Origin of the sequence: Streptomyces sp. NPDC005485 (assembly GCF_040606085.1) — a bacterium.
Lineage (GTDB): Bacteria > Actinomycetota > Actinomycetes > Streptomycetales > Streptomycetaceae > Streptomyces.
This window is the reverse complement of sequence record NZ_JBEXDZ010000016.1, coordinates 1-57,671: the sequence shown is the minus strand read 5'-3', so window position 1 is coordinate 57,671 and position 57,671 is coordinate 1. Positions and strand designations below refer to the sequence as shown.

The following is a 57,671-nucleotide window of genomic DNA, read 5'->3' as shown; positions in this document are numbered from 1 at the left end:
CCGAGCACTTCGCCGGTGATGAGCTTGCGGCGCAGGAAGGAGACGACCTGGTTGGTGACCTCGACGGAGCCGTAGCACAACCGGCCCTGGCCCCAGGGGACTTCGACGTCCGTCTCCAGGACGGAGATGGCGGTCGTGTCGCGGGCGACCGTCGAATACGGCGGGTTGGCCTCCTCGACCAGCGCGACGGAGTCCTCCAGATCCAGCGTTCGCACCAGGTACGTGCGGCCCTGGTGGAGATGGACCGCGCCCTCGTGGACGCTGGTGTGCGAGGAACCCGCGTCGACCGTGCCGAGCAGCCGCCCGGTACCGGCCTCGACGACCTGGACGGGACGGCCGCCCTCACCGCGGATGTCCGTCAGGTCCGCGGCCCGCTCCCGGCGTGTCCAGTGCCAGGCCTTGGTGCGTCGGCGCAGCAGCTTCGCGGCCTCCAGCTGCGGAAGCAACTCCTCGGTGGACGGGCCGAACAGGGCCAGGTCCTCGTCGACCAGAGGCATTTCCGCGGCTGCCGCACACAGGTGCGGGGCGAGGACGTACGGGTTGTCGGGGTCGAGGACGGTGGATTCCACGGGCTGGTCGAAGAGGGCCTCGGGGTGGTGGACGAGGAAGGTGTCCAGCGGGTCGTCGCGGGCGACCAGGACGGCGAGAGCCCCTTGGCCCGAGCGTCCGGCCCGGCCCGCCTGCTGCCACAGCGAGGCGCGCGTGCCCGGATAGCCGGCGATGACGACGGCGTCCAACCCGGAGACGTCGACGCCGAGTTCGAGGGCGGTGGTGGCGGCGAGGCCGAGGAGTTCGCCGGAGTGCAGGGCGCGTTCGAGGGCGCGGCGTTCCTCGGGGAGGTAGCCGCCGCGGTAGGCGGCGACACGCCGGGCCAGTGAGCGGTCGACCTCGGCGAGCCGTTCCTGGGCGATCACCGCGATCAGCTCGGCCCCGCGCCGGGACCGTACGAAGGCCACCGAGCGCACGCCCTGGAGGGCGAGGTCCGTCAGCAGGTCGGCGGTCTCGGCGGTTGCCGTGCGTCGCACCGGCGCGCCCTTCTCGCCGTGCAGTTCGGTGAGCGGGGGCTCCCAGAGGGCGAACACCAGTTCACCGCGCGGGGAGGCGTCGTCCGCGACCTCCACCACCGGGAGGCCGGTGAGGCGGCCGGCGGCCACCGACGGCTCGGCGGCGGTCGCGGAGGCCAGCAGGAAGACCGGGGAGGCGCCGTAACGGGCACAGAGGCGCCGCAGTCGGCGCAGGACCTGGGCGACGTGGGAGCCGAAGACGCCTCGGTAGGTGTGGCACTCGTCGATGACGACGTAGCGCAGGGAGCGCAGGAAGGAGGACCAGCGGGGGTGGGCGGGCAATATGCCGCGGTGCAGCATGTCGGGGTTGGTCAGGACGTAATTGGCGTACTGACGTACCCATTCACGCTCCTCGACGGGGGTGTCGCCGTCGTAGACCGCGGCGCGCACGGCATGGCCGAGAGGTTGTGAAAGTTCCTTCACCGACCGGCACTGGTCGGCCGCGAGAGCCTTGGTCGGCGCCAGGTACAGCGCGGTGGCCCCGCGGCCGTTGGGCGCCTCGGACCCGTCCAGCAGAGACGACAGCACCGGTACGAGATAGGCCAGGGACTTGCCGGAGGCGGTGCCCGTGGCGACGACCACCGAGTCGCCGTCCAGGGCGTGCTCGGCGGCCAGGGCCTGGTGGGCCCATGGATGCTCGATGCCCGCGCTCTGCACGGCCGCGATCACCTCTGGACGGATCCGGTCCGGCCAGACGGCATGGCGGCCCTCTCGCGGGGGCAAGTGCTCCGTATGAGTGATGCGCGAAGCCCGGCTCGGTCCCGAGGCGAGCCGGTCCAGGACCGTGCCCGGCGAGGGGCGGGAAGCGGTGTCCGTCGAGGGTCGATCGGATCGGTGATTCTTGGCCATCGGCATCGAGTCTGTCACTGGCGTGACGGACAATGGAGCCAAGGCGTCGTGCACGCCTGCCGGTAAGTGATTGAATGCCATCGCGGCTGGCGAACGTCCCAAGGGCTCCGCCGAGGTGTCCTGAGGGGCGACCGCTCGATAGCAAGGTGCTGGAGGATCCGTGGACCTGTCCCTGTCGACCCGTACCGTCGGCGATCGTACGGTCGTCGAGGTCGGTGGCGAAATCGACGTATATACCGCGCCCAAGTTGCGTGAGCAGCTGGTCGAGCTGGTCAACGACGGGAGTTTCCACCTCGTCGTCGACATGGAGGGCGTCGACTTCCTCGACTCCACCGGGCTCGGCGTGCTGGTCGGCGGCCTGAAGCGTGTGCGTGCCCATGAGGGCTCGTTGCGCCTGGTCTGCAACCAGGAGCGCATTCTGAAGATCTTCCGCATCACCGGTCTCACCAAGGTGTTCCCGATCCACACCTCGGTCGAGGAAGCGGTGGCGGCCACCGACTGACCCGTCACCGGGCCGCGAGCCGAAGATCGGCAGAAGTCGCGCGCCCATGACGGCCGAACCAACGTGGGGGGACCGGGCCTCGGCGGCCCGGCCCTCCGACAGCACGCCCGAAGTTCTGAGGGGGATGCATGGCCACCGTTGAACTCCGCTTCAGCGCGCTGCCCGAGCACGTCAGGACCGCCCGACTGGTGGCGGCAGCGGTGGCGCGCAGGGCCGGAGTGGACGAGGCCGTACTCGACGAGGTCAGACTCGCCGTGGGCGAGGCCTGTACCCGCGCCGTCGGACTGCACCAGAACAGCGGTACGTCGGCGCCGGTGCGGGTGACGCTGATCGAGGAGGAGAAGCAGTTCTCCATCGAGGTCGGCGACGAAGCACCGCGCGCGGCCCCCGGGCACAACGCTCCGGGAGCCCGTGACGGCGGCGACGCGGACGTGGAGAGCGACGAGGACGAGATGGGCCTCGCCGTCATCAGCGGCCTCGTCGACGACGTGGAGGTCACCGCCGGTGAGAACGGCGGGCTGATCAGGATGAGCTGGCCCACCACGCCGCCGGCCACGGTTCTTCCCTGACAGCAGCCTCGCGTCTCCCCCGACAGCGGCCTTGTGCCGCGACATGTCTCACCCGAAGGGCCCTACTCGGTAGGGCCCTTCGGCATGTCCCGGCGGCCTCCGCTCCGCCGGTCCCCGCTGTCAGTGCCGGGCCGTACTGTGGTCACACAGAGTAAACAGAGCAATTCGTGAATGAATTCACGATCAATCACGCGATAATTGGATCAAGCGTCAACGCCTTTGAGGCATTAGCTCTTTCGAGCCCCATCGTTGCCCGTGGATCATTTGCTGAAGAGCATGTGAAGGCTAATTCCGTTTACCGCGCACTGTTTTGATCAGGTTCCGGTACCTACAATCCGTCCACATCTTGAGCTCAGCACAGGCGTCAAGGAGGACGAATGGCGGGGCTTTCTACCCCTCAGCAGTTTGACCATCCCACAACCTTCGCAGCCGCAGTACTGACCGACGACAACCGGGTCATCGTGATGATCATCGGTGTCGTGGCCCTCGCGGCCCTCGCGGTCGCCGGGGTCCTCGTACGGCAGGTACTCGCGGCCGGCGAGGGCACCGACAGCATGAAGGAGATCGCGGGGGCGGTTCAGGAAGGCGCCAACGCCTATCTGATGCGCCAGCTGCGCACCCTCGGCGTATTCGCCGTCGTGGTGTTCTTCCTGCTCATGCTGCTGCCGGCGGACGACTGGAATCAGCGGGCCGGCCGATCGATCTTCTTCTTGATCGGCGCGGTGTTCTCCGCGACAACCGGCTATATCGGTATGTGGCTCGCCGTACGGACCAATGTCCGCGTGGCCGCCGCGGCAAGGGAAGCGACTCCGGCGGAGGGTGAGCCCGAAAAGGATCTCACCACCGTCTCGCACAAAGCCATGAAGATCGCTTTCCGCACGGGCGGCGTCGTCGGCATGTTCACGGTGGGGCTCGGTCTGCTGGGCGCCTCGTGTGTGGTGCTGGTGTACGCGGCCGACGCGCCGAAGGTGCTCGAAGGATTCGGCCTCGGTGCCGCGCTGATCGCCATGTTCATGCGTGTCGGCGGCGGCATCTTCACCAAGGCGGCCGACGTCGGCGCCGACCTGGTCGGCAAGGTCGAGCAGGGCATCCCGGAGGACGACCCGCGCAACGCCGCGACCATCGCCGACAACGTGGGCGACAACGTCGGTGACTGCGCCGGCATGGCGGCCGACCTCTTCGAGTCGTACGCCGTGACGCTCGTCGCCGCGCTGATCCTCGGCAAGGCGGCGTTCGGCGACTCCGGGCTCGCGTTCCCGCTGATCGTTCCCGCGATCGGCGTACTCACCGCGATGATCGGCATCTTCGCGGTCGCTCCGCGCCGGACCGACCGCAGCGGGATGAGCGCCATCAACCGCGGCTTCTTCATCTCCGCGGTGATCTCGCTCGGGCTGGTGGCCGTGGCGGTCTACAGCTACCTGCCGTCCACCTACGCCGAACTGGACGGGGTCACGGACGCGGCGATCAAGGCCAGGGACGGCGACCCGCGGATCCTCGCACTCGTCGCCGTCGCGATCGGCATCGTCCTGGCCGCGCTGATCCAGCAGCTCACCGGCTACTTCACCGAGACCAGCCGTCGTCCCGTACGGGACATCGGCAAGAGTTCGCTCACCGGCGCGGCCACCGTCGTCCTCGCCGGTATCTCGATCGGACTCGAATCGGCCGTCTACACCGCCCTGTTGATCGGCCTCGGCGTGTACGGGGCGTTCCTGCTCGGCGGCACGTCCATCATGCTGGCGCTGTTCGCGGTGGCCCTGGCCGGTACCGGCCTGCTCACCACGGTCGGTGTCATCGTCGCCATGGACACCTTCGGTCCGGTCTCCGACAACGCGCAGGGCATCGCCGAGATGTCCGGCGACGTCGAGGGCGCGGGCGCGCAGGTGCTCACCGACCTGGACGCCGTGGGCAACACCACGAAGGCCATCACCAAGGGCATCGCCATCGCCACGGCCGTCCTCGCGGCCTCGGCGCTCTTCGGCTCCTACCGGGACGCGATCACCACGGCCGCGCACGACGTGGGCGAGAAGGTCTCCGGACCGGGTGCGCCGATGAACCTGATGATGGACATCTCCCAGCCCAACAACCTGGTCGGTCTCATCGCGGGCGCGGCAGTCGTCTTCCTCTTCTCGGGGCTGGCGATCAACGCGGTCTCGCGGTCCGCCGGGGCCGTGGTCTACGAGGTGCGGCGGCAGTTCCGCGAGCACCCCGGGATCATGGACTACACGGAGAAGCCCGAGTACGGGCGGGTCGTGGACATCTGCACCAAGGACGCCCTGCGGGAGCTGGCCACCCCGGGTCTGCTCGCCGTCATGGCGCCCATCGCCATCGGCTTCAGCCTCGGCGTCGGCGCGCTCGGCTCGTATCTGGCGGGCGCGATCGGCACCGGCACGCTGATGGCGGTCTTCCTCGCCAACTCCGGCGGTGCGTGGGACAACGCGAAGAAGCTCGTCGAGGACGGTCACCACGGCGGCAAGGGCAGTGAGGCCCACGCCGCGACGGTGATCGGTGACACCGTCGGCGACCCCTTCAAGGACACCGCCGGACCCGCGATCAACCCGCTGCTGAAGGTGATGAACCTGGTGGCGCTGCTGATCGCACCCGCGGTCGTCAAGTTCTCGTACGGCGACGACAAGAACGTGGGGCTGCGGATTCTGATCGCGGTGGTCTCGATCGGCGTGATCGTGGGCGCGGTGTACGTGTCCAAGCGGCGCGGGATCGCCGTGGGTGACGAAGGCAACTCCGAGCGGGTGGCCAAGTCGGCGGATCCTGCGGTGGTTTCGTAGCACCAGGACTCACACCTGGGCAGGTTCCGCTCAACGGGCGGGCGGACGGCGCGCATTGACGCGTCGTCCGCCCGTTCTTGTGTTTTCACACCCCTGCCGTGAGCCTTCTCTCGCTTGGTGCAAATGGCTTCAATGCGGGTTGAAATGGACGTTCGACATACGGTTGTCGCCCACATGGCGTGTATGTTCCGGGGCCGAGAGCCATGGAAGGGACCAATCCGGTGAACAAGAAGCTCACGGCCGCACTGTCCGGCGGTGCGGTACTGGTACTGGCGCTGTCGGGATGCAGCAGCAGCGACGACGACAACAGCGACAAGCTGAACTCCTGGGCCAAGCAGGTCTGTGACGCGGTGCAGCCCCAGGCGAAGAAGATCGAGGCCGCCAACACCGCCATCCAGAAGGAGACCTCGGACAACAGCACCCCGGCAGAGGTCCAGAAGACGGACGCCCAGGCCTTCCAGGACATGTCCGACGCCTACAAGGCGATCGGTGCCGCCGTCGAGAAGGCCGGACCCCCGGACGTCGAGGACGGCAAGACGAAGAAGACGAACGCCGTCAAGGAACTCAACGACATCTCCGCGAAGTACGCGGACCTCAAGACGCAGGTCGACAAGCTCGACACCAAGGACCAGTCGAAGTTCGCGGACGGACTGAAGGGCATCGCCACCCAGCTCGACGCGCTGAGCCAGAGCGGGAACGACGCCCTGAAGAAGCTTGAGGAAGGCGACGTGGGCAAGGCGATGGCGAAGCAGGAGAGCTGCAAGTCGGCGTCCTCGTCGCCCTCGGCGACCAAGAGCTGACCCCTCCCGGGCGGCCGATCGTTCGGTCAACCGAAAGAGGGCCCGGTACGCGCGCGTACCGGGCCCTTCCGCATGTTGTCCACAGCGGTACGCACATCGTCGGCGGCAAGCGACACAATGGACGGGTGAGCGATACCAGCCTGTCACCACTGCCCTCCTTCGACCGCGCCGACGTCACCTCCCGGCTGCGGGACGCCCTGCTCGGGGCCTCCTTCACCGCCGACGGACTCCTCGACCTGCTCGGCGCCCCCGCGTACGCGGCGCTGGCGCGCAGCGAGACCGTGCCCGCGCTCCGGGCCACGCGCGGGGACACGCCGCTGGAGGCGCTCGTACGGCTCCTGCTGCTGCAGCAGCCCGTGCCCCGCGCGCGCCTCGCGGACGTGCTGCCCGTGGCCGAGTGCGTGGAGAGCGGATGGCTCACCGCCGTCGGCGAGGACGAGGTGGCCGCCGCGGTGGACATCCGGCCCTACGGCGGCCCCGAGGGCGAGGACTGGTTCATCGTCTCGGACCTGGGCTGTGCGGTCGGCGGCGCCGGCGGTATCGGCAGCCGCGAGGAAGGCGTCGTGCTGGGCGTGGGCGGCGCCTCCACGACCCTCGCAGGCATCACGGTGCGCGGGCCGGTCGCCGGCGCGCTCGACCTCGGCACCGGCTCCGGGATCCAGGCCCTGCACGCCGCGCAGCACGCCACGCGCGTGACCGCGACCGACCTCAACCCCCGGGCCCTGCACATCACCGCGCTGACCCTGGCGCTCTCCGGGGCTCCGGCCGCGGACCTGCGCGAGGGCTCCCTGTTCGAACCGGTCGGCGACGAGACGTACGACCTGATCGTGTCGAACCCGCCCTTCGTGATCTCTCCCGGTGCCCGGCTCACCTACCGCGACGGCGGAATGGGCGGGGACGATCTGTGCCGCACGCTCGTTCAGCAGGCGGGGGACCGGCTGAACGAAGGAGGGTTCGCGCAGTTCCTGGCCAACTGGCAGCACGTGGAGGGCGAGGACTGGCAGGACCGGCTGCGCTCGTGGGTGCCGCGCGGCTGCGATGCCTGGGTCGTGCAGCGCGAGGTCCAGGACGTCACGCAGTACGCCGAGTTGTGGCTGCGCGACGCCGGGGACCACCGGGAGGACCAGGCCGCGTACCAGGCGCGGTACGACGCATGGCTCGACGAGTTCGAGTCACGCAAGGTGAAGGCCGTCGGCTTCGGCTGGATCACCCTGCGCAAGTCGGCCGCGGCCGAGCCGTCGGTCACCGTGGAGGAGTGGCCGCACTCCGTCGAGCAGCCCCTCGGCGAAGCCGTGCGCGCCCACTTCGAGCGCGTCGACTACCTGCGGGCGCACGATGACGCGGCCCTGCTCGCCGGGCACTTCACACTGGCGGCCGAGGTCGTCCAGGAGCAGGTCGGGCTGCCCGGCGCCGAGGACCCCGAGCACGTGGTGCTGCGCCAGCACCGCGGGATGCGCCGTGCCACGAAGGTGGACACGGTCGGCGCGGGCTTCGCGGGCGTGTGCGACGGCTCGCTGAGCGCGGGCCGGATCCTGGACGCCATCGCCCAACTCGTCGGCGAGGATCCGGTGTTGCTGCGCGACCGGACGCCCGCGCAGATCAGGCTTCTGGTCGAGCAGGGGTTCCTCGAACCGGCCGGATGAAATCGTTCCGGGCGGCGGCTCGGCCGCCCGCAACGGCCCTCGACCTGAAAGGGATGGGGCAGTTCCGCTCCACTGGGACGCAAGGTGCCCGATCTGCCAGGATTGGTCCGCAAAAGGGCTCCTGTCAGTGGTGGGTGCGAAGCTACCTTCTAGGGACAAGCTCCACGCGTTCTCGGGGGAGGCGCGCTGTCTCGGGGGAGGCGTGATGTCGGGGGAGACGCCGGATCAGGGTCAGGGCAGGATCATCAGCGGCAGGTACCGGCTGCTGCGGACACTCGGCGCGGGCGGCATGGGCCGCGTCTGGCTCGCGTACGACAGGGAGTTGGCCTGCGAGGTCTCCATGAAGGAGATCGCGTTGCCGGACGTGCCGATGGACGCGAGCGAGCCCGCGCAGCGGATCGCGCGGGCCCGCAGCGAGGCCCGGCACGCGGCGCGGCTGCGCGGCCACCCCCATGTCGCCACCGTGCACGACGTGGTGGTGCACGAGGGACTGCCGTGGATCGTCATGGAGTACGTGCCGGACGCGGTCGATCTCCAGGCGGTCGTACGGCAGTCGGGGCCGCTGCCGCCCGCGCAGACCGCGCGGGTCGGGCTCGCGGTCCTCGACGCGCTGACGGCGGGACACCGGATCGGGATCCTCCACAGGGATGTGAAACCGGCCAACATCCTTCTGGCGCCGGATGCTTCGGGCGACCCCTACGCGCGCGTGCTGCTCACCGACTACGGCATCGCGCTGCAGCCCGAGTCGCACGAGCCCCGACTCACCTCCACCGCCGGCATCCTCGGAACGCCCGGCTATCTCGCCCCCGAGCGCGCCCGCGGCGAACCGCCGACACCGGCCGCCGACCTCTTCTCCCTGGGCGCCACGCTGTACGCGGCGGTGGAGGGCCGAGGCCCCTTCGACCGCCACGGCGACTACGCGACGCTGACGGCCCTGCTCGGCGAGGAGCCCACCCCACCGGTGCGCGCGGGTGAACTGGCTCCCGTACTGCACGGGTTGCTGGTCAAGGACCCGGTGCGCAGGCTGACCCCGGAGGCGGTGGCCCGCGGACTTGAGCGGGCGGCGCAGGGGGCCGCCGGTGGCTTCGGACCGCCCCAGGGATGGACGGCGGCACCGGGCGTCTCGGCGGCGGGCGGCTTCGGGCAGGCCCAGGCAGGCGGCTCGACCGGAGCCCCGCCACCGGGATACGCCGCGAGCGGTCCACCCGGGTACGTGATGGGAGGGCCGTACGGAGCGCATACGCCGGCGCCCCCCGCGGACCAGCCGGCGGCCACGCCGCAGGGCCCCGGGCTGTACATGGACCAGCCACTGATCACCTCCGGTCCCCCCACCCCGGGCACCTTCGGGGGGCCGGCACCGGGCGCCCCGCACACCCCTGGCTCGCCTCCGGCGCCGCACACCCCGCACACCCCGCACACGCCGCTGGGCGCTCCGGCCACGCCGGGACAGCAGCCGGGTTCCGGTGGTCCCTACGGCTCGTGGAATCCGTACGCGAACAGCCCGACGGTGTCCTCCTACGACGGGCCCGGCGGCCCCGGAGCGTACGCGGGCGGTCCGGGGGGACCTGGCGGCCCGGGCGGCAGGGGACCCCTGCGCGGAAAGCCCGTCGGCGTGGTCGTCGCCATCGTGGCGGCCGTCGCCCTGCTCGTCGGCGGCGGCGTATGGGCGGCCGTGACACTGACCGGCGGCGACGCTGATTCGAGCGCGCATCCCACTTCATCGGCGCCGAAGCCGAAGACCAAGGCTCCGGGGTCCGCGCTGCCGTACGGCCAGGAAGTGGGTCTCAAGAAGGCGCTGCGGCCCGGCGACTGCGTGCACGCGGTCTGGTCGTCTCCGGCGGAGGCGTTCCAGTCGAAGCCCAACCTGGGTGTCGTGAACTGCGCGCACGACTACCCGGACGGCCAGGTGGTGTCCGTGGCGAAGGCGAGCGACTACGCCGACGCCAGCGCCAACGGCGCCGCGCAGTGCGCGAGCGGGGCCCAGGAGACGGCGGACTCTCTGGCCGACGCCGCCGTCTACGCCGTCACGCCGACGAAGGAGGGGTTCGACGCGGCCGGCGGAGGTACGGCATGTCTCGTACTCGGCCGTCATGTTCCGATCGGCGGGGAGATCGGGCAGTTCCGGGAGACCGAGGCGACCGTGTGGACCACCGAGATGAGCCTCGGTGACTGCTGGATCTACATCGACCACAAGGACAGCTTCACCTCGTCGCTGACCGACTGTGCCGATGGGCACACCGATCAGGTGATCGGCTTCACCGAGGTCTCGGAGAGCATGGGCTTCGACGAGGCGCTGCAGCAGGGGAACAAGCTGTGCGGCAACAAGTTCGAGTCGACTTGGGCGCCGGGATCCGATCTGGTCATATACGGCTATCTGTCCGACGAGAGCCTCTGGGACAAGGGATTCACCTTTGTCGTGTGCACTGTGGCACAGCCGGATCACACCCAGTCGAGCGGTGCGATATCGGCGGGCGGCAGCGTCTGAGTCATGCGGGGCCGACGTATGAGGGGCTGTCCGCTCTGCGTTCACCGGGGGTTGGTCTCCCTGTCGCGCGCAGGTGCCAGCCTCCCGGTCCGGGGCAACCCGGAACGGGAGGGAAGGCACATGGAGAGCGGACCGGCGATCTTCGCGGGGATGGTGTTCGCCCTGTTCGGAGGCGCGCTGCTGACCTGGACGGTGGTCCGGGTGCGGCACCGCGAGCCCGTTGCCCACGGTGTGAGCCCCGTCGCATCCGCCGCCCTCGCGACCCTCGCCTCCGCGGCGGCGCTCGCTGCCGGCGCATGGTGCTTCACGCGCCCGTGAGCGTGTGGTCCGCGGCGGCCCGCGGGGGGCCTCCGGGTAACTGATAGATCACCCTCCGGATGGGCCGGGAAAGGCTCCCGGTCACTCCGGGCGGCAGGAATGGCGGTAGTCGGGTTACCGTTCGAGTGGCCGTTGCGGGCTTTTCCCGTTTGACACGGGGGCGGGATGTACCGTCACACTCCGCAGCGTCAGCACGATTCGACCCCCGGGCCCCAGGCTTGGGGAGACCCCCCTGCGTCGACCGGAGAGAAGAGCGAAGTTGTCCCCGACCAGCGACACCGCACACGGCGGCCGCCGACTCGTCATCGTCGAGTCGCCTGCCAAGGCGAAGACGATCAAGGGCTATCTCGGCCCCGGCTATGTCGTCGAAGCGAGCGTCGGGCACATCCGCGACCTCCCCAACGGCGCCGCGGAGGTGCCCGAGAAGTACACCGGCGAGGTCCGCCGCCTCGGTGTGGACGTCGAACATGACTTCCAGCCGATCTATGTGGTCAACGCCGATAAGAAGGCTCAGGTCAAGAAGCTCAAGGACCTGCTGAAGGACTCCGACGAACTCTTCCTCGCCACCGATGAGGACCGCGAGGGCGAGGCCATCGCGTGGCACCTCCTGGAGGTCCTGAAGCCCAAGGTTCCCGTCAAGCGGATGGTCTTCCACGAGATCACCAAGGACGCGATCCGGGCAGCCGTCGCCAACCCGCGCGACCTCAACCAGCGCATGGTCGACGCCCAGGAGACCCGCCGCATCCTCGACCGCCTCTACGGCTACGAGGTCTCGCCGGTCCTGTGGAAGAAGGTCATGCCGCGGCTGTCGGCGGGCCGTGTGCAGTCCGTGGCGACCCGCCTCGTCGTCGAGCGGGAACGCGAGCGCATCGCCTTCCGCTCCGCCGAGTACTGGGACCTGACCGGCACCTTCGGCACCGGCCGCGCCGGTGACCCCTCCGACCCGTCCCAGCTGATCGCCCGCCTGACCACGGTCGACGGCCGGCGTGTCGCCCAGGGCCGCGACTTCGACTCGCTCGGCCAGATCAAGAGCGCCAACACGCTCCACCTGGACGAGGCGAACGCCCGCGCTCTCGCCGCCGCCCTGGAGAACACGGACTTCTCCGTCCGCTCGGTCGAGTCCAAGCCGTACCGCCGCTCGCCGTACGCGCCGTTCCGCACGACGACGCTCCAGCAGGAGGCCTCGCGCAAGCTCGGCTTCGGCGCGAAGGCCACGATGCAGGTAGCACAGAAGCTGTACGAAAACGGCTTCATCACCTACATGCGTACGGACTCCACGACCCTCTCGGACACGGCGATCACCGCCGCCCGCACCCAGGTCACGCAGCTGTACGGCGCCGACTACCTGCCGTCCAGCCCGCGCACGTACGCCGGGAAGGTCAAGAACGCGCAGGAGGCGCACGAGGCGATCCGCCCCTCCGGCGACCGCTTCCGCACCCCGGCCGAGACAGGCCTGACCGGCGACCAGTTCAGGCTCTACGAGCTGATCTGGAAGCGGACCGTCGCCTCCCAGATGAAGGACGCGACCGGTAACTCGGTCACGGTCAAGATCGGTGGCCGTTCGAGCGACGGCCGCGACGCCGAGTTCAGCGCGTCCGGCAAGACCATCACCTTCCACGGCTTCCTGAAGGCGTACGTCGAAGGCGCCGACGACCCCAACGCGGAGCTCGACGACCGCGAGCGCCGGCTGCCGCAGGTCGGCGAGGGCGACCCGCTGTCCGCCGAGGAGATCTCGGTCGACGGCCACGCCACCAAGCCCCCGGCCCGCTACACCGAGGCCAGCCTCGTCAAGGAGCTCGAAGAGCGCGAGATCGGCCGCCCGTCGACGTACGCGTCGATCATCGGCACGATCCTCGACCGCGGCTATGTCTTCAAGAAGGGCACGGCCCTGGTGCCGTCGTTCCTGTCCTTCGCCGTGGTCAACCTCCTGGAGAAGCACTTCGGGCGGCTCGTCGACTACGACTTCACGGCCCGGATGGAGGACGACCTCGACCGCATCGCGCGGGGCGAGGCGCGTGCGGTGCCGTGGCTGAGGCGGTTCTACTTCGGTGAAGGCGCCGAGGGCGGCGCCGCCGACGCGGGCAACGGCGACGGGGACCACCTCGGCGGCCTCAAGGAGCTCGTCACCGACCTGGGCGCCATCGACGCCCGCGAGGTGTCGTCCTTCCCCGTCGGCAACGACATCGTGCTCCGCGTCGGCCGCTACGGCCCGTACATCGAGCGCGGCGAGAAGGACTCCGAGAACCACCAGCGCGCGGACGTACCGGAGGACCTGGCGCCGGACGAGCTGACGGTCGAGCTCGCGGAGGAGCTGCTCGCCAAGCCGAGCGGTGACTTCGAGCTGGGTGCCGACCCGGAGTCGGGCCACCAGATCATCGCCAAGGACGGCCGTTACGGCCCGTACGTCACCGAGGTGCTCCCCGAGGGCACCCCGAAGACGGGCAAGAACGCCGTCAAGCCGCGCACCGCCTCGCTCTTCAAGTCCATGTCTCTCGACACGGTGACCCTTGCGGACGCCCTCAAGCTGATGTCGCTGCCGCGCGTCGTCGGCAAGGACGCCGAGGGCGTGGAGATCACGGCGCAGAACGGCCGCTACGGCCCGTACCTGAAGAAGGGCACGGACTCCCGGTCGCTCACCGCCGAGGACCAGCTCTTCACGATCACCCTCGAAGAGGCGCTGGCGATCTACGCCCAGCCCAAGCAGCGCGGCCGCGCCGCCGCCAAGCCGCCGCTGAAGGAACTCGGCGCGGACCCGGTCAGCGGACAGCCCGTCGTCGTCAAGGACGGCCGCTTCGGCCCGTACGTCACCGACGGCGAGACCAACGCGACCCTGCGCTCCGGCGACAGCGTCGAGGAGATCACCCCGGAGCGCGGCTTCGAGCTGCTCGCCGAGAAGCGCGCCAAGGCACCGGCCAAGAAGACCGCCAAGAAGGCACCCGCCAAGAAGACGGCCACCAAGAAGGCCCCTGCCAAGAAAACGGCCGCAAAGAAGACGACGACTTCGAAGACGGCCGCCAAGAAGGCACCCGCCAAGAAGGCCGTCGCCAAGAAGACGGCCGCTTCCGAGAGCTGAGCCCGCTGAGCCCTGTGCGTCTTCCGCACGCGTGCGCCCCTACACCTTCCGGTGTGGGGGCGTCCGTATGTTCGGCCACCCCTTCGGGGAGTCAGTGGGTCCGGATAGGCTGGCGGGATGACGCGAGCCGAGCAGCCAACGGCCCATGAACCGGCCCCCGACGACGCCCTGGTCGCGGATTCCCGCGAACGCGCCGTCCGCGCTCTGCTGCGCCGGCCGCAGCTGAGGCGGCTCTGGAGCGCACAGCTCGTGGGAGGTGTCGGCGACGCCCTCGCCCTGTTTGTGCTGGTCGTCCTCACCCTCCAGGCGGCCATCGCCGAGGGCTCCTTCGGCGGCGGCTACCGAGGAGTGGCCCTCGCCGTGGCGACCGTCTTCGGGGCGCGCGTGCTCGCCACGCTCCTCTTCGGCGCCGTCCTCCTCGGCCCGCTCACCTCACTGACCTCCCCGGAGGGCCCGCTCGACCGGCGCTGGACCATGGTCGGCGCGGACGGCGTACGCGCCGCGCTCCTGATCGTCGCGCCCCTGTGGATTGACTGGACCCCGGACGACGCCCTCGCCGTCCTCCTCGTCATCGCCTTCGTGACCGGAGTCGCCGAGCGCTTCTGGACGGTGTGCCGCGAGAGCGCGGCGCCCGCCCTGCTGCCCGCGCCGCCGCTGGAGGGCGCCACGGTGCGCCCGCTGCCGGACCACATGGACGCCCTGCGGCGCCTGTCGCTGCGTACGGGATTCATGGCGGTGCCGATCGCGGCCGCCGCGCTCGTCGCCGTGTCCCTCGTCAACAACCTGCTGGGTGCCGGGATCGCCTGGTTCGAGCAGCATCAGGCGGCGCTCGCCTCGTACGTCGCCGCAGGGCTGTTCGCCGCCTCGCTCTCGGTGGTCACGTTCCTCGAACTGCCCGACTCCCGCACCCCGCGCGCCCGCTCGCCCCTGGAGGGCCTGCGCAGGCCCAGGACGGGCACCGGCGTCGACAAGGGCCGCACGGGCGCGATCCCGCTGCTGGTCCTCGCCTGCGCCGCCGTCGCCGGGGCGGTCTCGGCCTCCGTCGCCGTCTCCGTACTGCACGCCAAGGACCTGGGCGGCGGCCCGGTGACGTACGGACTGCTGGTCCTCGCGCTGACCGGGGGCGTCGCCGTCGGCATCCGCACCGCCCCGAACGTGCTGCCGGCGCTGTCGCGGCGCAGGCTGCTCGCGCTGGCGATCGCCTTCTCCGGCGTCGCGCTGCTCGCCGCCGGGCTCGTCCCGGACGTCACCACCGTGCTGCTGATCGTCGCCCTCGCGGGCATCGGCGCCGGCATTGCCGCCAACACCGGGCACACCCTCCTCGACCAGGAGGTCGAGGAGTACCGGCGGGCGCGTACGACCGAACACCTGCACGCGGTCGTACGGGTCCTCGTCGCCCTGGGGGCGCTCCTTGCGCCCGTGGTGGCCGCGGCGATCGGGCCGCACCGCCTGGAGAACGGCAAGTTCGTCTTCGCGCACGGCGGCGCCGCCTTCACGCTCATGCTCGTCGGCGCGCTGCTGCTGCCGGTCGCCGCGCTGGTCCTCGCCAAGGTCGACGACCGCTCCGGCGTACCGCTGCGGCAGGATCTGCGGGACGCGCTGCGCGGCGGCGACGACCCGGACCAGCTGGCTGCCGCGACCGGGTTCTTCATCGCCCTGGAGGGCGGTGACGGAGCCGGGAAGTCGACCCAGGCCGAGGCCCTGGCCGAGTGGATCCGGGCCAAGGGCCACGAGGTCGTGGTGACGCGCGAGCCGGGCGCCACACCGGTCGGCAAGCGGCTGCGGTCGATCCTCCTCGACGTGTCGTCCGCCGGGCTGTCGCACCGGGCCGAGGCGCTGCTGTACGCCGCCGACCGCGCCGAGCACGTCGACACGGTGGTGCGGCCCGCGCTGGAGCGGGGTGCTGTCGTCATCTCGGACCGCTACATCGACTCGTCGGTGGCCTACCAGGGCGCCGGCCGCGACCTCTCGCCCACCGAGATCGCCCGTATCAACCGCTGGGCGACCGACGGGCTGGTGCCCCATCTGACCGTCCTGCTCGACGTCTCGCCGGAGACGGCACGCGAGCGGTTCACGGAGGCGCCGGACCGGCTGGAGTCGGAGCCGCTCGAGTTCCACACGCGCGTGCGGTCCGGTTTCCTGACCCTGGCGGCGGCCGACCCCGGGCGCTACCTGATCGTCGACGCAGGTCAGGAGCCCGAGTCGGTCACCACCGTCATACGGCACCGTCTCGACGTGATGCTGCCGCTCTCCGAGGCCGAGGTGAAGGCCCAGGAGGAGGCGCGCAAGGCGGCCGAGGAGGAGGCCCGCCGCAAGGCCGAGGAAGAGGCCGCCCGCAAGGCCGAGGAGGAGCGCCTGGAGCGTGAGCGCCAGGAGCAGCTGGCCCGGCTGCGCGCCGAGGAGGAGGAGCGCAAGCAGCGCGAGCTGGAGGAGGCCCAGCGGCGCGAGGCCGAGCGCCAGGCCGAGGAGGCCCGGCAGCGTGCCGAGGAAGCCCGCCGTCGCGCCGAGGAGGAGCGCGTCAGGCAGCTTGCCGAGGAGCAGGCCCGGGCCGCCGAGGAGGAGCGCCGGCGCAGGCAGGCCGAGGAGGAGGCCCGGCTGCGGGCCGAGGCGGAGGAACGCCGCCTGGAGAAGCAGCGCAAGGCCGAGGAGGCCCTGCTGCGTGCCGAGGAGGCGCGCCGGGCAGCGGAGGCCGCAGCGGCGGCGGCTTCGGCTGCGGCTTCGACCCCGGCTCCGGGTGCGTCCGGTTCCGCGGCGTCCTCGCGACGGGCTTCGGCCCCGGCCGACAACGAGACGACGGTGCCCACGCCGATCGTGACGCCGTCGAACGCCTCGGGCGGTCCCATGGAGGAGACGGCCAAGCTGCCGAAGCCGCCGGTGTCTCCGGGGGCGGCCGACGAGACGGCGGTACTTCCTCCCGTACGGGAGGACCGGGCCGCCGACGAGACGGCCGTGCTCCCGCCGGTACGAGACGATCGCGCCGCCGACGAGACCGCGGTGCTGCCACCGGTCCAGGATCGCGGGGACGCCGGGGGCACCGGGACTGCCAGGGACGCAGGCGCGGGTGGTCCCGCGGATCGCGTGCCGCCGGGCTTCTTCCGTGACGAGCGGCCGGCGCCCCGGTCCGACGGCGGACCCCGGACCGACGGCGCGCCTCGGCCCGAGGGTCCCGAGGACCGCACCCGGGAGCTGCCCCAGGTCGACGACCGGGGCACCCCGCGTCGCCGCCCGCGCTCCGACTGGGCGGAGGAGACCCCGCTGGACGACCTCCCGACCCTGGCGGACGAACTGCTGGGCCCGCGCGACGACGACCAGGACGAGGGGCGGGGCGGGCGCCGGCGCTGAGCCGGTCCCGGTCCCGGACCCGGCCGCACAGCCCGTGGCGGTCCGTTGTCAGTGGCGACCCGCACAATGGACGCGGCAAGGCAAAGTGCGACGAAAGGGCGGTGCCCCGTGCCCGTATGGGACGACCTGGTGGGCCAGGAGAAGGTGAGCGAGCAGCTCGCCGCCGCCGCACGTGACGCCGACGCGCTCGTCACCGCCATCGCCACGGCCGCGCCACCGCCCGAGGCGTCGAAGATGACGCACGCCTGGCTGTTCACGGGCCCGCCCGGCTCGGGCCGCTCCACGGCGGCGCGCGCCTTCGCGGCGGCGCTCCAGTGCGTGAGCCCCGACCGCGCGCTCGGCGGCGTCCCCGGCTGCGGCTTCTGCGACGGCTGTCATACGAGCCTCGTGGGCACCCACGCCGACGTGCAGATCGTCCGCACGGACCTCCTCTCCATCGGCGTGAAGGAGACCCGGGACCTGGTCCGCCGCGCCCAGATGTCGCCCGCCGGCGGCCGCTGGCAGGTGATCGTCCTGGAGGACGCCGACCGCCTCACGGAAGGCGCGGGCAACGTCCTGCTGAAAGCAGTGGAGGAGCCCGCTCCTCGCACGGTCTGGCTGCTGTGCGCCCCCTCCATCGAGGATGTCCTGCCGACCATCCGTTCGCGCTGCCGCCTCCTCACACTGCGCACCCCGCCGGTGGATGCGGTCGCCGACATCCTCGTACGGCGGGACGGCATCGAACCCGACGTCGCGGCCGTCGCCGCCCGCGCGACGCAGGGCCACATCGGGCGCGCGCGCCGTCTCGCCACGGACCGCAGCGCCCGCGAGCGGCGGGCCGCCGTCCTGAAACTCCCGCTGCGCATCGACGATGTCGGCGGCTGCCTCAAGGCCGCCCAGGAGCTGATCGACACGGCGGCGGAGGACGCCAAGCAGCTCGCCGAGGAAGTCGACGTGAAGGAGACCGAGGACCTGAAGACGGCGCTCGGCGCGGAGAAGGGCGGCCGCATGCCGCGCGGCACCGCGGGCGTCATGAAGGAGCTGGAGGACCGGCAGAAGCGCCGAAGAACGCGTACGCAGCGCGACAGCCTGGACCTGGCCCTGATCGACCTCACCGGGTTCTACCGCGACGTCCTCGCCCTCCAGCTCGGCTCACGTATCGCCCTCGCCAACACCGAGGCCGAGGACGTCCTGGAGCGCCTGGCCCGTGGCAGCACACCGGAGGCGACCCTGCGCCGTATCGACGCGATCGCCGCCTGCCGCGAGGCCCTCGACCGCAACGTGGCACCGCTGCTGGCGGTGGAGGCGATGACGATGGCGCTGAGGGCGGGGTGAGCCGTCGGGCTCCCTGTGGGTAACTCGTCGGGTTTCCGGCGAGGCAACTCGTCAGCCCTACCGGCAGGGTGACTCGCGGGTTCACTCTCTCGGTGGCTCGGGGTGTCCGGCCGGTTGACCAGGTCACTCGTAAGAGGATCATCGGCCACCGATGGTGAGCATTTCATCGCGCAGGGTTACGCTCGCGAGATGTACACCAGGCGTTCTGTCAGGTCTTCAGCCGGATCCGTCCGTTCCGCCGCCACGAGCCGCACCCTCCGCGCCGGCGGCACGCTGCTCGCCGTGGCGGCACTGCTCGTCTCGGCCTGCTCCTCGGGCAGTTCGAGTACGGCCAGGTCGACTCCGGACACGGCGCTGGGCGCGCTGCCCCGGGCCACGCCGTCGACGCTGTCCCCTTACTACGGGCAGAAGCTGACCTGGCGTACCTGCGGTGTCCCCGGCTTCGAGTGCGCCACGATGAAGGCGCCGCTGGACTACGCCAAGCCGACCTCTGGCGACATCCGGCTGGCCGTCGCGCGCAAGAAGGCCACGGGCCCGGGCAAGCGGCTCGGCTCGCTGCTGGTGAACCCGGGAGGCCCGGGCGGCTCGGCGGTCGGCTACCTGCAGGGGTACGCCGGCATCGGCTACCCGGCGGAGGTCCGCGCCCGCTACGACATGGTCGCCGTCGATCCGCGCGGCGTGGCCCGCAGCGAGCCGGTCGAGTGTCTGACCGGCCGCGAGATGGACGCGTACACGCAGACTGACTTCACTCCCGACGACAAGAAGGAGAAAGGCGAACTGGTAGACGCCTACAAGAAGTTCGCCGAGGGCTGCGGACGGCGGTCGGCCGATCTGCTGCGGCATGTCTCCACGGTCGAGGCGGCCCGCGACATGGACATCCTGCGCGCGGTGCTGGGCGACAAGAAGCTGACCTATGTCGGGGCGTCGTACGGGACGTTCCTCGGGGCGACGTACGCGGGGCTCTATCCCGACCGGGTGGGCCGGCTCGTCCTCGACGGCGCGATGGACCCCTCGCTCACCGCCCGGAAGCTGAACGAGGATCAGACGGCGGGCTTCGAGACCGCCTTCCGGTCCTTCGCGAAGGACTGCGTGCGCCAGAGCGACTGCCCGCTCGGCGGCGCGGGCACGAGCCCGGACCAGGTCGGCAAGAACCTCAGCGCGTTCTTCACCCGGCTCGACGCGGCTCCCCTCCCGGCGGGCGACGCGGACGGCCGCAAGGTCGGCGAATCCCTCGCGACGACGGGCGTGATCGCGGCGATGTACGACGAGGCGGCCTGGCCCCAGTTGCGCGAGGCCCTCACCTCGGCGATGAAGCAGCGGGACGCGGCTGGCCTGCTCGCCCTCTCCGACAGCTACTACGAGCGCGACGCCGACGGCCGGTACGCGAACCTGATGTTCGCCAACTCGGCCGTGAACTGCCTCGACCTCCCTGCGGCCTTCTCCACCCCCGACCAGGTCGAGGCCGCCCTCCCCGCCTTCGAAAAAGCGTCCCCCGTCTTCGGTGAAGGCCTCGCCTGGGCCTCCCTGAACTGCGCCTACTGGCCGGTCAAGCCCACCGGTGAACCCCACCGCATCGAGGCGAAGGGCGCGGCCCCGATCGTCGTGGTCGGCACCACCCGCGACCCGGCGACCCCCTACCCCTGGGCCCAGTCCCTCGCCGCCCAGCTCTCCTCCGCCACCCTCCTCACCTACGTCGGCGACGGCCACACCGCCTACGGCCGAGGCAGCGACTGCATCGACTCCACGATCGACCGCTACCTCCTCCGCGGCACCCCTCCCAACAAGGGAAAGCGCTGCTCATAGCCCCTGCGACGGTCCCCGCCTCCGGGCTCCCCAGGGCGTGTGCGGAGCACCCCGGGAAACTGTGTAGACTTACCGACGTTGCTGATCGCACCATAGTGCTGGCAGCGCGCCGCCTTAGCTCAGATGGCCAGAGCAACGCACTCGTAATGCGTAGGTCTCGGGTTCGAATCCCGAAGGCGGCTCTGTAGAAGCCTCAGGACTCACTCGCCGTGACCTGGGGCTTTTGCTTTTCCTTGACCTTCTGTGGTCCAAGCCACTGCGTTGCGAGGTGGGCGTGAGGGCGAATGGGGCCCAAATGGGGCCCAGATCGTCTTGCGCATCTGTAATGCGTAGGTCTCGGGTTCGGATCCCGAAGTCGGCTCCAAGGCGAATCCAGGGTCAGGCCTACGAGCTGGTGGATTTCCCCTTCGGGTGGCCATGGAATTCTCGCAAAGTGGGGCATGCGTGCCCTGCGATGGTGACAGGCGATCAGTTTGCCGCGCGGCCTTGGAGCACGGGCTGCCGCCCGGCCGTGTGCGGGGGAAACGGCCCGTACAGGAAACGGCCCGAAGGACGCATGGGGTGTGAGTGGACGCTGTGTAGGGCGCGACAGCTGTGCTGGACCGAGGAGACGGTTCTGCTTTGGCCTGCTCGTAGTCGCGATCGGCGAGTCTGTAGAAGGCTGCTGCCCCAGAGGGTCGTTCGCGGGAGGCGGAGTCCGGCGAGGTAGCTCGCGGACGTTTCGCCGACAGCCCCCTCGCCGAACGCCAACGCCCTGGCCGGCAATCTCGCCAACTTCTCGTCCAGGTATGGGTCCACGAGCTGGAAGAACGAGGCGCGACATGATCCCGCAGCTCGGAAGTATCAACGCCCAGGTCCTTCGCGACGTGGGCGATCGGCCAACCGGTGGTGCGGACCTCGCGGATCGCGCGCTCGCGGAGCTCGTCCGGGTAATTACGGGGTGCTGCCATCGTGCTGATGGATCTCCTTCGCCAGGACCGTAAACCTGGCATCAGGGACTCCGCAAAATCAGTACAGCTCAGTCCCGCTGAAGCATCCCCGACAGCGTCAGGCAGTGAAAAGTTTCCGGCTCGCGGCAACCTTTGCGGTGCCTGTGACCACAAGGAGTCGGATCCGGCCAGTCCCGGTGGCCGCGATCCGCTTTTCCTCCGTGAACGGTATGCAAGGAGAGCACCTCCCCATGAAGAACCCCACGCACGGCGGGCGCCGCGGGCGTCACCGCCGTCGCTGGACTGCCACCGCTGTGCTGCTCGGCGCGCCCCTCGCCGTCGTGCCGTATCTCCTGTTCGTGCAGGAGGACTCGCAGGCCGCGACGGTCGACGGCAATGCCTACTACGAGCTGGTTTCCGTGCGCAGCGGCAAGGTGCTGGACGTCAACGGCTTCTCCACCGCCGACGGCACCCGGATGCAGCAGTGGACCGACCAGCACACCGCCAACCAGCAGTGGGAGCTGAAGTCCGCTGGGGACGGCTACTACGAGCTGGTGAACCGCAACAGCGGCAAGGTGCTGGGGATAACGGGCGATTCGACCGTCAAGGGAGCTGCCGCCGAGCAGCAGACCGACAGCTCCTCCACCGCCCAGGAATGGAAGATCGAGGAGGTGAGCGGTTCCGACGCCGTCACCTTCACCTCCCGCAGGAGCGGCCAGGTCCTGGACGTCTCCGGAGGCTCCTCGGCCAACGGGGCGGCAGTCATCCAGTTTCCCGGCCTGGGAAGCACCAACCAGCAGTGGAAGCTGGTGAAGATGGCCGACCCCCTGGCGGGTGGAGCCGGCAGCGCGGACGCCAAGCCTGCGTCCGGACCGTATGCGTGGAAGAACGCCCAGGTGGCGGGCGGCGGTTACGTCACCGGACTGGTGTTCAACCAGAAGGAGAAGGGCCTGCTGTACGCGCGCACCGACATGGGCGGCGCCTACCGCTGGGACACCGGGGCGGAGCAGTGGATCCCGCTGACCGACTGGCTCGGTGAGAAGGACTGGAACCTGCTGGGCATCGACTCGCTGGCCACCGACTCCGTCGACCCCAGCCGGCTCTACCTCGCGACGGGCACCTACACCAACGAGTGGGCGGGCAACGGCGCGATCCTGCGCTCCACCGACCGGGGCCGTACCTTCCAGCGCACCGATCTGCCGTTCAAGGTGGGTGGCAACGAACCCGGCCGGGGGGCGGGCGAGCGGCTCGTGATCGACCCCGCGAACCACGGCACCCTGCTGCTGGGCACCCGCAAGAACGGCCTGTGGCGCAGCACCGACTACGGGGTGACGTGGCGTCAGGTCTCGTCGTTCCCCGTCAAGGACGGGGCGGGCAGCGGCGCGGGCATCTCCTTCGTGACGTACGGCCCGGCCGGCAGCAACACGGTGTACGTCGGCGTCAACGACAAGTCCACGCCTTTGTACCGTTCGACCGACGGCGGCAGCAGCTGGCAGGCCGTTTCCGGGCAGCCCACCGGCCAGATGCCGCAGCACGGTGTGGTCTCCGGTGACGGGTCGCTGTACCTGTCCTACAGCAACAGCATCGGCCCCATGGACGCGACGGCGGGCTCGGTGTGGAAGTACACCGCGACCAACGGCGCGTGGAAGAACATCTCTCCCTCGCAGGGCAGTTACGGGTTCTCCGGTCTGGCCGTCGACCCGCAGAAGCCCTCCACGGTGATGGTCACCACCCTCGACCGCTGGTGGCCCGAGGACGAGATCTACCGCACCACCGACGGTGGCACGACCTGGAAGGCGCTGGCTGACGCCTCGCAGCGCGATGCCTCCGGCGCTCCGTACGTCGGCACCCACACCGGGCACTGGATGACCGCGCTGGCCATCGACCCCTTCAACTCCGGGCACGTGCTGTACGGCACCGGCAACGGCATCTGGCGCAGCAAGGACGCGGGCGCCTCCGACAGCGGTGGCACCAGCCACTGGGCCGCCTCAGGGGCCCGCGGGCTGGAGGAGACCTCGCTGGCAGACGCGATCGCCCCGCCAGGCGGCGCCACCGTCATCACCTCCATGGGCGACCAGGGCGGCTTCCGCCACGACTCCCTGACCGAGGTGCCCGGCGGACGGATGAAGAACCCGCTGATGAGCAGCAGCACCGACATCGACTTCGCCCAGTCCAACCCCTCGGTGATGGTCCGTGTCGGCACCGGCGGCGCGCAGGACGGCGCCTACTCCACCGACGGCGGCAGCACCTGGAACGGCTTCACGGCCGAACCCGTCCCCAGCGCGAACAGCGGCCATGTCGCCCTCTCGGCGGACGGCTCCACCATCGTCTGGGCCGAATCAGGTCAGGCCCCTTACCGCTCGACCGACAAGGGAGCGCACTGGTCGAAGGTCAGCGGCCTGGGCACCGACGCCGTCGTCGTCGCCGACCGCTCCTCGGCCGGCACCTTCTACGCACTGACCAACGGCACACTCAACGCCAGCACCGACGGCGGCGCGACCTTCACCCCCCGCGCCGGCAACCTCCCCTCCGGCCGGCTCACCGCCGTCCCCGGCATCAACGGCGACCTGTGGATCGCCGCCGGTGACAGGGGGCTGCTGCACTCCACCGACGGCGGCCGCACCTTCACCACACTCAGCACGGTGAAGTCCGCCTCCGCCCTCGGCTTCGGCAAGGCCGCACCGGGGGCCGACTACCAGGCCCTGTACCTGATCGGCACCGTCAAGGACGTCACCGGAGTCTTCCGCTCCACCGACAAGGGCGCCACCTGGCTCCGCATCAACGACGACGCCCACCAGTGGGGCGCCATCGGAAGCCTCGGCGTCATCACCGGCGACCCCGACACCTTCGGGCGCGTCTACATCGGCACCAACGGACGCGGTCTGCAGTACGGCGACCCGTCCTGACCCCGACACCCGAGCGGGGCCGCAGGCACAACAGCCTGCGGCCCCGAGTATCCGCAGCGGCGTCGTAGTGCGTCGCCCCGGACCCACAGTGAAAGTCCACGAAAGAAGAAACCCCAGCCGCCATGCGGCTGGGGTTTCTTCGAGGCGTAGGTCAGTGCTTCAGGGTGAGGACGCCCGGTCGGTACGGCAGTCGGTCGTAGGGAGTGTTCGCCGGTGCGGTGGGGGACTTGCCCTGGTAGAGGAACTGCAGGTGGCCCCGGTCGGCGGTCAGGCTCCGGGGTGCAGGCCGGGCCAGCCCGGTGAGGGGTCGCCCTTCACCTCACCGAAGTACAGGGCGAAGGTCTGCTTCCAGCGCTCGATCGCCGCGCGGTCGGCCATGAACTTGGGGAAGCCGTCGAGGTTGCCGTTGGGGTACTCCCAGACGGGCTTGAGCCCGGTCGGCGGGGTGACATCGGTGCGGACCGACCAGCCGTTGGTGGCGGCCTTCTGCTGCTCGACGGAGAGCCGCCAGTTCAGGTACAGCTTGGCGGCGGTGGGGTTCTTGGCCTGCTTGAGGATCGCGGCCCGCTGTCCCCAGGACATGAACGGCGCCTTCTCGGGCAGCACCCACTTGACCGGCCCGGTGGACAGCGGCGCGCCGGAGCCGCCGATGCCGATGGCCTTCTGGCCGCTGGTGACGGCCGCGCTCGGGGTGAAGCTGCCGCGGGCGAACTGAAGGTCCTGGGTGGCCAGTCGGGCCAGCCAGTCCCAGCCGTACTTCTCCACGTAGAGGGTGTAGAGGTAGAGGACCGCGTCGTCGTCGTGCGGGTAGGAGGAGGCGATCTTCCCCTTCCAGCGGGCGTCGGCCAGGTCGAGCGGACCGCTGGGGATGTCGGAGCCGACCGCGGCGGGACCGTACATGTAGCTGAAGGCACTGACCTGGACGGCGACCCACGCGCCGTGCGGGTCCTTGAAGGGGGCGTAGAGCTTGGAGAAACCGGCCGGCTTGTAGGCGAGCAGGCGGCCCTGCTCCTTCCAGCGCACGAAGTCCTGCACGGTCTGGAGCTGGACGACGTCGGGTATCAGGGTGTCGGTGGCGAACTGGTTGTCGACGCGGACGTCGTGGTACTTGCTGTAGTCGACGACCACCGTCAGGTCGATGCCGGGGAACTGGCTCTTGAAGCCGTTGCGGATCCCGTCTGCCTGGCTGGAGACATCGCCGCCGGCGTAGAGCACGAGCTTGCCGCCCTCCGCGAGGGCTGCCTGGTAGAGCTCGTCAAGAGTCCGCTTCTCCTCGGTGCCGCCCGTTGCCACGCGGCCCGCAGAGGCTTGGCCGGTGGCGGCCTGAGCGGGGGTGACGGAGGCAGCGGTGACACCGAGACCGAGAGCGGCGCCCGCTCCGGTGGCAAGCAGGCGGCGTCGGCTGGGAAGGCTGGTCATGGTGGGGGTGAGCCTTTCTGTCCGTGCTGTTCTGTTCGGTTGTCTGTGTGGTGCGGCTGGACCACGGCAGGGGAGCAGCACGGCGCCCGGGTACGGCACGGGTGCCGTGCTGCTGCCGGGGGGTCAGAACATGGTGTTGTCGTTGGCGCTCTTCTCGGGGACTTCCTGGATCACGTCCCAGTGCTCGACGATCTTTCCGTCGGCGACGCGCCAGAAGTCCGCGACGGCCATGCCCCGGTCGCCGGGCTTGAGATGGAGATTGCTGTGGGTGACCACCAAGTCCCCTTCGGCGACCGTGCGCTTGATGTCCAGGCGCAGGTCGGGGAACTGCCCGCGCAGCCAGTGCACATAGCCGACGAAGGCACCCGGGCCGTCCTGCGCCTCGGGGTTGTGCTGGGTGTAGCTCTCGCCGAGGTGCGCGGCGGCGGCCGCCTCGGGCTGGTAGTCGTTGAACGCCTGCTCGTAGAACGCGATGACAAGCGCCTTGTTGTCGGCAGCGGACACTGGCTTCTCCTGACCTTCGAGTGCTGGGTTTCAGATGGTCATGGCGTCACGGACGAGCGCCGTGTCGACGAACTGTTCGAAGCGGACGATCAGGCCGCCGCGGACGACGAAGTGGTGCGCGACACGGACGTCGATCGGTTTGCCGGTGGCCTTGTTGGCCGCGGTATAGCGGGCCAGGACGACGACGTTCTCGCCGTCGACGACGTAGGTGTCGTCGTGCGCGGCCCAGCCCTCCCACTCCTTGCCGAGCTGCTCCATGACGTTGGCGGTGACGCCCTCGGGCGTGCGATAGGTCCCGGCCAGCGGGAAGCCGGCCATCTCCGTCCACTCCACGTCGGGGGCGAGGGTGGCACGCAGGGCGTCCAGATCACCGGCCGCGGAGGCCAGGTACTGCCGGCGTACGACGTCGGCGGGCGCGGTGGAGGTGGCGAAGTCGCTCATCGTCAGCCCCACTTCATCTCGCCCTTGGCGACCTTCGAACCGATCTGGGCGGCGATCAGCATGCCGTTGTCCGGGAAGCGCTTGACGAGGGCGTCGTTCAGCGCGGCGCCGTCGGCGGCCTTGCCGAGCTCCTCCTCGAAGGCGATCAGGTAGGCGCGGGTGGCGGTGATGGCGGAGGCGTCGGCGGCGGTGCCGGGGAGGCGGTGGCCGGGGACGACCAACTCGGGCTGGAGGGCGGCCATTTCGTCGAGCAGGTCGATCCAGGCGGCGCGGTCGCCGGGGGTGGGGGTGTCGGCGACCCAGACGTGCTCCTGCTGGAAGAGCAGGACACCGCCGAGCAGCGCACGGTGCTCGGCCTGCCACAGGTAGTGGCGGTCGGGCAGACCCGCCGGGCCGCCCTTGAGCTCGAAGCGGTGGCCTTCCAGGGTGAGGTCGCCGGTCAGCGGGGCCAGGTCGACCAGGCGGGTGGGGAGGTTGGGGCCGAGTGCCGCCCAGGCCTTGAGCTTGCCCTCGTAGGAGTGCGCGATGTGCTCGATGACGAGCGGGGTGGCGACGAAGACCGCCTCGGGAAAGGCGTCGGCGATCACCTCGGCGCCGAAGTAGAAGTCGGGGTCGGCGTGGCTGACGTAGACCGTGGTCAGCGTCTTGCCCGAGTCGAGGATCTCGGCAGCCAGACGGTGGCCGTCGGCGCGGGTGAAGCCGGCGTCCACCAGCAGCGCCTCGTTCTCGCCGGTGACGAGGGTGGCGGTCTTGTTCTTGCTGCCGGCCGGGAAGTCGAGATCGAGGACTGTGAAGGAGAGAGTGCTCATGCGTGGTTCCTCGGGTGAAGGGTGATGGTCGGGGAAATCGCCTCGCGGCGAGGTGTACGACGTGAACCGGATCGAGGCGGGCAGCCCGTGTCGGGCAGGGGTTCAGCCTTGGGTGCCCTGCTGGTCGATCGGGTGGAGGCTGAGGACGTGGGGTCGGACGAGTGGGCGCCGTGTACATCGCCGATGCAGAGGCCGAGGCGGGCCTTGCAACGGGCGAGGGCGGCGCTGCTTCTTCTCGAACGCGTTCTTGAGGCAGTCGTCCTGCCCGGACCTGCCATCACCGGTGAAGACGACGTGCCGGTCGCTGTCGGCCACGACCTGCCGGTACAGCGCCCGCAACCGGGTCTCCTCGTTTGAGCCGGTCCGCTCGGCGGAGGAGGAGGTGGCGGCGTCCGCCGAAGTGGGTGCCGCAGACAGGCCGGACGCGAGGACGCCGTCCATGGGAGCTGCGACGCCGGAGGCGGCCAGGACACGCTTTCCCATGGGTGGACTCCACATCTGTGGGGTGGACACGGTGAAGTATCTGCCGACGCAGACAATATATCTGCCACAACAACTATTGCAACGGCAGATTCTTCCACGCCTGTCCTTCTGTCATCCTTGAGGAGTGAATGAACAACTGCTGAACGACGACGACGTGACACTCTTCGGTCTCTTCGTGGAGGCCCACAGCCGTATCAAGCCCCTGGTGAACCGCGATCTCGATATACCGCAGACCTGGTTCGAAGTGCTGCTGCGACTGGGCCGCACCCCCGGCCACCAGCTCCGCATGACGGACCTGGCAGAGGCCGTGTCCTTCAGCTCGGGCGGTTTCACCCGGCTCGCCGACCGCATGGAAAAGGAAGGACTCATCCGCCGCGACCCCGATCCTGCCGACCGACGAGCCGCACTCGCCGTACTGACCGACAAGGGCGGTCAGGCGCTCGACCACGCACTGACCGCCCACGTCTCCCACCTGCGCAACCACCTCGCCGGACCACTCTCAGCCGAGGACCGCCGCCACCTCGGGCGCATCCTGCGCACGCTCCGCGACGCGAACGCGTAAGTTCCTGTCCTTGATCCGGATCACCGTCGCGGGATTCGGCCGCCGCCAGAGCCTGCCCTTGGCTCCACATGACGGTCGTCGGTTCATCAGGCGTTTCTGATCCCTGGCCGTGAGGTGTGTACGGCTGGATCATCTGGGTTGTGGGGGATGACAAGACGGCTCGGCGGTATTGCCAGGAGTACGGTGGCCCGCTGCCGCTGCCGCTGCCGCTGCCGCTGCCGCTGCCGCTGCCGCTGCCGCTGCCGCTGCCGCAGACGATGGCGGCGGAGGCGTCGGCAGGCCGGTGAGCGAGTCATCGCGATGCAGCGTGGCGAGCAAGCGGAGTGCCCGGTATGTGGCAGGTCGCGGACGGTGGGGGTGGAGCGGTCGAGGACGGCTGTGTACCGCTCGGACCGTTGCCGGGTGCGGGCATGCCGTCAGCGACGGGCTTCTCGGAACGGCGTTACGGAAACGCCGCGGCCGAACGCGGTGTTCGGCGTCCAGCCGGCGGAGCGATCTTGGCGAGCACGCTGCGGTAGCTGCATCCCGGCATCCTGAGCCCCGCCAGGCCTACGACGGCCGTCACGACCGGTGCCGTACGCCCAGTTCCTCGCGCTGATCGAGGCCGCGTCCAGGCCCAGACCCAGAGCCTCACCGCCCCCCGACCGCGAGGTCACCCGTTCCTGCACGGGCGCCGCTCCCCCTCCCCGCCGTGGCCCGTCGAGGTCACCGACGAGCGGGGCACCGTCCTGGCCGCCGCGGACGGCGGGGTCCTGCGCCTGCACCGCGTCCTGGACCCCACCGCACCCGACACCCGCCCCGAGACGGCGGCCGGCCGCGTCAGCGGCGCCTGGGAGGCGGCCGACGGCCCCCGTGCCCGGGCGGTGTTCGCCACCGTGCGCACCGACCGAACGGCACGGGGCCGACGGGCAGGGTCCCGGCCTCTAGAACATGCCGTTGTCGTTGGCGGAGGTCTCCGGGACGTTCTGGATGATGTCCCAGTGCTCGACGATCTTGCCGTTCCGCACCCGGAACAGGTCCAGGATCGCCGTGCCCCGGTCTCCGGGATAGTTGACGTAGTCGCTGTGGACGGCCACCAGGTCGCCCTCGGCGATGATCCGCTTCGGGGTGACCGTCAGCTGCGGTGCCGAGGCGAAGTAACCGCCGAGGCCGGCCTTCGCGGCGGGCACGCCGCTCTGCATCTGCGTGTTGTGCTGGAGGTAGCCGGGGTCCCAGTAGCGGTCGAGGGCGCTCAGGTCCTTGTGGACGATGAGCTCGTCGAAGGCCTTGACGACCAGAGCCTCGTTGGCCTGGGTGAGCCGGTGGTCCAGGGGCTGCGAGACCTGCGGTGAACTCAGCGTGGAGAACATGTCGTTGCCGCTGGCCGTGGTGTCCGGCACGTTCTGGATCACGTCCCAGTGCTCGGCGATCTTGCCGCCCTGGAAGCGGAAGATGTCGATGACGGCCGCGCCCTTGGTCCCCGGGACCAGCACCACGTTGGAGTGGAGCATCACGAGGTCGCCCTGGGAGATGACCCGCTTGACGTTGTACCGGGCGTCGGGGAACTGCTGGTGGATCGAGGTGGCCAGGGCCTTCAGACCCGCCGCCCCGTCGGCCGCGGTCGGGTTGTGCTGGATGTAGTCGGGCCGTACGTAGCGGTCGACGACCGCGGTGTCACCGTGCTCGAACACCCTCTTGGTGACGGTGATGGCGACGGTCTTCTGGTAGCCGAGGCGGGCGGCATCGCCGTAGCCGCCCTGGCTGTGCGCCGCGAGCCCGGCGGCCGGGCCGTGCGGGGCCGCCACGGCGGGTACGGCGGTCGCGCCCAGGACCGCGGCGGTGGCGAGGAAGGCGACGACGGCCCTGCGGGCGGGAGTGGTGGGGGCAGTAGGGGGCATGGTGCGCTCCAAACGTCTCATGCGTGCGAAACCGGGGAGTAACTTGAAGTTTCAAACTCTGCATCGGCAGATAATCATCACGGAGCGGTCCATGTCAATTACCTTTGCCGCCCCTTGGCGTTCCTTGACCTTTCTCGACGCTCTTGCCTGGGACGCAGGGTGAAGGTGCCGTCCTTGGCGAGGGCCGGCGTGCCGGTGCCGGGCACGCGAAGGACTCCTTCGCCGTACCGTGCACCGGTCGCCGGGAAAACAGCGTCGGGGGCGGCAACCTTCTCGTCCTCTGTGGCAACTGGGAGCCGGAAAGCCGAGTCGAACAACCGGATGGACGGGCATGAGGGCAACGAAGCACGCCGCGCCGCAACCTTGCGCGACCGCCGTTCGAATCCCGGGCCCGGCACTGCTAGGCTGCGCCCCCCGTTGTTGTTGAACACGCAACCAATGCGCACATCATGGCAAGGAGAGGGCGACCGGGGGATGGTCCTCGATGACGCGTCCGCGGAGTTCCACGAATTCTTCGAACGCCACTACGCCGAACTCGCCCGTCTGGCACACCTCCTGACCGGCGAGTCCGACGCGGCGGACGACCTCGCGGCGGATGCCCTGGTCGCCCTGTGGCAGCGCTGGGACCGGTTGCGGCAGGCCGACCACCCGCTCGCCTACGCCCGCGGTGTGGTGGCCAACCTGGCGCGGGGACGGATCCGCAGCACAGTCCGGGAGCGACGCCGGATCACGCTGTTCCGGTCCCGCGGTCCGGAGAAGGTGGAGGGGCCGGACACGGCGGCCGTGCTGGACGTCCGCGCGGCGCTCGCCCGGCTGCCGTACCGCAAGCGCGCCTGCGTGGTGCTGAGACACTCTCTCGACCTGTCGGAGAAGGAGACGGCGGCAGCGCTGGGCATATCGGTCGGAACGGTGAAGAGCCAGACCTCGAAGGGAATGGCCGAGCTGAAAAGGCTACTGGGCGCACACGCGGCCGAGGACCTGGTGCCAGGGAGGAGGAACCGGTGAACGAGGAGATCGACCGTCGGCTGCGCGAGGCCGCCGAGGCCCACCGGCCCGACCGCGCGCGGATGCTGGCCCGGGTGGAACGCGGCATGGCCGGCCCCGCCGTCCGTCACCGCGCGCGACCGTTCGCGCGGTCCGGGACCAGGGTCGCCCTCGCCGGGCTCGCCGCCGGCGGCATCCTGACGACCGGCGGCCTCGCCGTCGCCGCCATCGTCGCGACCCCGCCGCCGACGCCCACCGTGACCACGCCTGCCACCCCGTCCCCGACCGTCAGCTCCCCGCACCCGACCTCGGCCCGCCCCACCCCGGTCGCGCCGCCCCCGGTCACCAGCCCGGGCAGCTCGCGCCCGACTCCGTCGACCACCAGCCCCTCGCCGACCGCCGACGAGAGCCGGAACGGGCCGCTGCGGTCGGCCGGCTCGCTGGATCCGAAGAGCACCGTCTACTGGACTCAGAGCAACCTCGTCCTCAAGACGACCCAGCCGCTCACCTCGCTCACGGTCGAGATCCGCATCGTGCAGACCGGCGGGGCGAAGAGCACCGGGACCTGGCAGACCCTGCCGGGTGATGACTTCACCGTCACCGTCAAGGAGGCCGGTGGCGCGCTGGTCTACCGCTGGGGACTCAAGCCGGGCCTGACCGTGCCGGCCGGGAACCATGAGTTCGCCGCGCAGTTCAACAACGGCGCGGGCGCGCACAGTGCCGCGGGCGACGGCTACCGCGTCGACGCGCGGGGTTCGGGCGGCTCCGCGTCGGTCCGGGGAGGGTTCGTCCCGACACGGTGAACGCCGCTGTGCGGCAACCTTTGTGTGCGTGGCGGCAACTGACAGGCATCCGGGGCTGGATCAAGGCCCGCTGCGCCAGAAGGACATTCCGTTGTCAGATCAGAACCGCTCTCATCGCCGCCGTCCGGCGACCCGCCGCGTGATCGCCGCCGCGGTGGTCCTCGCCGCCGCGGGCGCCGCCGTACCACTGGTCGCCCTGGCCGCACGCGCGCCGGAGGACGCCGCACCGGCCACGGTCGCCGACGCGGCGGCCGGCAGCGGCCGTTACTTCGGCACGGCAGTGGCCGCGGGCAGGCTCGGCGACTCCACGTACTCCGCCGTTCTCGACCGGGAATTCAAGATGATCACCCCGGAGAACGAGATGAAGTGGGACGCCGTCGAACCCTCCCGTGGGTCGTTCACCTTCGCCGCCGCCGACCGGATCGCCGAACACGCCACCGCACACGGCCAGCGCCTGCGCGGCCACACCCTGGTGTGGCACTCCCAACTGCCGGGCTGGGTCAAGTCCATCACCGACGCCGGCACCCTGCGCACGGTGATGAAGAACCACATCACCCAGGAGATGACCCACTACAAGGGCAAGATCTACGCCTGGGACGTGGTCAACGAGGCCTTCGCCGACGGCGGCAGCGGCCGGCACCGCAGCTCCGTGTTCCAGGACGTGCTGGGCGACGGCTTCATCGAGGAGGCCTTCCGCACCGCCCGGACCGCCGACCCCGCCGCCAAGCTCTGCTACAACGACTACAACATCGAGAACTGGTCCGACGCCAAGACCCAGGGCGTCTACAAGATGGTCAAGGACTTCAAGTCCCGCGGTGTGCCCATCGACTGCGTCGGCTTCCAGAGCCACTTCTCCGCCGGCGGCCCGCCGGCCAGCTTCCAGACCACCCTGTCCAACTTCGCCGCGCTCGGCGTGGACGTCCAGATCACCGAGCTCGACATCGCCCAGGCGTCCGCCACCGCCTACACCAACGCCGTCCAGGCGTGCATGAACGTCGCTCGCTGCACGGGCATCACGGTGTGGGGCATCCGCGACAGCGACTCCTGGCGCACCGGTGAGAACGCGCTGCTGTTCGACGCGGGCGGCAACAAGAAGCCCGCCTACAGCGCCGTGCTCAGCGCCCTGGGCAGCACCGGCAGCGGCGGCACACAGGCCGGGGACATCACCTCCGGCACTGTCTACACGCTCTCCAACGCGGCCGCAGGACGCGTTCTCGACGAGCCCGCGGGACAGAACGACAACGGCACTCCGCTCCAGGCGTGGGACGCCGGCGGGGCCTCCAACCAGCAGTGGCGGGCAGGCCGGAACAGCGACGGCTCCTACACCCTGACCAACATCGCCAGCGGCCGGGTGGTGGACGAGCCGGCCAACCGGACGGCCAACGGGACGAGGTTGACGGTCTGGGACGCCAACGGCGGTGCCCACCAGCACTGGAAGGCCCACCGGAACAGCGACGGCTCCTACACGCTGACCAACGTCGCCAGCGGCCGGGCGCTGGAGCTCCCCGGCGGTCGGACCGCCAACGGCACTCCCGTCCAGATCTGGGACACCAACAGCGGCGCCAACCAACGCTGGACCTTCCAGCCGGCCGCGGCGCCGAAGAGCGACACATGTGCGCTTCCGTCGACGTACCGGTGGACCTCGACGGACGCGCTGGCGCAGCCGGCGAACGGGTGGGCCTCGCTGAAGGACTTCACCACCGTGACCTACAACGGCAAGCACCTGGTCTACGGGTCGAACTACTCGGGATCGGCCTACGGCTCGATGGCGTTCAGCCCCTTCACGAACTGGTCGGACATGGCGTCGGCCCGCCAGACCGGCATGAGCGAGAAGGCGGTGGCGCCCACGCTGTTCTACTTCGCGCCCAAGAAGCTCTGGGTGCTGGCGTACCAGTGGGGTCCGTGGCCCTTCAGCTACCGCACCTCCAGCGACCCCACCGACCCGGGCGGCTGGTCCGCGCCGCAGCCGCTGTTCACCGGCAGCATCCCCCGCACCGACTCCGCCACCGGCCCGATCGACCAGACCCTGATCGCCGACGACAAGAACATGTACCTGTTCTTCGCCGGTGACAACGGCAAGATCTACAAGTCGACCATGCCGATCGGGAACTTCCCCGGCAGCTTCGGCTCCTCGTACACGACCGTCATGAGCGACACGACGAAGAACCTGTTCGAGGCACCGCAGGTCTACAAGGTCCAGGGCCAGAACCAGTACCTCATGATCGTCGAGGCTCGCGGTGCGAGCGAGCAGCGCTACTTCCGCTCCTTCACCGCCTCCAGCCTGAACGGTCCGTGGACCGCGCAGGCCGCCACCGAGTCCACCCCCTTCGCGGGCAAGGCCAACAGCGGTGCCACCTGGACCAACGACATCAGCCACGGCGACCTGGTCCGCAGCAACCCCGACCAGACCATGACCATCGACCCCTGCAATCTGCAGTTCCTCTACCAGGGCAAGACCCCGAACACCCCGCCGGGCACCTCCTACGACAACCTGCCGTACCGCCCCGGCATTCTCACCCTGAAGCGCTGACCCGCCTCCCGGAGTCTCCAGCCCGACGAAGATGACGAAAGGCGCCCCCATCGAAGAGATGGGGGCGCCTTTCGTGGTGAGTGCTGCGCCGCTACCGGGCTTCATCGGCAGTGCATCGGCGTTCACGCCGGTGGTGAAGCCGATCTCGTGACTGTGGGGCGGAGCGCCACGGTGCCGTTGTGGCGGTGCCGGACGCTGCGGGTCACGGGGGTGAAGTGGGGAACGGGTGTTCCCGGCGACAGGGGGTGTCGTGTGTTCGTACGATCGGCGAATGCAGCTTCGGTATGCCTTCCGGTTGTATCCGGAGCCTGGTCAACGCGTGGCGTTGGCGCGGGCGTTCGGGTGTGCCCGTGTCGTGTTCAACGACGCGGTGCGCGCCCGTGAGGATGCCCGAGCGGCTCAGGCGCCCTACCCCAAGGCCGCTGTCCTGTCCCAGCAGTTGATCACCCATGCCAAGAACACCCCTGAGCGGTCCTGGCTGGGCGAGGTGTCCTCGGTGGTCCTGCAGCAGGCGTTGCGGGATGTGGAGGCCGCGTACCGGAACTTCTTCGCCTCGCTGAAGGGGGAGCGCAGGGGGAAGCGGGTGGGTGCGCCGCGTTTCCGGTCGCGCAAGGATGCCCGGCAGGCGATCCGGTTCACCGCGAACGCCCGCTGGAAGATCACCGGGGGTGGGCGGCTGTCGCTGCCGAAGATCGGCGCTGTGAAGGTGAAGTGGTCACGGTCCTGCCGGTGACGCCGTCGAGTGTGACGGTGATCGTGGATGCGGCGGGCCGGTACTTCGCCGGCTTCGTCATCGACACCGACGACGAGACGGACCGGGCCCGCTGGGACGAGCCGGACCCTGAGGCCGCGATCGGCATCGACCTGGGGCTCACCCACTTCGCGGTCCTCTCCGACGGAACGAAGATCGGCTCCCCGCGGTTTCTGCGCCGCGCGGAGAAGAAGCTGAAGAAGGCCCAGCGGGAACTCTCCCGTAAGAAGAAGGGGTCGAGGAACCGGGCCAAGGCCCGGTTGAAGGTCGCCCGCGCTCACGCGGGGGTGGCTGATGCGCGCAAGGAGTTCCACCACCAGCTCTCCACGACGTTGATCCGCGAGAACCAAGCGATCGCGGTGGAGGACCTGGCGGTATCCGGACTCGCACGCACGAGGCTGGCCAAGAGCGTGCACGACGCGGACTGGGCCCAGTTCGTCGGCATGCTCGAATACAAGGCGCAGCGTTACGGGCGGACCTTCGTGAAGGTCGGCCGGTTCGAGCCCACCAGCCAGACGTGCTCCACCTGCGGGCACCGGGACGGGCCCAAGCCTCTGCACGTGCGGAAGTGGACCTGCCCCGCCTGCGACACCGTCCACGACCGGGACCACAACGCCGCGATCAACGTCAAACAGGCCGCCGGACTGGCGGTATCGGAAGTCATGGAATCCCGCTCCGAGCACGTGCCGCGTAGCGGCACAGCAGCGAACGGGATGGTCGGAATCCCCCTCCTTCAGGAGGGGGTACAAGTCAATTAAGCGCTGTACCACCCGAGTTGTGATAGGCGATCGTCTTGTTGATCAGGTTTCCGCCGTCGGACTCGACCGTGGTCTGTTCGTCCTGCCCTGCGCCGAAGAACAGGCCGGCGACGTGGGCGTTCGCGACCTGGTCCATGTGGGCGAAGAACCAGTCCACCTTGTCGTCCTTGTAGTGGTTGAGGGTGTTGTTCTGCGCCATGTTGCCCAAGGGGATCTGCCACAGGACCACCGGCTTGCCCACGGACTCGGCCATCGTCTTGTAGAACTTCAGCGCGGCGGCGGCCTTCTGGTCGTTCCAGAAGTGGTCACTGCCGCCGTGGGCCGACTGCGCGTACCAGCCCGCGTCGCGGTCCGACACATCGGTGGCCAGGAAGTCGGCGTTCTTCGCCCCGAAGCTCGCGTAGTCCTTGACGCACGCCTGCGTGTTGGTCTCCCAGTCGAAGCAGGAAAGGTGCATCCCCGCGGCGGTGTTCGGCGCGTACTTGTGCGCCATCGAGATCAGGCACTGGGCGAGTCCGGCGGCGCTGTTCTCCTGCGATCCGCAGTCCTTCGGATTCGCGCCCGAGACCTGTGCGGGAACCTGGTGCGGATCGCCGAGCGAGCGGACGAAGCCCCAGAAGTCGGGCTCCAGGTCGATCGCGTCGTGCGACGTGCCGATCTTCTGGAGGAAGAAACGGTAGTCGTTCAGGTACCGGGTGAGCAGGTCGAGCCGGTTGATGGCCTTGACCTCGCCCGGACCGTCGCCCTCGCCTGCCGCATCCCCGAGGTCGCGCAACGAGTACCAGGTCCAGAGCATCTTCTGCGGACGCGGGCTGCCCTTGTACGTCGCGTGGGCCGCCACGTCGTCCCGCCAGGTCACGTACGTGCCGGGCGCCGTGGTGCTGCCGTTCCAGCAACCCCACCAGCCCGACCACCCGTCCTGGCATTTCGCTGCCGTGTAGTAGTCCGACGAGGGCGCGGGCTGGCTGTGCACATAGGCGTAGCGCGCGTCGAACGGTGCGGCGGCCGCCGAGGCGTCGGACATCGAGCCGCCGATGAGCACGGTGTCACTGCCCATGAACCGCTTCGCCGAACCACCGCTGCCACCCGCGGGCGACGAAGACGAAGGCGAAGACGATGGTTGATTGTCGCTCGGAGCCGGGCTTGCGGGAACGCCGCCGGCCGGCGCGGTGGGCGTACCGCCGCCGCCGACACTTCCGGCCGGGACGAGTTGCCACTGCTGATCGGCGCCGCCCCGGTCGCGGTTCTGGACGACGCCGCCCCCGTCGGCCTTGGCGGCGTTGCGGACACCGACAGCCATGCCACTGAAGCGATTGACCAAACGCACGTAGCCGTTGGACGACTTGGCCAGCTTGAACTGCTGATTGCTGCCGTTCAGGTCTTTCCACTGCACGAGGGCGGAGCCCGCGGTCTTCGACCGGCCGAGGTCGTCCAGCACCTTGCCGGAGGTCCGGTTCTTCAGCCGGTAGTACCCGTCACCCGCGTCGATGAACTGCCACTGCTGGTTGGCCCCGCCGTGGCGCGCCCACTGCACCACCGCCGCGCCGTCGTTCTTGGCGGAGCCGCGGTCGTCCAGCACCTTGCCGCTGTTGCGGTTGACCAGCACGTACCACTTCTTCAGATCCAGGGTTTTCTGGTCCGCCGAAGCCTGGCTGACCACGACAGCCGAGCCGGCCACGACCACCATGGCGAGACCCCCCCAGAGTCCCCGACGCGCGAGCAACCGACGACCACGATGCCTCGGACGACCACCGCGCGTGGGTGGACCGGGGACATGTCTGTGCTCTCGTTCCAGGGACATGCCTGTGCTCTCTTTCAGCTGTTGCATCTGACCGGACCACTTGGCCGGACAACGCTGAGTGGTCCGAGAGGCCGAAAAAGGTTGCCGCGAAGAGCCACAGTTTTGTTTCGCCTTGACCGCTTCCCGTTCGCTGCGGAGTACGGCACGGCTGACGTCGGCGGTGGCGAACGCCTGATGGCCGCTCCCGGCCCTCGCCCGCAGGCGAGTTCACGGGCCAGGGCCACGAAGGAGGGTTCGGCGAGCCCGCGCGACGGTTCCATGACCGGTGGGCGTGGTTCGGTGTCAGAGGGTTCGGGCCGCAGCGGCGTCGCGGAGGAGTCCGGCGAAGGTCAGGGCGGCGGGGGTGAGCGAGTGGTCGGCCATGCGAACCAGGAGGATGCGGCGGACGGGGGCCGGCGGCTGGAGGGGCAGGACGTTCACGCCGGGTCGGATGCCCTCCAGGGCCAGCGTGGGAGCGAGGGCGACGCCGATGCCGGCGGCGACCATGGCCTGGGCCTCCTGGTAGTCGTGGGCCTCGTAGGCGATGTGGGGCTCGAAGCCGACGGCGCGGCAGCCGCGCACGAGGGCTCCGGCCACCGGGTGATGCTCGGCGCGGGTGATCCAGGAGTCGTCTGCGAAGTCGGCGAGTGAGGCGGCGTCGCGGCCGGCGAGTGGATGGTGGTCGCTGACGAGAAGGGCCGGCGGGTCATCGAGGAGTGGGGTGATGACGATGTCCTCCCGGTCGATTCGGCTCCAGTCGTAGTCCCACATGAGGGACATCTCGATCTCCCGGTTCTCCAGCATCGTCCACAACCCGGCGATGCGGGCGCTGCGGACGGTCAGCCGTACGTCGGGATGGGCGTCCCGGAAGGCGATCACGGCCTGCGGGAGGAGCGAAGCGCCGACGGTGGGGAACGTGCCGATGCGCAGCGTGCCCGCGCGCAGGCCGGCGAAGTCGGCGAGTTCGTTCTCCGCGGCCTGCAGTTCGCGTTCGATCCGTTCACCTCGTTCAGCCAGCGACCGTCCGGCGTCGGTCACGGTGACACCCCGGGCGTGGCGCTCCAGCAGGGGCTGTCCTGCCTCTGCTTCCAGGCGGCTGATCTGCTGCGATACCGCTGACGGGGTGTAGTTGAGGGCGCGGGCGGTCGCGGTCACCGAGCCGCGCCGGGCGACCTCGGTGAACAGCAGGATGCGCCGGACGTCGAGCATGCCGCCACCTTAAGCGTTCACTTGAGCTTAATAGCCATGCAGATTTGCGAGATTGTACTTCACGCTGCCGTAACCCACCGTGGAGGACACCACGCACGGCGAGACCGTCCGTGGGCTTCCCCTTCCACGTCTGTGAGGAGCCAGTTGTGCTGCGTCTGCAGGGCGAGATGATCCGCGGAGGAACCAGCAAGTGCTGGATCTTCGACCACCGCGACGTGGCCGCCACGGGTGTGGACGTCGATGCCCTGCTGCTCGCCGCCTTCAATGCCGCCGACCCCCGCCAGATCGACGGCGTGGGCGGCGCTTCCTCCACCACCTCCAAGGCCGCCGTCGTCCAGGCATCGACCCAACCCGGTGTGGATGTCGAGTACGCCTTCGCGCAGGTCGGTATCGGAGACGAGCGCGTGGAGTGGGCCAGCAACTGCGGCAATTGCGCCACCGCCGTGGCCCTGTACGCCGTCCACCACAACCTCGTGCCGATCACGTCGGACACCACCACCGTCCGGATGCTCAACGTCAACACCGGGGCCCGCCTCACCGGCACGATCCCCACCCCCGCGGGCGTGGCCCCGGAGGAGGGCACGGCCGTGGTGCCGGGTACCTCGGCGCCCGGCGTGCCGGTCCTGCTCGGATTTCAGGACCCGGCGGGCTCGACGACCGGCCGCGCACTGCCGACCGGCCGAGCACTGGACGAGCTGACCGGCCCGGACGGTCCCGTCGAGGCATCCCTGGTGGACGCCGGCGCGCCGGCCGCGCTGTTCGAGGCCAAGGCGTTCGGCCTCGACGGCACGGAATCCCTCACCGCGTTCGCCACCGCAGTGCCCGCGCTGACACTGCTGCGCCGCCAGGCAGCGCTGGCCATGGGCCTGGCCCGCGAGGGCGACCCGGTCAGCCATGCGGTGCCGAAGGTGGGCATCGTCGCCCGACCTGCCCCTTATCGCACCACACAGGGCATACTCGTCAACCAGGACGAGTACGACCTGGCCGTGCGCATGGTCTCCATGCACGCCCCGCACCCGGCGATCGGCCTGACCTCCGCCGTGGCTCTGGCCACGGCCGCCGCCACCCCTGGCACCCTCGCCCACCGCGTCGCCCGGCAGACCGCCGACGGCACGCTGCGCCTGGGCACCCCCGCCGGCGTGATCACCACCCAAGCCGTCCCCGCACCGGACAGCGCGTCCCCCACGGTGCTGCTGCACCGCGCCGCCCGGCGTATCGCCCGAGCCGAACTCCTCGTTCCCGTCCTGGAAGGACGCCCCGCATGAGCCGCAACGACGCCGCCCCGGGTACCGTCACCGCGCCACCGGACCGCATCCGCCGGATGCTGTCCCACCTCTACATCCAGTGCTTGATCGCCGTCCTCCTCGGCGCCGTAGTGGGCTGGCTGTGGCCGTCCGTCGGCGCTGATCTCAAGCCGCTCGGCGACGGCTTCATCGCGCTGGTGAAGATGTTCATCGCGCCGATCATCTTCTGCACGGTCGTCCACGGCATCGCCTCCATGGGCAACGCCCGCGCGGTCGGCCGCGTGAGCCTGAAGGCTCTGATCTACTTCGAGGTGCTGACCACCGTGGCCATGGTGATCGGCCTGGTCGTCGTCAACGTCGTCAAGCCGGGCAGCGGTCTGCACGTCGACCTCTCGACCCTGACCACCAAGGGCCTGCCGCCGGAGGCGACCACGGCTCACGAGGGCTTCGCCGAGTTCGTCCTCGCCATCATCCCGGCCACCCTGGTCAGCGCCCTGACCGGCAACGAGATCCTGCCGGTGCTGCTGGTGTCGGTGCTGTTCGGCTTCGGCCTGCACGCCAGCGGAGAGGCCGGCCTGGGCATCGCCCGGGGCATCGAGAAGTTCTCCACGGTCCTGTTCACGCTCATCCGCTGGATCATGCGGCTCGCCCCCATCGGCGCGTTCGGCTCGATGGCGTTCACCATCGGCAACTACGGCCTGGGCACCCTGCGCCACCTGGCCCTGCTCGTCGGCTCGTTCTGGCTGACCGCCCTCTTCTTCGTTCTGGTCGTCCTCGGGACCGTGATGCGCCTGAACGGACTGCGGCTGCTGCCCTTCCTGCGCTACATCAAGGAAGAACTGCTGATCGTCCTGGGCACGTCCTCCACCGAGCCCGTCCTGCCGCGCATGATGGGCAAGCTCCAGCACCTGGGCGCCTCGAAACCGGTCGTCGGCATCACGCTGCCCGCCGGGTACTCCTTCAACCTCGACGGCACCGCCATCTACCTGACCATGGGCTCGGTCTTCCTGGCCCAGGCCCTCGGCATCGACCTCAGCCTCACCCAGCAGCTGTCCATGCTCGCTGTCATGCTGCTCACCTCCAAGGGCGCTGCGGGCGTAACCGGCTCCGGCTTCATCGCCCTGGCCGCCACCCTCAGCGCCGTGCCGCACGTCCCCGTCGCCGCCCTCGCACTGATCTTCGGCATCGACCGGTTCATGTCCGAAGCCCGCGCCCTGACCAGCCTCGTCGGCAACGGCGTCGCCACCCTGGCCGTCGCCCGGTGGGAGGGCGAGCTGGACGAGGACCGCGCGAAGGCCGTCCTGCGCGGAGAGATCCCCTACGCCCCCACCCCCGCTCCCGCCGCGGTGACAGCCGAGCCCGAACCGACGGAGACACCAGCACCAACCCACGTCCCCGTCCCCGCCGCAAGCTGACGTCGCGCTGCGACAAGTGCGTGCCAGTCAGCGTGCGTGAGGGACAGTGCGGGCCCTGCCCGTCTACCAGGTCCTCGCCGGCAGTACACCCGTCATGGTCACGACTCAGAAGGTGCTCGTCGCCCGGCTGGGTGACGAGCATGGGAGCCGGCTGCTGACCTTGGATGGTCGTCCCCGACGATCACCGTTCTGGCACGAATCTGGCACGCGGCAATAGATCACCGTGCACAGCAAAGAGGCCCAGGTCGCTGACCTGGGCCTTGATCATGGAGCGGGTGACGAGAATCGAACTCGCACTCTCAGCTTGGGAAGCGACGGCGCTTGCCGAGCTGGATAGCTTCTGACCTGGCCGTATGCACTCCGGCCCGGCACTCGGGGACAGCGGATCGCACCGCTGTCGACCGTGACTGACCGGTCTTGAGGGCACGCTATGGGCACGCCGCCCGGCCAGAGGCAGAGGGAGCCCCTGCACGGCGGCCGAGAGGCATTCCGGGGCCGGGTGCGAGTGCCGGTCGGTAGTCGCCGTTGCAGAAGCGCACGCCTGGGAGACCGGCTCCGAATGATCAGCAGTCGCTCAAATGTGAGAAGTCGGTGATCTGGCTGGTTGGCCGTCCCGGGGCAGTGGCGGCCCCATCAAGATGGTGATGTCGTTGATGCTGGTCGAGGTGACGGCCTCGTGCTCGTTTCGGGTGGGGGCACGGCGGGCGACGTCGTGGCCGTTTTCGTCCAGGACGCCGACCAGGCGAACCAGATGGGTCGTCCACAGCGGTGGACGGCGGAGACGGACGGTTGCGGCCGGCCCGCCCCCAAGGGGACGGACCGGCCGCGAAGGGGTCTACGGGGTCACGGTCACCCCGGGCGCCATTTCGGCGGTCCCGTTGGTGAGCTTCCCGGAGCCCATGGCGCCTTCGGAGCTGACGAAACGCAGCTCGTGGTTGGTGCCCCCCGCGTTGCCGACGGCGAGCAGGAGCGTGGACTGACCTGCCGTGTAGGCGTTCTGGACGAAGGACGTGATGTCGATGGTGATGTCGCGGCCGTCGACGGCGTTGCCCTGGTGGGTCCCGCCGCCCTCGGCGACGACGGTCGAACCGAGGTTGAAGGTGGCCGACTTGGCGACGGAGGAGGTCGTGGCGGTGAAGCTCGGCCGGTTCTGCCAGGTCATCGTGGAGACCGGGCAGGAGGTGCCGCCGCCGGTGCAGGTGGTGTCGGTGACGGGTTGGACGAGGAGTTGGTCGGTGTCAGTCGACGGGACCGTCGAATAGCGGTGGCCGACGTAGGTGAGATGGAGTGTCGCCTGGGTCGGTGACTTGGTGAGGCTGCTGATGGGGACCTGGATGTAGGAGAGCTTTCCGTCTCCGGATCCCGTGGTGTACTGCTCGCCCATCAAGCCGACGCCGGTGTTGCGGGTGACGAGGGTCAGGTCCGAGGAGTTGTTCTTGGTCTGGTCGCCGGTCCACGCGCCCACCCAGCTGTCGCCGTTGGTGAGGGCGCCGGGCTTGACGTTCCGGGTCTGGCCGTTCGCGTCCGTGTAGGTGGTGGTCAGCGTGCCGATCCCGCTCGGTGCCAGCGGGAACTGGCTGGTGTATTCGACGGGTTGGTTCGCGACGCTGAGGTTGTTCAGCGTCACGTTCGTGGTGCCGTTCAACGGGCTGCTGGTCTCCTGCTGCGAGAACCACACGTTGTCGAGTTGGAAGGTGCTGATCGGGGTCTTGGTGTACGTGTACGTGGTGCCCGAACCGTCGGGGTTGGGGGCGAACCCGTAGGTCGCCTGGTCGTCGGCGGTGATGGTCTGGGTGGATCCGTTGCCGCCGTTGAGCCTGATCGGTCCCGACGGGTACCGGGAGGTGTCGAACGAGCTGTTCTTGATCACGATGCTCGAGATGCGCGGGTACGGCTTGGGGCTGTTCTGCGTGAAGATGCCGCCGGCCCCCTGCGAGATGGAGTTGAAGTTGTCGAACGTGTAGTTGTTGAGCTTGTATCCCCACGAACTCCAGCCGATGCGGATCGAGTTGCCGGCACCGGAGGACCAGCTCAGCGTGTCGCGGACCGAGATGTTCTTCGAGTCCGCGTTGTCCCAGTGGTAGCTGTCGAACCCGAGCTCGTCGGCGACGGCGTCGTGGGCGCCCGCCGCGTTGGCATAGCCCTGGATGTCGGGGGTGGCGGTGCCGAGCGCGAAGTTGCCCCACACGCCGGCGGCCGTCGGGGTGAATCCGTCGCTGGGGTTGTAGTGGCCGGAGGCGAACGCGTCGTCGTTGCCGAGGGTGAAGACGCCGTTGGCGGTGATGTCCTGGCCGCTCGCGAAGTCCGTCCCGTCGATCCACGGCTGGGCGTACGGGGTGAGGCCCTTGATGTTGTTGAACGTCACCCTCTTGGCGGTGTGGGTCTCCCAGTTCCACTGCTTCGAGTCGCGCAGGTAGGTTTCGTTGAACGTGATGTCCGACGAGTGCATGACCATGACGCCGCCCTGGTGCACGCTGCGGTAGGCGTCGTGCGAGTCCATGCGGTAGTTCGCCACGCCGTTGCCGTCGTAGATACCGCGACCGTCGATCTCGATGTTGCTCGAGTTGATGATCCCGACCGCCGGCTCGAACGCCTCCATGTACCCCTGGATGCGGTTCTTCAGCAGGGCCCCTTCACCGGTGTAGATCTTCAGCTTGCCGCCCTTGAGCTTGCTGCCGTCCACACCGTTGACCAGGAGACCGGACGACACGTACGTGCCGTTCGGGAAGTAGAGCGTGTTGAGCGCCGTGGGGTTGGCCTTGATGGTGTCGATGGCGGCCTTCAGGGCGTACGTGACGTCGTCGGCGGCCATGACCCGCACATTCGGGTACCGCACATTGGTGCTGCTCGCGCTCACCAGGGTCCCGGCCGAGCTCTTCTGACCGGCGGGTATGGCGGTGCCGTTGACGGTCTTGCCGGCCATGGAGCTCGTCGTCGCCGCGGGAGCCTGCTGAGCCGTGCTGTTCGGGTGCGCCGCGAGGTACTTCGCGGTGAACTCCTGGAAGTTGAGGACACCGGTCTGCAGGTTGACGCCGGAACCGTCCGGTGCGCTCGTGGTGTTCGGGCGCTGCGCCGGGTCTTCCAGAGGGTCGTTGATGACCGCCAGGTAGGGCTGTCCCGTCACGCTGGTCGAGTCGCCGTTGACCATCACGATCGCTTGGTTCAACCCGGCGGCGGCTGACATCTGGAACGTCAGGGTGTGCTTGTCCGCGCTCACCGAGATGCTGCTGGACGGGTAGTAGCGTTCCGGGTAGACGTGCACCGTGTCGATCGTGGTGCTGGGCACCGTGACCGTGATCGTCGGTGTCCGGGAGTCCGACGCGAAGCGCGCGATGTCGAAGTTGTTGCGGTTCGCGGTGTAGCGCACAGCCTGGACGGGCGTGCCGGCGACTTGCACCTGGTACTTGGTGGACGCCTGGTCCGGGGACGTCGTCGTACCGCCTCCCACACCCGTCGGCGCGTACGTGTGGACGGTGGTGGCGGCTTGTGCGGGGACGGCGCCGGCGAGCATGAGGCTCGCCGCCGCGATGGTGGCGCTCGCGGCGGCCGCGATGACGCGCTGCACGCGCGATCTGCGTCGCGTCCGGGCGGGGGTCGGGTCGGCGTCGTCGCCGTCCGGTCGGATCATGCCTGTCTCTCCTCAGGACGAGACCTTTGCAGGTCTGTTCAGGCGCTCGCCGCCTGCTGGAGACGGCGCGGAGCATTCGCGATGCCGCGGCCGGACCGCGGCCGGGCCGCAGCCCTTGGGGGCCGTCGCGGCCGAGAGGACCACCCCGACGCACCGAGCGCGGGAGCGCGAGGTGACATCGAGTGTTGTGGCGCGCGGTGGGCCAGGGTGACACCCACCACATTGACCGATCCATGAGATCGGCGTGGCCGGGACGTTACTGCCGCTTTTCCGGAACCGTCAATGCTCCGCGCATTTCAAGTCGCGGAAACAGTCATGACCCGTTCATGACGCCCTCACCGTGCTCTGTAACGGCTGTATCACGGCCACGGGGCCAAGTCTTGCCCTCCTGCGACAGCCGTCCTACGCTGACGCCACTTTCGTGGATCGATAAAAGTTTCGGGGAGGCCTACGTGGTGACAATGGCGGATGTGGCCGCGAGAGCGGGAGTCACCAAGCAGACCGTCTCCAACGTGGTTTCGGGCAAGAAGGTACGGCCGGAGACCCTGGCGAAGGTGAACAAGGCGATCGCCGACCTCGGCTACAAGCCGAACCTGGTGGCGCGCTCGCTGCGCACCGGCAGCACGTCGACGGTGGGGCTGTTCGTGCCGTCGGTGGCCAATCCGTTCTATTCGGAAGTGGTCGAGGAGGTGGAGAACGTGCTGGTCGGACACGGGTACAACCTGCTGCTGGCCACCACGCGCGACGATCCCGACTACACCCGGGCCCACCTGGAGAACCTCGCCGCGCGCTCGGTGGACGCACTGCTGGTCGCCTGTGACAACGGCGTCGCACAGCAGCTGCCGATGCTCGTCGAGGCCGCCTTCCCGGTCGCGCTGTTCGCCTGGGAGGGAGACCCGCCGACCACCCTGCCGGTGGTGTCCATCGACTACGAGCACGCCGGGTTCCTGGCCGGGCGCTACCTCAGGGAACTCGGCCACCGGAACGTCGCGGTGATCGCCGATCTCCCCGCGCACACGCCGCGCGTGGCCGGGTTGCGCCGGGCGTTCGCCGAGGACGGGCTGGTCATCGACGACCACAAGGTGTTCGTCTGCACCAGGGACGATGCCGTCGGCGGGTTCGACGCGGGCCGTGCGGCGCTGGAGGCGGATCCGGATGTGACGGCGATCTTCGCCACCCACGACATCCTGGCCGTCGGTGCCGTCGAGGCGGTGGTCCGGTCCGGGCGGCGGGTCCCCAGCGACGTCAGCATCGTCGGCTTCGACGACATCGCCCAGGTCGGACAGATCCAGCCGGCGCTGACCACGGTCACCGTCCCGAAGCGGGAGATGGCCCAGCAGGCCGTCGAGCTGCTGCTGCGGGCCGTCGACTCCGGCCGGCCGCCGACCAACGTTTTCACGCAGCTGCGCCCGACGCTGACCATCCGGGACAGCAGCGCCCCGCCCCGGGCGACCTGACAGCACCTGGCACCGCTCGACCTGCGCGTCACCCCATGAGTCGACGGCACGGTCCTGCCGGGCCGGCTTCCGCCAACGCTACGAGTCCGACAGAAAGCACCTCCACTGATGAACGACCTCGACCCCAACGCCTACGTCGAAAACCGGTCGCCGGGCACCGGACGGCTGCGGCCGCGCGCCGCGTTCGCCACCGACCTGCCCACGATCGCGCTCGACGGCGACTGGAGATTCCGACTGGCGTCAGGGCTGGACGACCTCACCGGGGACTTCGCCGCGCCGGACTTCGACGACACCGCCTGGGACCTGCTCGCCGTACCGTCCTGCTGGCAGATGACCGGCCTGCCCGGCGAGCCGCGCTACGGCGCCCCCGCCTACACCAACATCCTGTACCCGTTCCCGGTCGACCCGCCGCGGGTGCCCCGGGAGAACCCGACCGGCGAGTACCGCCGCGAGTTCGACGTACCGGACGGGTTCCCGGCATCGGCCGCGGTGCTCCGGTTCGAGGGCGTCGACTCCGCGTTCGCGGTGTGGCTCAACGGGATCCGGCTCGGCGACGGCAAGGGCAGCCGGCTGACCACCGAGTTCGACGTCTGTGCTGCTCTGCGGCCCGGCCGGAACGTACTCGCGGTGCGCGTGCACCAGTGGTCGTCCGGCAGCTACCTGGAAGACCAGGACATGTGGTGGCTGTCCGGGATCTTCCGGTCGGTGTCCGTGGCCGCCCGCGGCGTCGAGGACTTCTTCGTCCACGCCGCCTACGACCACACGACGGGGCAGGGCACCCTGGCCGTCGACGTCACCGCCCCCACCCGGGTGTCCCTGTCGGTGCCCGAGCTCGGCATATCCGCCGCCGATCCGGCCGGCCCGCACGTGATCGACGGCGTCGAGCCCTGGTCGGACGAGCAGCCGCGCCTCTATGCGGGGGAACTGGTCTCCGAGGCCGGGGAGCGGATACCGCTGCGCATCGGCTTCCGCACCGTAGCCGTCGTGGACGGCGTCCTGACCGCGAACGGCAAGCCGATCTCCCTGCGGGGCGTCAACCGCCACGAATGGCATCCGCTGACGGGGCGGACCCTGACCGAGGACACCATGCTGACCGACGTGCTGCTCATGAAGCAGCACAACATCAACGCGGTGCGCACCAGCCACTACCCGCCCGACCACCGTTTCCTGGATCTGTGCGACGAGCACGGCCTGTGGGTGTTCTGCGAGGGCGACCTCGAGACGCACGGCTTCGAACCCGGCGGCTGGCGGCGCAACCCCAGCGACGACCCCGCCTGGCGCGAGGCCTACCTGGACCGGGCCGCGCGGCTGGTGGAACGCGACAAGAACCACCCCTCCGTCATCGTCTGGTCGCTGGGGAACGAGTCCGGCACCGGAGCCAACCTGGCCGCCTCGGCCGCATGGATCCGACAGCGCGACGACAGCCGCCTGATCCACTACGAGGGCGACTGGGCGAGCTGCGCGTACGTCGACCTGTACTCCCGCATGTACATCGGTGTGGACGAGCTGTCCGCCGTGGGACGCGGCCAGGAGGCACCGACGGCTGATCCGGCCGACGACGCACGCCGCCGCGCCCTGCCGGCCGTGCTGTGCGAGTACGGACACGCCATGGGCACCGGCCCCGGCGGGCTGTCCGAGTACCAGCAGGTCATCGAGGCACATCCGCGGCTGGCCGGTGGATTCATCTGGGAGTGGATCGACCACGGGATCGCCCGGCGCACCGGGCAGGAGGACCCCCGCTCGTTCTACGCCTACGGCGGCGACTTCGGCGAGGAGGTCCACGACGGCAATTTCGTCGCCGACGGGCTGCTCTTCCCCGACCGCACGCCGTCCCCGGGCCTGGTCGAGTACAAGAAGGTCGTCGAGCCGGTCCGGATCCGCATCCACCCGGCGACTCGGCAGATCGACGTGCACAACCTGCACCACGTCCGCGACAGCGGCTACCTGGAATTCCAGTGGACCGTCGAGGACGGCGGCGAGCCCGTGGGCTCCGGCGGCCTCACCGTGCCCGCGACCGCTCCGGGCGCGACGACGACCGTCGAATGGCCCGCCGACGTCACCGCCGCACTCGATGCGGCGCGCAAGAACGACTCCGGCCACGAGGTGTGGCTGACCGTGACCGCGGTGCTCGCCGCCGACGAGACCTGGGCCGAGGCCGGCCACGAGATCGCCTGGGGCCAGGGGCTGGTCGTGGCTCCGGCCGCCGCGCCCGTCCCGTTCACTCCGGCGCCGGCGATCGCCCACGACGGGTACATCGCACTGGGTCCCGCGCGGTTCGACGCCCGCAGCGGGGCGCTGACACGGCTCGGCGACCTGGAGCTCGACGGTCCGAGGCTGGACGTCTGGCGGGCCCCGCTCGACAACGACCTGCTCAGCGCCTTCGGGGTGCCGCAGGCCGACGCCTGGTTCGCCGCCGGACTGCACCGGATGCGCCACGACGTCCTGAGTGTCGAGCCCGACGTGTCGGGACTCACGGTCATCGCCCGCCTCGCCGCCGCGGGGTCCTCGTCCGGCCTCGGCGTGGTCTACCACTGGACGGCCTGCGACACACCGCATGCGGACCAGGCCCGGCTCCGGCTGGAAACCGTCGTCACCCCCGACGGCCCATGGCCGATGCCGCTGCCCCGACTGGGCGTCGCGATGTCGCTGCCCGGCACCGACGCCGACGTCGAGTGGTTCGGTCCCGGTCCCGGTGAGGCGTACCGCGACTCCCGCGCCGCGGCTCGCGTCGGCCGCCACCGGTCGACCGTCTCGGCGATGCAGATCCCTCAGGTCCGCCCGCAGGAGAACGGCAACCGCCACCAAGTCCGCCGCGCCAGGATCACCACCCCGGACGGCACGCTGCTCATCACCGGCGACCCGGTCATCGACCTGACCGTTCGCCCCTGGAGCACCGAAGCCCTGGCTGCCGCGGCCCACCAGCACGACCTGGTCCGCGACGGCCGACTCCATCTGCACCTCGACCACGCGCACCACGGTCTGGGCAGCGCGGCCTGCGGTCCGGGCCCGTCGGCACCGGACGTCCTGGCCGCGGTCACCACCGCGTTCGGCGTGGAGTTCGGCACCAGCCGGTAGACGGGCCTGCCCGCCCGCCCACCGGCCATCCAGCAAGTCAGCCCCTGTCACAGAAGGTTCCTCACATGAACAGCACCACCATACGCACCCGCAGACTCCTGACGATCACCACCGCGGCGCTCCTCGTGGCCGGCCTCGGCGCGTGCAGCAGCACCAAGAGCACCTCCGACAACACGGAGAAGGGCAAGGCCGGGCCGGTGAGCATGGAGTTCTGGGGCTGGGCCGGCTACGAGAAGATCGTCGACCAGTGGAACGCCTCCCACCCGAACGCCAAGGTCACCTTCAAGAAGATCCCGTCGGGCGGCACGGGCGGCTACACCCAGATCAGCAACGCGATCACCGCCGGCGAGGGCCCGTGCCTGGCCCAGATCGAGTACCAGGCCATCCCGTCGATGCTCGTGAAGAACACGGTCATGGACATCACGAAGTACGCGAGCGCCGACATGGCCAAGTACGTCCCGTCGGCCGTCTCCGCCTCCAGCATCGGCGGCAAGATCTACGGCGTCCCGGTGGACGTCGGCCCGATGGTCCTCTTCTACCGCAAGGACCTGTTCGCCAAGTACGGCATCACCAAGCCGCCGGCCACCTGGGCCGAGTACAAGGCCGACGCCAAGAAGGTCGCCGCCGCCGATCCGAGCGTGAAGTTCGGCAACGCGCCCAGCGAGGGCAACGATCTGGCGGCCTACACCCTGCAGACCGGCCAGTCCTGGTACTCGGTCAAGGGAGACAGCTGGACCGTCAGCATCGACAACCCCGGCACCCGCAAGGTCGCCGAATTCTGGCAGGACCTGCAGGACAAGGGGCTGGTGTTGTCGAAGACCGGCAACGCCTGGGACCCGAAGTTCAACAAGGCCGCCACAGCCGGCAAGGTGCTGACGTTCGTCAACGCGTCCTGGGCCGCCGGCGGCATCAAGTCGGACCTGAAGGGCCTGTCCGGCAAGTGGAGGGTCGCCCCGATGCCGACCTGGGAGGCCGGCGACGGCAAGAGCTCCAGCAACGGCGGCTCGGCCACCTCGGTGATGACCGGGTGCAAGTCGCCCCGCGAAGCCGCGCAGTTCGCCGCGTTCATGTCCAGCGACCCGCAGGCCGTGAAGACGGGCATCGAAAGCGGGCTGTACCCGGCGTCGAAGGCCGGACAGGACGACCCGTCGCTCACGGGGGGTGACCCGTACTTCGGCGGCCAGAAGGTCGGTGACGTGTTCAAGGCCTCCGCCGCGCAGGTGCCCAGCACCTGGACCAACGGCCCGACCTATCAGCAGGTCCAGACGGACCTCACCGGCGCCATGGGCAAGGGCACCCTGCCGGACGCGGTCACCAAGGTGCAGGCCTCGACGGTCGCCGCGATCAAGAAGCTCGGACTGTCGGTGTCCAACGGCTGAGTCAGCGGGACTCCAACCGCCCCGAAGAGTTCCCGCGGCCGCCGGTACCCGGCGCCGCGGGGACCCGCTCCCTGACGACGAACCGCCCAGCGAGGTTTCCATGAGCAGTCGCAGCAGCACCGACACCGCGTCACCGCCGCGGTCCGTGCCCGCGGTCACCCCCCGCAACTTCCCTACCGGTCGGCGTCGGCGCGCAGGCCGCCGTACCGCGTTGACCGCGTCGGGTTTCCTGGCGCCGTTCGCGGTGCTCTTCCTGACCATGATGGTCGCGCCGATCTGTTACGCGATCTACCAGAGCTTCTTCACCGTCCACCGCACCGGGCTGTTCGGCGGTGCGCAGTCCACAGAGTTCGCGGGACTGTCCAACTACGCCGCCGCCTTCAGCGACCACGACTTCACCGCGTCGATCGTCCGGGTCGTGCTGCTGGGCTGCGTCCAGGTCCCGGTCATGCTCGGCCTGGCCCTCCTGCTCGCGCTCCTGCTGGACTCCCGCTCGGCCCGGCTGCGGAAGACCTACCGGCTCACGTTCTTCCTGCCCTACGCGCTGCCGGGTGCGATCGCCGCGTTGATGTGGTCCTTCCTCCTGGCGAAAGACCTCTCGCCGTTCACCGGACCGCTGTCCCACCTCGGGATCGACGTCGACTTCCTGTCGCCGTCGTGGGTCCCGTTCTCGATCGGGAACATGATCACGTGGGGTTGGACCGGCTACAACATGCTGATCATCTACTCCGCGTTGCAGACGATCCCGGCGGAGGTGATGGAGGCCGCCGCTCTCGACGGCTGCACCGGGTGGCGCCTGGCGTGGGCGGTGAAGATCCCGCTGGTACGTCCCGCGCTGGTGCTGACCACGATCTTCTCCATCATCGGGACGGCGCAGCTGTACACCGAGCCTGCGGTGCTGGTCAGCGCGCGTATCCCGGGCGTCGACCCGAAGTTCTCCCCGATCATGAACGCGACCCTGGGCATGGACGTGGGCGGCCAGAACCTGGCCGCCGCCCAGTCCGTCGTGCTCGCGGTGATCACCCTCGTGCTCTCGTTCGGCTTTCTCAAGTACAACCAGCGCAAGGGAGCGATGGCATGAGCGTGATTTCGGCCGACCGCCCGACCCGACCGGCCCGCCGCGGCACCGACATGGCGAGCAAGGTCGTCGTCAACGGCATGCTGGGCCTGATGGCCCTGTACACGCTGATCCCGCTGTGGTGGCTGTTCGTCTCCGCGACCAAGGCCTCGGGCTACCTCTACACCGGTACGCCGCTGTGGTTCTCCCACTTCGACCTGGTCACCAACATCAGAGACGTGTTCAGCTTCGAGGGCGGCATCTTCGCCACCTGGCTCGCCAACAGCGCGCTGTACAGTTTCGTCGGCGCCACCGTCGGCACCCTGCTGTCCGCGATGGCCGGCTACGCGCTGTCCAAGTTCAGGTTCCGCGGCCGGGAAAGCGTGTTCAACGTCGTCCTGGCCTCGGTTCTCATCCCGGCGCCGATGTTCGCCCTGCCGTTGTTCCTGCTCATGGCCAAGCTCGACATCACCAACTCCTACTGGTCGGTGCTGCTGCCCAGCTGTGTCAGCCCGTTCGGCGTCTACCTGTGCAGGATCTTCGCCGCGGCGTCCGTCCCGGACGAACTCCTTGAGGCCGCACGGATCGACGGAGCAGGCGAACAGCGCACCTTCTTCCGGATCGCCCTGCCGCTGATGTCCCCGGCACTGGTGACCGTCTTCCTGTTCCAGTTCGTCGGCATCTGGAACAACTACCTGCTGCCCTCGCTCATGCTCAACTCGTCCTCACTGCAGCCCGTCACGGTGGGCCTGGTGCAGTGGCGCGCGGAGTTCGCCGGCGGAGTGCCGGCGTTGCTGCCGATCACCGGTGCGTTCCTGTCACTGATCCCCCTGCTCCTCGCCTTCATCAGCCTCCAGCGGTTCTGGCGCAAGGGCCTGACCGCAGGCGCCGTCAAGTAGCGCGTCCGCCGCCGCACCCCCGTCCCGCACTGCAAAGGACTACCGCATTGCCCCGCGCCCACATCGAACTCGACAGGCGGGCCGTCATCGCCCCCGTCCGGCGCCGCACCTTCGGCTCGTTCGTCGAACACCTCGGCCGCTGCGTGTACACCGGGCTCTACGAGCCGGAACACCCGAGCGCGAACGACGAAGGGTTCCGTATGGACGTCGTCGCGCTCGTCAGGGAGCTCGGAAGTACGACCATCCGCTACCCGGGCGGCAACTTCGTCTCCGGGTTCCGCTGGGAGGACTCGGTCGGCCCGCGCGACAAGCGCCCGGTGCGCCGCGACCTCGCCTGGCACTCGCTGGAGTCGAACCAGGTCGGCCTGGACGAGTTCGCCCGCTGGCTCAAGCTCACCGACTCCGAACTGATGCTCGCGGTGAACCTCGGCACGCGGGGCATCCAGCCCGCCCTGGACCTGCTCGAGTACGCCAACCACCCCTCCGGTACGGCGCTGTCGGACCTGCGTATCGCCAACGGCACGCCCAAGCCGCACAACGTGCGCATGTGGTGCCTCGGCAACGAGATGGACGGGCCGTGGCAGACCGGCTTCCTGGCGGCCGACGACTACGGCAAGCTCGCCGCCCGTACCGCCGGCGCGATGAAGATGGCCGACAAGGAGCTCGAACTCGTGGTCTGCGGCTCCTCCAACTCCGGAATGCCGACCTTCGGCGACTGGGAGCGCACGGTGCTCGAGCACACCTACGACCACGTCGACTACGTCTCCTGCCACGCCTACTACCAGGAGTACGACGGCGACCTCGGCTCCTTCCTCGCCTCGGCGACCGACATGGATTACTTCATCGACACCGTCGTCGCGACCGCCGACCACGTGGGCTACAAGAAACGCTCCAACAAGAAGATCAACATCTCGTTCGACGAGTGGAACGTCTGGTACCAAAAGGAGCACGCGGAGTCCGACGAGGTCAACGACGAGTGGCGGCACGCCCCCCGGCAGCTGGAGGACGTCTACTCGGTGGCGGACGCCGTCGTCGTCGGCAACCTGCTGATGACCCTCCTCAAGCACAGCGACCGCGTCACCTCCGCGTCGATCGCGCAACTCGTCAACGTGATCGCGCCGATCATGACCGAGCCCGGCGGCCCCGCCTGGCGGCAGACCACCTTCCACCCGTTCTCGATCACGAGCCGGCTCGCCTCCGGCGAGGTGATCCGGCCCCTGATCCAGGCACCGGTGTACGACACCGCACGCCACGGTGAGGCATCCGTCATCGACGCCGTCGCCACCGCCGACGAGGACCGGGCCGCGGTCTTCCTCGTCAACCGTGACCTGCACGAGCCCGCGCAGGTCACGATCGACGTCCGGAGCCTCGGCTCGACGCACGTGACCGAGGCGGTCACGCTCGCCGACGCCGACGTGTACGCCAAGAACACGCTCACGGAGCAGAACCGCGTGACCCCGGCCCCGAACACGACCGCGAAGCTCGCCGACGGCGTGCTCACCGTCGAACTGCCACCGGTGTCGTGGACCGCCATCGCGCTTGGCTGAGTACCGCGACCGTTGACGGCGTCCAGTGTCGTCGCAACACCCCAGCTCAGGGGATGCGTTGGACCAGGCCGTGTTTTAGACCCAGCAAGTGCGCCGGATTCCCCTTTGCCTCCCGGGCCTCAGCTGGAGGCCCGCCCGGCGGGAGCCGTGACAGCCCGCCGGCAGGGCCCCTCTGGGGCCAAGATGGGTCCGGAAGGACAGTGAAACGCCGTGAACGATCAACACGGCCGGGATACTTTCATGTCTCCTGACCTGCGCAGACGTGGAAAACGGGGATGCTCGGGGAAGCCCGGGGCACCGCTCTGGCGATCTCGTAATGCGTAGGTCTCGGGTTCGAATCCCGAAGGCGGCTCTGTGGAAGCCTCAGGACTCACTCGCCGTGACCTGGGGCTTTTGCTTTTGGCGGATGCGGCGACTGCGACGGCGGCTGCTCGGGTCGAGTGGGGGCTCCCAACCGCTTCCTCTCCGTCGTCCTGCGGTCGGCCCGACCTGTCGGCACCCCGTGCCACCGCCGGAATCAACGAACTACCGGCACCGGCGGTCCGGCTCCCCCCGTGTTGTTTCCGGGAAACGGATAACACTTTTCGGGTCCAAAGAATGAAAAAGCTCCGGCAAAGGCGCTGTCAAGTATGTGGACCCTGAATCGGCAACGGGAGTTCACGTTCTGGGCTCAGTGCTCGGTTGACGAAATACCGAACACGCCGATCCGTTCCGACTTCCCTCGCTGGCGCAAGGACTCGCAGGTCAGCGACACGAAGCGCAATGCGCGCCGCCTAGAGGTCGCACGGGATGTAAGCGCTCACACAAGTCACACAAATGAACGTGTTGGAAATCTTGACGCAATGTCACGCCGGACCCATAGTGATGGCCGCGCAGCCAAAAGTGCCCGCACCCCTGGATGTCTGCACGCACGCTGAGTGATCGCCAGAATTGTCAGCGCTGATAAAGCGGCCTCCCGCCATTCGGCAATGAGGAAACGGAGTTTCACGGTGATCGGTCCTTTGCGTCTTCACCGCCTGAGAGGGCTGCTTCTCTCCGCCGGCGCGACCATCGCGCTGGTTGCCGGGGTCCTGATCGGAACGGCTGCCCCCTCGCAGGCCGCGACGTCACTCCCGTGCGACATCTACGCCTCCGCCGGCACCCCGTGTGTCGCCGCGCACAGCACGACGCGGGCGCTCTTCGCCGCGTACAGCGGATCGCTCTACCAGGTCAAGCGCGCGTCGGACTCCACGACCGCGAACATCGGGACGCTCACCGCCGGCGGCTACGCCAACGCCGCGGCGCAGGACACGTTCTGTTCCGGCACGACCTGCATCATCACCAAGATCTACGACCAGAGTTCGAAGCACAACGACCTCACCATCGAGGGGCCCGGCGGCAACGGCGGACAGGACGTCGGTACGATCGCCAACGCCCTCCCGGTGACGGCCGGCGGCCACTCGGTCTACGGGGTCTTCGTGTCGCCCGGTGTCGGCTACCGCGACAACAGCACCTCGGGCGTAGCGACGGGGAGTTCCCCGGAGGGCGCGTACATGGTGACCAGCGGCCACCATGTGAACAACCGCTGCTGCTTCGACTACGGCAACGCCGAGACCTCCGGCAACGACACCGGCAACGGCCACATGGACGCGATCAACTTCGGTACGGAGTGCTGGTTCTCGTGTTCCGGCGCCGGATCGGGCCCCTGGGTCGAGGCGGACCTGGAGAACGGGCTCTTCTTCGGAGGAAACGGAGCCAACTCGAGCAACAAGGGCAACTCCAGCGAGTTCGTCACCGCCCTTGAGAAGAACAACGGCAAGACCACCTATGCGATCAAGGGTGGCAACGCGCAGTCGGGCAGCCTGTCCACCTGGTACAACGGAGCCCTGCCCAACCTCGGCGGGTACACCCCGATGAGCCTTGAGGGCGCCATCGTTCTGGGCACCGGCGGTGACAACAGCAACGGTTCCGACGGATCCTTCTTCGAGGGCGTCATGACCTCCGGTTATCCGACGGACGCCGCTGACAACGCCGTACAGGCCAATGTCGTCTCGGTCGGCTACACGAAACCGGCTGCCGCCTTCCCGGTCACCGGCACCGCGTACCGGCTGACCAACGTCAACAGCGGCAAGGTCCTCGACGCCACGAACTGCGGCACCGCCAACGGCACCTCGATCCAGCAGTGGACCTCGCTCGGCAACACCTGCCAGCAGTGGAAGTTCGCCGGCGCGGGCAACGGCCACTACACCATCACCAACGTCAACAGCGGGACGGTCCTGGACTCCGTGAACTGCGGACAGTCCAACGGCACATCCCTCAACCTGTGGGCCGCCCTCGGCAACCTCTGCCAGCAGTGGGACGTCACCAAGGTCGGCAGCCACTACACCATCAGCAACGTCTACAGCGGCAACGTGCTCGACGTGAAGGACTGCGGCACGTCCAACGGGACCGTCGTCCGCCAGTGGCAGCAGCTCGACAACACCTGCCAGCAGTGGAACATCGCGCCCTAGGGGCGGCATCCCCTGGAGCGGGTGTCACAGCGTGAGTTCGGCCCTGGGGTGCGCCCGTCATGGTGCGCACCCCAGTGGTCGTTTCGGGGGTGGGTCACGCCTCGTCGTCGTTGACCCACGACATGAGCTTGCGCAGTTCCTTGCCGGTGGTCTCCAGGAGGTGCTCGGAGTCGGCGGTCTTGTACTCGTTG

At 69.5% G+C, this 57,671-nt stretch carries 36 protein-coding genes, 1 tRNA gene and 1 pseudogene (1 of these 38 running past the window's edge); 28 read left to right on the top strand and 10 right to left on the bottom strand.

Annotated features, from left to right (window positions below; genetic code table 11):
- Positions 1–1,994 carry the 5' portion of a DEAD/DEAH box helicase gene (locus ABZS97_RS08525; RefSeq protein ID WP_356135076.1) on the bottom strand. The gene continues 460 nt to the left of window position 1, outside the view, so only the first 1,994 of its 2,454 coding nucleotides appear in the window; the start codon lies at positions 1,992–1,994; the stop codon falls past the left edge of the window.
- A gap of 79 nt (positions 1,995–2,073) precedes the next feature.
- Here ABZS97_RS08525 and bldG point away from each other — a divergent pair, with 79 nt between their 5' ends.
- From bldG to ABZS97_RS08460, 13 genes are all read left to right on the top strand, one after another.
- Positions 2,074–2,415 (top strand): anti-sigma factor antagonist BldG, encoded by a 342-nt coding sequence (gene bldG, locus ABZS97_RS08520; protein WP_003975386.1) that lies wholly within the window; start codon positions 2,074–2,076, stop codon positions 2,413–2,415.
- Between the two features lie 128 nt (positions 2,416–2,543).
- Positions 2,544–2,984 carry an ATP-binding protein gene (locus ABZS97_RS08515; RefSeq protein ID WP_356135074.1) on the top strand — a complete coding sequence of 147 codons (441 nt, stop codon included), beginning with the start codon at positions 2,544–2,546 and terminating at the stop codon, positions 2,982–2,984.
- A 377-nt stretch (positions 2,985–3,361) separates the two neighbouring features.
- Complete coding sequence (locus ABZS97_RS08510; RefSeq protein WP_356135072.1) at positions 3,362–5,767, top strand: sodium-translocating pyrophosphatase; 2,406 nt, start codon at positions 3,362–3,364, stop codon at positions 5,765–5,767.
- A gap of 203 nt (positions 5,768–5,970) precedes the next feature.
- Entirely contained in the window at positions 5,971–6,567 is a 597-nt protein-coding gene (locus ABZS97_RS08505) for a small secreted protein (RefSeq protein ID WP_356135070.1), read from the top strand.
- A 125-nt stretch (positions 6,568–6,692) separates the two neighbouring features.
- Complete coding sequence (locus tag ABZS97_RS08500) at positions 6,693–8,210, top strand: class I SAM-dependent methyltransferase (RefSeq protein ID WP_356135068.1); 1,518 nt, start codon at positions 6,693–6,695, stop codon at positions 8,208–8,210.
- Positions 8,211–8,415: 205 nt separating this feature from the next.
- Complete coding sequence (locus tag ABZS97_RS08495) at positions 8,416–10,695, top strand: protein kinase (protein ID WP_356135066.1); 2,280 nt, start codon at positions 8,416–8,418, stop codon at positions 10,693–10,695.
- Between the two features lie 120 nt (positions 10,696–10,815).
- Positions 10,816–11,013 (top strand): hypothetical protein, encoded by a 198-nt coding sequence (locus ABZS97_RS08490; protein ID WP_356135064.1) that lies wholly within the window; start codon positions 10,816–10,818, stop codon positions 11,011–11,013.
- A gap of 259 nt (positions 11,014–11,272) precedes the next feature.
- Positions 11,273–14,086 carry a type I DNA topoisomerase gene (gene topA / locus ABZS97_RS08485; RefSeq protein WP_356135062.1) on the top strand — a complete coding sequence of 938 codons (2,814 nt, stop codon included), beginning with the start codon at positions 11,273–11,275 and terminating at the stop codon, positions 14,084–14,086.
- A 117-nt stretch (positions 14,087–14,203) separates the two neighbouring features.
- A complete protein-coding gene (gene tmk / locus ABZS97_RS08480) occupies positions 14,204–17,428 on the top strand; it encodes a dTMP kinase (protein WP_356135060.1) in 3,225 nt (1,074 codons plus the stop codon).
- A gap of 108 nt (positions 17,429–17,536) precedes the next feature.
- A complete protein-coding gene (locus ABZS97_RS08475) occupies positions 17,537–18,742 on the top strand; it encodes a DNA polymerase III subunit delta' (RefSeq protein WP_356135058.1) in 1,206 nt (401 codons plus the stop codon).
- Between the two features lie 189 nt (positions 18,743–18,931).
- A complete protein-coding gene (locus tag ABZS97_RS08470) occupies positions 18,932–20,545 on the top strand; it encodes an alpha/beta hydrolase (RefSeq protein WP_356135056.1) in 1,614 nt (537 codons plus the stop codon).
- A gap of 108 nt (positions 20,546–20,653) precedes the next feature.
- Positions 20,654–20,727, top strand: a tRNA-Thr gene (locus tag ABZS97_RS08465).
- Positions 20,728–21,725: 998 nt separating this feature from the next.
- A complete protein-coding gene (locus tag ABZS97_RS08460; RefSeq protein WP_356135054.1) occupies positions 21,726–24,380 on the top strand; it encodes an RICIN domain-containing protein in 2,655 nt (884 codons plus the stop codon).
- A gap of 267 nt (positions 24,381–24,647) precedes the next feature.
- Here the strand turns inward: ABZS97_RS08460 and ABZS97_RS08455 are convergent, their stop codons facing one another.
- From ABZS97_RS08455 to ABZS97_RS08435, 5 genes are all read right to left on the bottom strand, one after another.
- A complete protein-coding gene (locus tag ABZS97_RS08455; protein WP_356135052.1) occupies positions 24,648–25,799 on the bottom strand; it encodes an ABC transporter substrate-binding protein in 1,152 nt (383 codons plus the stop codon).
- Between the two features lie 123 nt (positions 25,800–25,922).
- Positions 25,923–26,303, bottom strand: coding sequence for a nuclear transport factor 2 family protein (locus ABZS97_RS08450; protein WP_356135050.1), 381 nt, complete (start codon positions 26,301–26,303; stop codon positions 25,923–25,925).
- Positions 26,304–26,333: 30 nt separating this feature from the next.
- Positions 26,334–26,744, bottom strand: a complete 411-nt coding sequence (locus tag ABZS97_RS08445; protein ID WP_356135048.1) for a nuclear transport factor 2 family protein — start codon at positions 26,742–26,744, stop codon at positions 26,334–26,336.
- A gap of 2 nt (positions 26,745–26,746) precedes the next feature.
- Entirely contained in the window at positions 26,747–27,553 is an 807-nt protein-coding gene (locus ABZS97_RS08440; RefSeq protein ID WP_356135046.1) for an MBL fold metallo-hydrolase, read from the bottom strand.
- Between the two features lie 102 nt (positions 27,554–27,655).
- Positions 27,656–28,036 carry a hypothetical protein gene (locus tag ABZS97_RS08435; protein ID WP_356135044.1) on the bottom strand — a complete coding sequence of 127 codons (381 nt, stop codon included), beginning with the start codon at positions 28,034–28,036 and terminating at the stop codon, positions 27,656–27,658.
- A 124-nt stretch (positions 28,037–28,160) separates the two neighbouring features.
- On the opposite strand from ABZS97_RS08435, the gene ABZS97_RS08430 reads away from it, so the two are divergent.
- On the top strand, positions 28,161–28,598 hold the full coding sequence (locus tag ABZS97_RS08430; protein ID WP_356135042.1) for a MarR family transcriptional regulator: 438 nt from the start codon (positions 28,161–28,163) through the stop codon (positions 28,596–28,598).
- Between the two features lie 140 nt (positions 28,599–28,738).
- The gene (locus tag ABZS97_RS08425) at positions 28,739–28,885 is read left to right on the top strand and encodes a hypothetical protein (protein ID WP_356135040.1); all 147 of its coding nucleotides are present in this window, start codon (positions 28,739–28,741) and stop codon (positions 28,883–28,885) included.
- A gap of 636 nt (positions 28,886–29,521) precedes the next feature.
- Here the strand turns inward: ABZS97_RS08425 and ABZS97_RS08420 are convergent.
- Positions 29,522–30,475, bottom strand: a complete 954-nt coding sequence (locus tag ABZS97_RS08420; protein ID WP_356135038.1) for a nuclear transport factor 2 family protein — start codon at positions 30,473–30,475, stop codon at positions 29,522–29,524.
- A 474-nt stretch (positions 30,476–30,949) separates the two neighbouring features.
- Between ABZS97_RS08420 and ABZS97_RS08415 the strand changes: the two genes are divergently transcribed.
- The 4 genes and pseudogenes from ABZS97_RS08415 to ABZS97_RS08400 all read left to right on the top strand — a co-directional run bounded on the left by ABZS97_RS08415 (position 30,950) and on the right by ABZS97_RS08400 (position 36,301).
- Positions 30,950–31,480, top strand: coding sequence for a SigE family RNA polymerase sigma factor (locus tag ABZS97_RS08415; RefSeq protein WP_356135036.1), 531 nt, complete (start codon positions 30,950–30,952; stop codon positions 31,478–31,480).
- On the top strand, positions 31,477–32,262 hold the full coding sequence (locus ABZS97_RS08410; RefSeq protein ID WP_356135034.1) for a hypothetical protein: 786 nt from the start codon (positions 31,477–31,479) through the stop codon (positions 32,260–32,262). Before ABZS97_RS08415 ends, ABZS97_RS08410 begins: the two co-directional genes overlap by 4 nt.
- A gap of 139 nt (positions 32,263–32,401) precedes the next feature.
- Positions 32,402–34,792, top strand: a complete 2,391-nt coding sequence (locus tag ABZS97_RS08405) for a non-reducing end alpha-L-arabinofuranosidase family hydrolase (protein ID WP_356135114.1) — start codon at positions 32,402–32,404, stop codon at positions 34,790–34,792.
- Between the two features lie 271 nt (positions 34,793–35,063).
- A pseudogene (locus ABZS97_RS08400) lies at positions 35,064–36,301 on the top strand (RNA-guided endonuclease TnpB family protein).
- Here the strand turns inward: ABZS97_RS08400 and ABZS97_RS08395 are convergent.
- Together ABZS97_RS08395 and ABZS97_RS08390 are read right to left on the bottom strand one after the other, a co-directional pair.
- Positions 36,294–37,988 carry an RICIN domain-containing protein gene (locus ABZS97_RS08395; RefSeq protein ID WP_356135032.1) on the bottom strand — a complete coding sequence of 565 codons (1,695 nt, stop codon included), beginning with the start codon at positions 37,986–37,988 and terminating at the stop codon, positions 36,294–36,296. The pseudogene ABZS97_RS08400 and the gene ABZS97_RS08395 overlap by 8 nt on opposite strands.
- A 396-nt stretch (positions 37,989–38,384) precedes the next feature.
- Entirely contained in the window at positions 38,385–39,290 is a 906-nt protein-coding gene (locus ABZS97_RS08390; protein WP_356135030.1) for a LysR family transcriptional regulator, read from the bottom strand.
- 146 nt (positions 39,291–39,436) lie between these two features.
- Here ABZS97_RS08390 and ABZS97_RS08385 point away from each other — a divergent pair, with 146 nt between their 5' ends.
- Both ABZS97_RS08385 and dctA read left to right on the top strand, forming a co-directional pair.
- Positions 39,437–40,555: a PrpF domain-containing protein gene (locus ABZS97_RS08385; protein ID WP_356135028.1), complete on the top strand. Its 1,119-nt coding sequence runs from the start codon at positions 39,437–39,439 to the stop codon at positions 40,553–40,555.
- Positions 40,552–41,949: a C4-dicarboxylate transporter DctA gene (dctA, locus tag ABZS97_RS08380; protein WP_356135026.1), complete on the top strand. Its 1,398-nt coding sequence runs from the start codon at positions 40,552–40,554 to the stop codon at positions 41,947–41,949. Before ABZS97_RS08385 ends, dctA begins: the two co-directional genes overlap by 4 nt.
- An 835-nt stretch (positions 41,950–42,784) precedes the next feature.
- Here dctA and ABZS97_RS08375 read toward each other — a convergent pair.
- On the bottom strand, positions 42,785–45,577 hold the full coding sequence (locus tag ABZS97_RS08375; protein ID WP_356135024.1) for a DNRLRE domain-containing protein: 2,793 nt from the start codon (positions 45,575–45,577) through the stop codon (positions 42,785–42,787).
- 461 nt (positions 45,578–46,038) lie between these two features.
- Here ABZS97_RS08375 and ABZS97_RS08370 point away from each other — a divergent pair, with 461 nt between their 5' ends.
- The 7 genes from ABZS97_RS08370 (at position 46,039) to ABZS97_RS08340 (ending at position 57,480) form a co-directional block, all read left to right on the top strand.
- On the top strand, positions 46,039–47,034 hold the full coding sequence (locus ABZS97_RS08370) for a LacI family DNA-binding transcriptional regulator (protein ID WP_356135112.1): 996 nt from the start codon (positions 46,039–46,041) through the stop codon (positions 47,032–47,034).
- A gap of 108 nt (positions 47,035–47,142) precedes the next feature.
- Positions 47,143–50,109 carry a glycoside hydrolase family 2 TIM barrel-domain containing protein gene (locus ABZS97_RS08365; protein WP_356135020.1) on the top strand — a complete coding sequence of 989 codons (2,967 nt, stop codon included), beginning with the start codon at positions 47,143–47,145 and terminating at the stop codon, positions 50,107–50,109.
- 65 nt (positions 50,110–50,174) lie between these two features.
- On the top strand, positions 50,175–51,488 hold the full coding sequence (locus ABZS97_RS08360; protein WP_356135018.1) for a sugar ABC transporter substrate-binding protein: 1,314 nt from the start codon (positions 50,175–50,177) through the stop codon (positions 51,486–51,488).
- A 100-nt stretch (positions 51,489–51,588) separates the two neighbouring features.
- On the top strand, positions 51,589–52,569 hold the full coding sequence (locus ABZS97_RS08355) for a sugar ABC transporter permease (RefSeq protein ID WP_356135016.1): 981 nt from the start codon (positions 51,589–51,591) through the stop codon (positions 52,567–52,569).
- Positions 52,566–53,444, top strand: a complete 879-nt coding sequence (locus ABZS97_RS08350) for a carbohydrate ABC transporter permease (RefSeq protein WP_356135014.1) — start codon at positions 52,566–52,568, stop codon at positions 53,442–53,444. The genes ABZS97_RS08355 and ABZS97_RS08350 overlap by 4 nt, the downstream gene beginning before the upstream one ends.
- A gap of 47 nt (positions 53,445–53,491) precedes the next feature.
- The gene (locus tag ABZS97_RS08345) at positions 53,492–54,991 is read left to right on the top strand and encodes an alpha-N-arabinofuranosidase (protein WP_356135012.1); all 1,500 of its coding nucleotides are present in this window, start codon (positions 53,492–53,494) and stop codon (positions 54,989–54,991) included.
- Positions 54,992–55,992: 1,001 nt separating this feature from the next.
- Positions 55,993–57,480: an arabinofuranosidase catalytic domain-containing protein gene (locus ABZS97_RS08340; RefSeq protein WP_356135010.1), complete on the top strand. Its 1,488-nt coding sequence runs from the start codon at positions 55,993–55,995 to the stop codon at positions 57,478–57,480.
- Positions 57,481–57,671 lie beyond the last annotated feature (191 nt).

Coding starts and splice junctions, on each gene's coding strand:
- ABZS97_RS08355 (WP_356135016.1), top strand. CDS start 51,589: ATGAGCAGTCGCAGCAGCACCGACACCGCGTCACCGCCGCGGTCCGTG.
- ABZS97_RS08455 (WP_356135052.1), bottom strand. CDS start 25,799: ATGACCAGCCTTCCCAGCCGACGCCGCCTGCTTGCCACCGGAGCGGGC.
- ABZS97_RS08460 (WP_356135054.1), top strand. CDS start 21,726: ATGAAGAACCCCACGCACGGCGGGCGCCGCGGGCGTCACCGCCGTCGC.
- ABZS97_RS08445 (WP_356135048.1), bottom strand. CDS start 26,744: ATGAGCGACTTCGCCACCTCCACCGCGCCCGCCGACGTCGTACGCCGG.
- ABZS97_RS08435 (WP_356135044.1), bottom strand. CDS start 28,036: ATGGGAAAGCGTGTCCTGGCCGCCTCCGGCGTCGCAGCTCCCATGGAC.
- ABZS97_RS08390 (WP_356135030.1), bottom strand. CDS start 39,290: ATGCTCGACGTCCGGCGCATCCTGCTGTTCACCGAGGTCGCCCGGCGC.
- ABZS97_RS08415 (WP_356135036.1), top strand. CDS start 30,950: ATGGTCCTCGATGACGCGTCCGCGGAGTTCCACGAATTCTTCGAACGC.
- ABZS97_RS08360 (WP_356135018.1), top strand. CDS start 50,175: ATGAACAGCACCACCATACGCACCCGCAGACTCCTGACGATCACCACC.
- ABZS97_RS08375 (WP_356135024.1), bottom strand. CDS start 45,577: ATGATCCGACCGGACGGCGACGACGCCGACCCGACCCCCGCCCGGACG.
- ABZS97_RS08350 (WP_356135014.1), top strand. CDS start 52,566: ATGAGCGTGATTTCGGCCGACCGCCCGACCCGACCGGCCCGCCGCGGC.
- ABZS97_RS08490 (WP_356135064.1), top strand. CDS start 10,816: ATGGAGAGCGGACCGGCGATCTTCGCGGGGATGGTGTTCGCCCTGTTC.
- ABZS97_RS08515 (WP_356135074.1), top strand. CDS start 2,544: ATGGCCACCGTTGAACTCCGCTTCAGCGCGCTGCCCGAGCACGTCAGG.
- tmk (WP_356135060.1), top strand. CDS start 14,204: ATGACGCGAGCCGAGCAGCCAACGGCCCATGAACCGGCCCCCGACGAC.
- ABZS97_RS08440 (WP_356135046.1), bottom strand. CDS start 27,553: ATGAGCACTCTCTCCTTCACAGTCCTCGATCTCGACTTCCCGGCCGGC.
- ABZS97_RS08505 (WP_356135070.1), top strand. CDS start 5,971: ATGGAAGGGACCAATCCGGTGAACAAGAAGCTCACGGCCGCACTGTCC.
- ABZS97_RS08365 (WP_356135020.1), top strand. CDS start 47,143: ATGAACGACCTCGACCCCAACGCCTACGTCGAAAACCGGTCGCCGGGC.
- dctA (WP_356135026.1), top strand. CDS start 40,552: ATGAGCCGCAACGACGCCGCCCCGGGTACCGTCACCGCGCCACCGGAC.
- ABZS97_RS08420 (WP_356135038.1), bottom strand. CDS start 30,475: ATGCCCCCTACTGCCCCCACCACTCCCGCCCGCAGGGCCGTCGTCGCC.
- ABZS97_RS08370 (WP_356135112.1), top strand. CDS start 46,039: ATGGCGGATGTGGCCGCGAGAGCGGGAGTCACCAAGCAGACCGTCTCC.
- ABZS97_RS08470 (WP_356135056.1), top strand. CDS start 18,932: ATGTACACCAGGCGTTCTGTCAGGTCTTCAGCCGGATCCGTCCGTTCC.
- ABZS97_RS08510 (WP_356135072.1), top strand. CDS start 3,362: ATGGCGGGGCTTTCTACCCCTCAGCAGTTTGACCATCCCACAACCTTC.
- ABZS97_RS08495 (WP_356135066.1), top strand. CDS start 8,416: ATGTCGGGGGAGACGCCGGATCAGGGTCAGGGCAGGATCATCAGCGGC.
- ABZS97_RS08395 (WP_356135032.1), bottom strand. CDS start 37,988: ATGGTGGTCGTGGCCGGCTCGGCTGTCGTGGTCAGCCAGGCTTCGGCG.